General features: G+C 60.6%; 46 protein-coding genes, 2 tRNA genes and 1 pseudogene. 23 read left to right on the top strand and 26 right to left on the bottom strand.

What is annotated here, in order from left to right; translation table 11 throughout:
* Positions 1-47 precede the first annotated feature (47 nt).
* The 3 genes from K7B09_RS10950 to K7B09_RS10940 all read left to right on the top strand — a co-directional run bounded on the left by K7B09_RS10950 (position 48) and on the right by K7B09_RS10940 (position 6,890).
* A complete protein-coding gene (locus tag K7B09_RS10950) occupies positions 48-2,249 on the top strand; it encodes a cyanophycin synthetase (RefSeq protein WP_223629501.1) in 2,202 nt (733 codons plus the stop codon).
* Positions 2,249-4,822, top strand: a complete 2,574-nt coding sequence (cphA, locus tag K7B09_RS10945) for a cyanophycin synthetase (RefSeq protein WP_223629500.1) — start codon at positions 2,249-2,251, stop codon at positions 4,820-4,822. The genes K7B09_RS10950 and cphA overlap by 1 nt, the downstream gene beginning before the upstream one ends.
* A gap of 130 nt (positions 4,823-4,952) precedes the next feature.
* Positions 4,953-6,890, top strand: coding sequence for a CocE/NonD family hydrolase (locus K7B09_RS10940; protein ID WP_223629499.1), 1,938 nt, complete (start codon positions 4,953-4,955; stop codon positions 6,888-6,890).
* Here the strand turns inward: K7B09_RS10940 and K7B09_RS10935 are convergent.
* The 5 genes from K7B09_RS10935 to K7B09_RS10915 form a co-directional block, all read right to left on the bottom strand.
* A complete protein-coding gene (locus K7B09_RS10935; RefSeq protein ID WP_223629498.1) occupies positions 6,856-8,163 on the bottom strand; it encodes an MFS transporter in 1,308 nt (435 codons plus the stop codon). The two genes, K7B09_RS10940 and K7B09_RS10935, sit on opposite strands and share 35 nt — an antisense overlap.
* 44 nt (positions 8,164-8,207) lie before the next feature.
* Positions 8,208-9,419, bottom strand: a complete 1,212-nt coding sequence (locus tag K7B09_RS10930) for a lipase family alpha/beta hydrolase (RefSeq protein ID WP_223629497.1) — start codon at positions 9,417-9,419, stop codon at positions 8,208-8,210.
* 69 nt (positions 9,420-9,488) lie between these two features.
* Positions 9,489-10,592 (bottom strand): DNA polymerase IV, encoded by a 1,104-nt coding sequence (gene dinB, locus K7B09_RS10925; RefSeq protein WP_223629496.1) that lies wholly within the window; start codon positions 10,590-10,592, stop codon positions 9,489-9,491.
* Positions 10,593-10,623: 31 nt separating this feature from the next.
* Complete coding sequence (locus K7B09_RS10920) at positions 10,624-11,907, bottom strand: hypothetical protein (RefSeq protein ID WP_223629495.1); 1,284 nt, start codon at positions 11,905-11,907, stop codon at positions 10,624-10,626.
* Positions 11,908-11,949: 42 nt separating this feature from the next.
* Positions 11,950-13,353 (bottom strand): GntP family permease, encoded by a 1,404-nt coding sequence (locus K7B09_RS10915; RefSeq protein WP_223629494.1) that lies wholly within the window; start codon positions 13,351-13,353, stop codon positions 11,950-11,952.
* Positions 13,354-13,515: 162 nt separating this feature from the next.
* Between K7B09_RS10915 and K7B09_RS10910 the strand changes: the two genes are divergently transcribed.
* Complete coding sequence (locus K7B09_RS10910) at positions 13,516-15,792, top strand: TonB-dependent receptor (protein WP_223629493.1); 2,277 nt, start codon at positions 13,516-13,518, stop codon at positions 15,790-15,792.
* A gap of 97 nt (positions 15,793-15,889) precedes the next feature.
* Complete coding sequence (locus tag K7B09_RS10905) at positions 15,890-19,237, top strand: hybrid sensor histidine kinase/response regulator (protein WP_425507860.1); 3,348 nt, start codon at positions 15,890-15,892, stop codon at positions 19,235-19,237.
* A gap of 410 nt (positions 19,238-19,647) precedes the next feature.
* Here K7B09_RS10905 and K7B09_RS10900 read toward each other — a convergent pair whose 3' ends face one another.
* The gene (locus K7B09_RS10900) at positions 19,648-20,331 is read right to left on the bottom strand and encodes a response regulator transcription factor (RefSeq protein WP_223629492.1); all 684 of its coding nucleotides are present in this window, start codon (positions 20,329-20,331) and stop codon (positions 19,648-19,650) included.
* Positions 20,332-20,334: 3 nt separating this feature from the next.
* Positions 20,335-21,144, bottom strand: coding sequence for a 3-hydroxybutyrate dehydrogenase (locus K7B09_RS10895; protein ID WP_223629491.1), 810 nt, complete (start codon positions 21,142-21,144; stop codon positions 20,335-20,337).
* 106 nt (positions 21,145-21,250) lie between these two features.
* On the opposite strand from K7B09_RS10895, the gene K7B09_RS10890 reads away from it, so the two are divergent.
* From K7B09_RS10890 to K7B09_RS10870, 5 genes are all read left to right on the top strand, one after another.
* Entirely contained in the window at positions 21,251-23,047 is a 1,797-nt protein-coding gene (locus tag K7B09_RS10890) for a D-(-)-3-hydroxybutyrate oligomer hydrolase (RefSeq protein ID WP_223629490.1), read from the top strand.
* Positions 23,048-23,093: 46 nt separating this feature from the next.
* A complete protein-coding gene (locus K7B09_RS10885) occupies positions 23,094-23,711 on the top strand; it encodes a CDP-alcohol phosphatidyltransferase family protein (protein WP_223629489.1) in 618 nt (205 codons plus the stop codon).
* A gap of 63 nt (positions 23,712-23,774) precedes the next feature.
* A complete protein-coding gene (gene phaE / locus K7B09_RS10880; RefSeq protein ID WP_223629488.1) occupies positions 23,775-24,872 on the top strand; it encodes a class III poly(R)-hydroxyalkanoic acid synthase subunit PhaE in 1,098 nt (365 codons plus the stop codon).
* Between the two features lies 1 nt (position 24,873).
* The gene (gene phaC / locus K7B09_RS10875) at positions 24,874-25,953 is read left to right on the top strand and encodes a class III poly(R)-hydroxyalkanoic acid synthase subunit PhaC (RefSeq protein WP_223629487.1); all 1,080 of its coding nucleotides are present in this window, start codon (positions 24,874-24,876) and stop codon (positions 25,951-25,953) included.
* 2 nt (positions 25,954-25,955) lie between these two features.
* Entirely contained in the window at positions 25,956-26,432 is a 477-nt protein-coding gene (locus tag K7B09_RS10870) for a hypothetical protein (protein WP_223629486.1), read from the top strand.
* Positions 26,433-26,438: 6 nt separating this feature from the next.
* On the opposite strand, the gene K7B09_RS10865 is transcribed toward K7B09_RS10870, so the two are convergent.
* Entirely contained in the window at positions 26,439-26,945 is a 507-nt protein-coding gene (locus K7B09_RS10865; RefSeq protein ID WP_223629485.1) for a DUF2721 domain-containing protein, read from the bottom strand.
* Between the two features lie 56 nt (positions 26,946-27,001).
* Between K7B09_RS10865 and orn the strand changes: the two genes are divergently transcribed.
* The gene (orn, locus tag K7B09_RS10860; RefSeq protein WP_223629540.1) at positions 27,002-27,571 is read left to right on the top strand and encodes an oligoribonuclease; all 570 of its coding nucleotides are present in this window, start codon (positions 27,002-27,004) and stop codon (positions 27,569-27,571) included.
* 54 nt (positions 27,572-27,625) lie between these two features.
* A complete protein-coding gene (locus K7B09_RS10855; RefSeq protein ID WP_223629484.1) occupies positions 27,626-30,583 on the top strand; it encodes a ligand-binding sensor domain-containing diguanylate cyclase in 2,958 nt (985 codons plus the stop codon).
* Positions 30,584-30,620: 37 nt separating this feature from the next.
* Here the strand turns inward: K7B09_RS10855 and ppsA are convergent, their stop codons facing one another.
* Positions 30,621-32,990, bottom strand: a complete 2,370-nt coding sequence (ppsA, locus tag K7B09_RS10850; RefSeq protein WP_223629483.1) for a phosphoenolpyruvate synthase — start codon at positions 32,988-32,990, stop codon at positions 30,621-30,623.
* Between the two features lie 80 nt (positions 32,991-33,070).
* Between ppsA and ppsR the strand changes: the two genes are divergently transcribed.
* The 4 genes from ppsR (at position 33,071) to K7B09_RS10830 (ending at position 34,699) form a co-directional block, all read left to right on the top strand.
* The gene (ppsR, locus tag K7B09_RS10845; protein WP_223629482.1) at positions 33,071-33,892 is read left to right on the top strand and encodes a posphoenolpyruvate synthetase regulatory kinase/phosphorylase PpsR; all 822 of its coding nucleotides are present in this window, start codon (positions 33,071-33,073) and stop codon (positions 33,890-33,892) included.
* A gap of 89 nt (positions 33,893-33,981) precedes the next feature.
* A complete protein-coding gene (locus K7B09_RS10840) occupies positions 33,982-34,467 on the top strand; it encodes a DUF1249 domain-containing protein (protein WP_223629481.1) in 486 nt (161 codons plus the stop codon).
* Between the two features lie 56 nt (positions 34,468-34,523).
* Positions 34,524-34,599, top strand: a tRNA-Ala gene (locus K7B09_RS10835).
* Positions 34,600-34,623: 24 nt separating this feature from the next.
* Positions 34,624-34,699: transfer RNA gene (locus K7B09_RS10830), tRNA-Glu, on the top strand.
* Positions 34,700-34,834: 135 nt separating this feature from the next.
* Here K7B09_RS10830 and smpB read toward each other — a convergent pair.
* Positions 34,835-35,329 carry an SsrA-binding protein SmpB gene (smpB, locus tag K7B09_RS10825; RefSeq protein ID WP_223629480.1) on the bottom strand — a complete coding sequence of 165 codons (495 nt, stop codon included), beginning with the start codon at positions 35,327-35,329 and terminating at the stop codon, positions 34,835-34,837.
* 59 nt (positions 35,330-35,388) lie between these two features.
* Here smpB and K7B09_RS10820 point away from each other — a divergent pair, with 59 nt between their 5' ends.
* Both K7B09_RS10820 and K7B09_RS10815 read left to right on the top strand, forming a co-directional pair.
* Positions 35,389-35,820: a type II toxin-antitoxin system RatA family toxin gene (locus tag K7B09_RS10820; RefSeq protein WP_223629479.1), complete on the top strand. Its 432-nt coding sequence runs from the start codon at positions 35,389-35,391 to the stop codon at positions 35,818-35,820.
* Positions 35,820-36,083: an RnfH family protein gene (locus K7B09_RS10815; protein ID WP_223629478.1), complete on the top strand. Its 264-nt coding sequence runs from the start codon at positions 35,820-35,822 to the stop codon at positions 36,081-36,083. Before K7B09_RS10820 ends, K7B09_RS10815 begins: the two co-directional genes overlap by 1 nt.
* Here the strand turns inward: K7B09_RS10815 and K7B09_RS10810 are convergent.
* Entirely contained in the window at positions 36,080-36,475 is a 396-nt protein-coding gene (locus tag K7B09_RS10810; RefSeq protein WP_223629539.1) for an outer membrane protein assembly factor BamE, read from the bottom strand. The two genes, K7B09_RS10815 and K7B09_RS10810, sit on opposite strands and share 4 nt — an antisense overlap.
* 145 nt (positions 36,476-36,620) lie before the next feature.
* Here K7B09_RS10810 and fur point away from each other — a divergent pair, with 145 nt between their 5' ends.
* Positions 36,621-37,019, top strand: coding sequence for a ferric iron uptake transcriptional regulator (gene fur, locus K7B09_RS10805; RefSeq protein ID WP_223629477.1), 399 nt, complete (start codon positions 36,621-36,623; stop codon positions 37,017-37,019).
* Positions 37,020-37,030: 11 nt separating this feature from the next.
* Here the strand turns inward: fur and K7B09_RS10800 are convergent, their stop codons facing one another.
* The 12 genes and pseudogenes from K7B09_RS10800 to K7B09_RS10745 all read right to left on the bottom strand — a co-directional run bounded on the left by K7B09_RS10800 (position 37,031) and on the right by K7B09_RS10745 (position 50,624).
* The gene (locus K7B09_RS10800; protein ID WP_223629476.1) at positions 37,031-38,764 is read right to left on the bottom strand and encodes a hypothetical protein; all 1,734 of its coding nucleotides are present in this window, start codon (positions 38,762-38,764) and stop codon (positions 37,031-37,033) included.
* Entirely contained in the window at positions 38,761-40,905 is a 2,145-nt protein-coding gene (locus tag K7B09_RS10795) for a DUF4175 domain-containing protein (RefSeq protein ID WP_223629475.1), read from the bottom strand. The genes K7B09_RS10800 and K7B09_RS10795 overlap by 4 nt, the downstream gene beginning before the upstream one ends.
* Positions 40,902-41,777, bottom strand: coding sequence for a hypothetical protein (locus K7B09_RS10790; protein ID WP_223629543.1), 876 nt, complete (start codon positions 41,775-41,777; stop codon positions 40,902-40,904). The genes K7B09_RS10795 and K7B09_RS10790 overlap by 4 nt, the downstream gene beginning before the upstream one ends.
* Before the next feature lie 42 nt (positions 41,778-41,819).
* A pseudogene (locus tag K7B09_RS13335) lies at positions 41,820-42,050 on the bottom strand (BatA domain-containing protein); the annotation flags it as partial.
* Positions 42,047-42,943 carry a DUF58 domain-containing protein gene (locus K7B09_RS10780; protein ID WP_374348634.1) on the bottom strand — a complete coding sequence of 299 codons (897 nt, stop codon included), beginning with the start codon at positions 42,941-42,943 and terminating at the stop codon, positions 42,047-42,049. The pseudogene K7B09_RS13335 and the gene K7B09_RS10780, both read right to left, overlap by 4 nt.
* A complete protein-coding gene (locus K7B09_RS10775; RefSeq protein ID WP_374348752.1) occupies positions 42,943-43,920 on the bottom strand; it encodes an AAA family ATPase in 978 nt (325 codons plus the stop codon). Before K7B09_RS10775 ends, K7B09_RS10780 begins: the two co-directional genes overlap by 1 nt.
* A gap of 40 nt (positions 43,921-43,960) precedes the next feature.
* Positions 43,961-44,656 (bottom strand): DUF4159 domain-containing protein, encoded by a 696-nt coding sequence (locus tag K7B09_RS10770; RefSeq protein WP_223629472.1) that lies wholly within the window; start codon positions 44,654-44,656, stop codon positions 43,961-43,963.
* A gap of 9 nt (positions 44,657-44,665) precedes the next feature.
* The gene (locus K7B09_RS10765) at positions 44,666-46,000 is read right to left on the bottom strand and encodes a TldD/PmbA family protein (RefSeq protein WP_223629471.1); all 1,335 of its coding nucleotides are present in this window, start codon (positions 45,998-46,000) and stop codon (positions 44,666-44,668) included.
* Between the two features lie 23 nt (positions 46,001-46,023).
* Positions 46,024-47,658 carry a TldD/PmbA family protein gene (locus K7B09_RS10760; protein ID WP_223629470.1) on the bottom strand — a complete coding sequence of 545 codons (1,635 nt, stop codon included), beginning with the start codon at positions 47,656-47,658 and terminating at the stop codon, positions 46,024-46,026.
* 148 nt (positions 47,659-47,806) lie between these two features.
* Positions 47,807-48,679, bottom strand: a complete 873-nt coding sequence (locus tag K7B09_RS10755; RefSeq protein ID WP_223629469.1) for a copper resistance protein B — start codon at positions 48,677-48,679, stop codon at positions 47,807-47,809.
* A gap of 2 nt (positions 48,680-48,681) precedes the next feature.
* Positions 48,682-50,415, bottom strand: coding sequence for a copper resistance system multicopper oxidase (locus K7B09_RS10750; protein ID WP_223629468.1), 1,734 nt, complete (start codon positions 50,413-50,415; stop codon positions 48,682-48,684).
* Positions 50,416-50,417: 2 nt separating this feature from the next.
* Positions 50,418-50,624 (bottom strand): heavy-metal-associated domain-containing protein, encoded by a 207-nt coding sequence (locus tag K7B09_RS10745; RefSeq protein ID WP_223629467.1) that lies wholly within the window; start codon positions 50,622-50,624, stop codon positions 50,418-50,420.
* Positions 50,625-50,765: 141 nt separating this feature from the next.
* Between K7B09_RS10745 and K7B09_RS10740 the strand changes: the two genes are divergently transcribed.
* The 3 genes from K7B09_RS10740 to K7B09_RS13360 all read left to right on the top strand — a co-directional run bounded on the left by K7B09_RS10740 (position 50,766) and on the right by K7B09_RS13360 (position 53,929).
* Positions 50,766-52,955, top strand: coding sequence for a heavy metal translocating P-type ATPase (locus K7B09_RS10740; protein WP_317851755.1), 2,190 nt, complete (start codon positions 50,766-50,768; stop codon positions 52,953-52,955).
* Positions 52,956-52,979: 24 nt separating this feature from the next.
* Entirely contained in the window at positions 52,980-53,426 is a 447-nt protein-coding gene (gene cueR, locus K7B09_RS10735; protein WP_223629466.1) for a Cu(I)-responsive transcriptional regulator, read from the top strand.
* 95 nt (positions 53,427-53,521) lie between these two features.
* Positions 53,522-53,929 (top strand): DUF4124 domain-containing protein, encoded by a 408-nt coding sequence (locus K7B09_RS13360; protein ID WP_484600475.1) that lies wholly within the window; start codon positions 53,522-53,524, stop codon positions 53,927-53,929.
* Here the strand turns inward: K7B09_RS13360 and K7B09_RS13200 are convergent.
* Together K7B09_RS13200 and K7B09_RS10720 are read right to left on the bottom strand one after the other, a co-directional pair.
* Positions 53,883-54,506, bottom strand: a complete 624-nt coding sequence (locus K7B09_RS13200; RefSeq protein ID WP_263296816.1) for an alpha/beta hydrolase — start codon at positions 54,504-54,506, stop codon at positions 53,883-53,885. The genes K7B09_RS13360 and K7B09_RS13200 overlap by 47 nt on opposite strands.
* Positions 54,503-55,948 (bottom strand): MFS transporter, encoded by a 1,446-nt coding sequence (locus K7B09_RS10720; RefSeq protein WP_223629463.1) that lies wholly within the window; start codon positions 55,946-55,948, stop codon positions 54,503-54,505. The genes K7B09_RS13200 and K7B09_RS10720 overlap by 4 nt, the downstream gene beginning before the upstream one ends.
* 111 nt (positions 55,949-56,059) lie before the next feature.
* Between K7B09_RS10720 and K7B09_RS10715 the strand changes: the two genes are divergently transcribed.
* Positions 56,060-56,971, top strand: coding sequence for a LysR family transcriptional regulator (locus K7B09_RS10715; protein ID WP_223629462.1), 912 nt, complete (start codon positions 56,060-56,062; stop codon positions 56,969-56,971).
* An 82-nt stretch (positions 56,972-57,053) separates the two neighbouring features.
* Here K7B09_RS10715 and K7B09_RS10710 read toward each other — a convergent pair whose 3' ends face one another.
* A complete protein-coding gene (locus K7B09_RS10710) occupies positions 57,054-57,332 on the bottom strand; it encodes a hypothetical protein (RefSeq protein ID WP_223629461.1) in 279 nt (92 codons plus the stop codon).
* Positions 57,333-57,671: the final 339 nt, after the last annotated feature.

The raw sequence follows: 57,671 nt of genomic DNA, 5'->3' as shown, positions 1-57,671 counted from the left end.
TTCGGAGCATCCCGCAGGCGGCTTGTTTGAATTTTCGATGATGACTTATGAAGCACAATGAGATCACGTTTCAGCGGGTCACCTACTTGCGCGGCCCCAGTCTGTGGACGTATCGCCCGGTGCTGGAAGCTTGGGTGGATATTGGTGATCTGGAAGACTATCCATCCAACAAGCTGGATGGTTTTACCGACCGCTTGATTGCTTGGCTGCCCGGCCTGCACGAGCACCGCTGCAGCGTGGGTGCCACCGGTGGCTTTGTGCAGCGCCTGCAAGAGGGCACTTGGCCTGCGCATATCCTCGAGCACGTCACCATCGAATTGCAGAATTTGGTGGGCATGCAAACCGGCTTTGGCAAAGCGCGCGAAGCCGGACCGCGTGGCATCTACAAAGTGGCGATCCGGGCGCGTGAAGAAACCGTGGGCCGCGCTGCACTGGCGCTTGCCCGTGATTTGCTCATGGCGGCCATCAATGACACCCCGTTTGACCTTGACGAGCGCCTGCAACCGCTGCGCGAACTGGCCGACCGCCGCTTGCTGGGGCCCAGCACCGCGGCGATTGTGGACGCCGCCACCGACCGCGGCATTCCGCATCTTGGGCTGACTGAAGGCAATCTGGTGCAATTGGGCTATGGCAACCGCCAGCGCCGCATCTGGACGGCGGAAACCGAGCACACCAGCGCGATTGCCGAAAGCATTTCGCGCGATAAAGACCTCACCAAAACCCTGCTCGCAAGTTGTGGCGTGCCGGTGCCGGAAGGACGCGTGGTGAAGAGTGCGGACGATGCATGGGAGGCCGCCGAAGACATCGGCTTGCCGGTAGTGGTCAAACCCACCGATGCCAATCACGGGCGCGGTGTGTTTGCCGACCTGAAAACCCGCGCCGAAATCGAAGTCGCTTATGCCGGCGCGCTGGAGGAAGGCAGCGAGGTGATCGTGGAGCGCTTCATCCAGGGCGTTGAACACCGCATGTTGGTGATTGGTGGCAAGTTGGTGGCAGCCAACAAAGGCTTCACGGCGGAAGTAGTGGGCGATGGCCAGAACAACATTCGTGAATTGATCGATTTGCAGATCAACAGTGATCCGCGGCGTGGAGAGGAAGAACACTTCCCGCTGGAAACCTTGCTGCTGGAGCGCGAGCCAATTGCCCTGCACGAGTTGCAGCGGCAAGGCTTTACCCCCGAATCGGTTCCACCGGCAGGCCAGACCGTGCTGATCTTGCGTCACGGCAACATGGCGTTTGACGTGACCGACGAAGTGCACCCCGATGTTGCCGCAGCCGGCGTGCTGGCTGCGCGTGTGGTGGGCCTTGATATCGCCGGTATTGATCTTGTCACCGAAGACATCGGCAAGCCGCTGAGTGAAACCCGGGGTGCGATAGTGGAAGTCAATGCCGGGCCCAGTCTGCTGATGCATTTGAAGCCGGCCATCGGCAAGCCACGGCCGGCAGGGCAGGCTATCGTTGAGCATTTGTTCCCTGCAGGTGAAAGTGGGCGGATCCCCGTGATTGGCGTATTGGGCCGGCGTGAGCCGGCCTTGCTGGCCAGTTTGATTGCACGGTTGTTGCACCTCTCCGGCCGCCATGTGGGTTTGGCTTGCAGCGCCGGCTTGCAGCTGGATCAACGGGTGTTGGATACGCGTCCCAATAATCATTTTGATGGCGGCGAGCGGTTGCTGATCAATCGCGCCATTGATGCGGCAGTGATCGAAACCAGCACCCGCGCCATCCTTGCCGAAGGCTTACCGTACGACCGCTGCCAAGTGGCGGTGCTCACCGATGCCGATGCGGATCCCGCACTGGCCGAATTTCATATTGACTCGCCCGAACGCTTGTTCAACGTACTGCGCACGCAAATCGATGTAGTGTTGAAAGGTGGTGCAGCGGTGCTCAATGCGTGTGAGCCAGCGGTTGCCGAGATGGCCAAATTCAGCGATGGCGAAGTGATGTTCTACGCCATGCAAGCAGATGCCGCGCCATTGGCCGAGCATTTGAGCGAAGGCGGGCGCGCCGTGTTTGTGCGCAATGGCGCGATTATTCTGGCCACCGGCAGCAATGAAGAACCGCTGGCAAGGCTGTCGCGGTTTGATTTGACTTCCGCATCGGCCACTCCGGCACACCTCGAAGCAGTGCTGGCCGCAATCGCCGCATGCTGGGCGCTGGATGTGCCGGTGGATCTGATTCCTGCAGGCATCGAACATTTTGAACAGGAATTGGCGGCTGCCGCCCGTTCCATTGATACGAAGGGCGCGTGATGGAGATTTCACGTATCCGGGCCCTGCGCGGGCCCAACCTGTGGACCCGACGCACCGCGATCGAGGCCATCGTCACCCTGTCCGAGGGCGAGCGCCCATTGGCGGGCATGCCCGGTTTCGAAGATCGTCTACGCGAACGCTTTCCCGAGCTCGGGTTTCTGCGTGCCACGCATAAGTCCGACACGCTGACGCTGGCGCATGCGCTGGAAGTGGCCGCGATTTGCCTGCAAGCACAAGCCGGTTGCCCGGTCACGTTCAGCCGCACTGCCAAAACGGTACAGCCGGGCGTATTCCAGATTGTTGTTGAATACAGCGAAGAAGCCGTGGGCCGGTTGGCTTTGCAACTGGCCGAGCAGCTCTGCCTGGCTGCACGTGCCGATACGTCATTCGATCTGCAAGAAGCATTGCGGCGACTACGCGATCTAGACGAGGAGGTGCGGCTGGGGCCAAGCACCGGCGCGATTGTCGAAGCGGCTATCAACCGCAGCATTCCGTGCCGGCGATTGACCGGCGGCAGCTTGGTGCAGATGGGTTGGGGTAGCAAACAGCGCCGCATCCAAGCCGCCGAAGTGGACCGCACCAGCGCGATTGCCGAAGCCATTGCACAAGACAAGGCGCTGACCAAAAAACTGCTGCGCGCCGCCGGCGTGCCGGTACCGGAAGGGCGGCCAGTGCATAGTGCCGACGATGCGTGGACCGCCGCGCAAGAGATCGGCTTGCCGGTAGTGGTCAAGCCGCTGGACGGCAACCAAGGCAAGGGCGTGACGGTCAACCTGCGTGGTGAAGCCGAAATCCGGCGTGCGTTTGAAGTAGCGCAAGGTTTCCGCGATGACATTCTGGTGGAACGCTACCTGCCGGGTGGCGATTACCGCCTGCTGGTAGTGGGCAATAAATTGGTCGCCGCTGCCCGTCGTGAGCCGCCGAATGTGCGTGGCGATGGCATCCACAGCGTGCGTGAGCTGGTACAACAGGTCAATGCCGATCCACGCCGTGGAGAAGGCCATGCGACGTCGCTGACCAAAATCCGTTTCGATGAAATTGCGCTAAGTACGCTGGAAAAACAAGGCCTGCACGCAGAGTCGATTCCGGAAAAAGGCCGGCGCATCGTGCTTCGCAACAACGCGAATCTTTCCACCGGGGGCACCGCCACCGATGTCACAGGTGATGTGCACCCCGAAGTGGCGGCACGCGCAGTGGAAGCCGCGCAAATGGTGGGGCTGGATATTTGCGGTGTCGATGTGGTGTGTGACAGCGTACTGCGGCCGCTGGAAGAGCAGGGCGGCGGTATCGTGGAAGTCAATGCCGCACCGGGCCTGCGCATGCACCTGTCGCCCTCGTTTGGTAAAGCCCGTGATGTGGGCAAAGCGGTCATTGATCATATGTTTGCGCCGGGCGAGAACGGGCGCATCCCGGTGGTGGCCGTCACCGGTACCAATGGCAAGACAACCACGGTGCGTTTAATCACGCACCTGCTGCGCACCAGTGGTTTGAGTGTGGGTATGACCAATACCGATGGCGTGTATGTCAATGCGGTGCAGGTGGATTCGGGTGACTGTTCCGGCCCACGCAGCGCCCGCAATATTCTGCTGAATCCCACCGTGGATGCCGCCGTATTCGAGACCGCACGCGGCGGTTTGCTGCGCGAAGGGTTGGCGTTTGACCATGCTGATGTGGCGGTGGTGACGAATATTGGGGTCGGCGATCATCTGGGCTTGAACTTCATCACCACGGTGGATGACCTGGCGGTACTCAAGCGCGTGATCGTACGTAATGTGGCCAAGAATGGTTATGCGGTACTCAATGCCGCCGACCCGATTGTGGCGGTCATGGCGACACAGTGCCCCGGCAAGGTGATCTTTTTTGCCGCAGACCCGGAACACCCGGTGATCACCAGCCATAAAACCCAAGGCGGGCGCGTGGTGTATGTCCACAACGGGGATGTCGTGGCGATGGAAGGCGCGTTCGAAACCCGCTTGCCACTGGCTGGCGTGCCTCTGACCCGCAACGGCACGATAGGTTTTCAAGTCGAAAACGTGATGGCTTCGGTGGCAGCAGCGTGGGGCTTGGGGCTGAGTTGGAATGCAATCCGGCAGGGCTTGGCCAGCTTCCAGTCCGACACCGGCAACGCGCCGGGGCGCTTCAACGTGATGGATTATCAAGGCGCCACCTTGATTGCCGATTACGGCCATAACCCGGATGCGATGCAGGCGCTGGTGGCCGCGATTGAAAACATGCCGGCGCGTCGGCGCAAGGTGGTGATCAGTGGTGCCGGGGATCGGCGCGATGACGACATTCGCGCACAAACCCGCATTCTGGGCGCGGCCTTCGATGAGGTCATCCTGTATCAGGATGCCTGCCAGCGTGGGCGTGAGGATGGCGAAGTGGTACAACTACTGCGCGAAGGCCTGCAAGATGCACCGCGCACGCAAGTGGTTGAAACCATCCAAGGCGAATTCGCAGCGATTGATCATGCGTTGGCCAGCTTGCAGCCGGGCGAGTTGTGCTTGGTGCTGATCGACCAGGTGGAGGAATCCCTGGCGTATTTGCAACAGCGCGTGGCCGCCGCCCGCTAACCGCACTGCACACACAATCGACCCATCATAGGCGATCTTCGCACCAGTCACTAAGTGCAGATGGACAGGCTGTTGGCGGTGGCGGCGGCGTGCCACACTGCCAAGCTGACGCGATGGCTGGAGTGGTGCAATGAAGCTGCAAGCTGTACTGCGGGTATCTGCTCTGGCCTTGGCGCTGGCCATGGCCGGCAATGGATGGACGCAAACCGCGCCGATGACGCCGGATATCACCGGCAAGACATTCGTCGTACCAGAGCCGCAGCGCGACTTCACCAAGCGCGTGGTGATGGTGCCGATGCGCGATGGGGTCAAGTTGTACACGGTCATCCTGCTTCCCAAAGGTGCACACGATGCGCCCATCATTCTGACCCGCACGCCCTACAACGCCGCCAAACGTGCAGAACGCATCGACAACGCCACGCGCATGGTGGATGCGCTGCCGCAGGGCGATACCGCTTTTGCCGAAGATGGCTATATCCGCGTGTTTCAGGATATCCGCGGCAAGTACGGCTCGGAAGGCGATTACGTGATGACGCGGCCACCGCGTGGCCCGCTCAACAAAACCGGGATCGACAACAGCACCGATGCCTACGACACCATCGACTGGTTGGTCAAAAACATTCCGCAAAGCAATGGCCGGGTGGGCATGCTGGGCTCTTCGTATGAAGGCTTCACGGTGGTGATGGCCTTGTTGCAGCCGCACCCGGCATTGAAAGTGGCCGCGCCGGAAAGCCCGATGATCGATGGCTGGATTGGTGATGATTGGTTCCAGAATGGTGCCTACCGGCAGATCAATTTGGGTTATCTCACCGGCCAGACCGCAGCACGTGGGCCAGGTGTGGGGATGCCTCGCGCCACCAATGACGACTACACCAACTTCCTGCGTGCAGGCTCGGTAGGCGATTACGCCCGCGCTGCCGGACTGGAGCAGTTGCCGGCGTGGCACAAGCTGCTGGAGCACCCCAGCTACGACAGCTATTGGCAGCAGCAAGGCTTGGACAAACTGCTTGCCAGGCTGCCGGCTATCAACGTGCCGGTGATGTGGGAACAAGGGTTATGGGATCAGGAGGACATGTACGGCGGCAACCATGCGTGGGCGGCGCTGGAATCCAAGGACACCGACAACACCCGCAATTTCCTGGTGATTGGCCCGTGGCGGCACAGCCAAGCCAATTACGATGGCAGCAGCTTGGGGGATTTGAAGTTTGACGGCGACACCGCCCAGCAATGGCGGCGCAACGTGCTCAAGCCGTTCTTCGATCAATATTTGAAGACGGGCGCGCCCATCGCGAAGACGCCGCCGGTGTGGATTTACGATGCGGCAAGCAACCGCTGGGATACCTATCAGCACTGGCCGCAAAGTTGCGCACAGGGCTGCGCGCAGGCCTCGGTGCCGCTGTATCTGCATGCCGACCAAACCTTGCGTGGTACGCAGGACAACAGCGGCGCGCAGTACGCCGAATATGTGTCCGACCCCGCCAAGCCGGTGCCGTTTGTGCCACGCCCGGTGGATATGGGCGACCGCGCCACGTGGACCACGTGGCTGGTGCGTGACCAGCGCTTTGTGGATGGCCGCACCGATGTGCTGAGCTACACCAGTGCAGAGCTGACTGCGCCAGTGAAGCTGGCTGGCGTGCCGGTGGCGCATTTGTTCGCCAGTACATCCGGCAGTGACAGTGATTGGGTCGTGAAATTGATTGACGTGTACCCCGATCAATACCCGGATGACCCGAAAATGGCCGGCTATGAATTGCCGATTGCGCTCACCATTTTCCGTGGCCGTTATCGCGAAGGCTTCGATGCGCCCAAGGCGTTGGCATCGGATCAGCCGCTGATGTACAGCTTCGACTTGCCCAATGTGAATCACGTGCTGAAGCCGGGGCACCGGCTGATGGTGCAGATCCAGTCCAGCTTGTTCCCGCTGTACGACCGCAATCCACAGACGTATGTGAACAACATCTTCCTGGCCAAGCCGGACGATTACCGCAAAGCGACTCAACGCATCTGGGCCACGCCGCAACAGGCCAGTTTTATCAGCCTGCCGGTGGCAGCGGGGCACTTGCCGTGACCGTGCGCGGTTGACGCAATTGCACCAGCACCCCCAGCACCAGCCCCAGCGCCGCCATGGCCAGCATGTAATGCAATGGCGCGCTGGGGTTGCCCTTCATTGCCAAACTCAGCAGCACGGGGGTCAGACCACCGGCGATGGCATACGCCACGTTGTAAGCAAACGACAATCCGGAAAACCGCACGCTGGCCGGAAACCCGCCCAGTGCAATGGCGGGGATCATCGCGGTCAGGCCCACTGCACTGCCGGCCAGTGCATACAACAGGTGCGAGTATTCGCCGGCTTGGGCGCTTTGGTAGAAGGCGAAAAATGCCGCGCCAAGCAGCACACTCCACAATGCCAGCACGCGGCCTGCACCGAAGCGGTCGGCCAGCGCACCTGCAATCAAGTTGGCGGCCATTGCAGCCAGCACCGCCAGCGCATTCCCCGTCAGCGCATCGCTGCGAGATACCCCCATGCTTTGCAGGAAGGTGGGCATCATCAAGATGGTTACCACTACGGCAGCGGTGAGTAGCCAAGTCAGCAACATGCCGATGATGACGGCAGTGCCGTGATCGCGCAGCACGGATTTGAGCGGCAACCCTGCAGCCAATTGTTTTTGCGCCTGCAACTGCGCAAACACCGGGGTTTCGTGCAATTGCCGGCGCAGATGCAAAGCCAATAATCCGAATACGCCGCCTAGGACGAAGGGGATGCGCCACCCCCAGGCCAACAGCTGCGCGTCATCCAGGTTGGCGTTGACCAGCAGCGCCACCAGCGAGCCCAGCAAGATGCCAGCCAGTAGCCCGAGCGACAACGCGCCGCACGCAAAATTACGCCGACCCGGTGCCACATGTTCGCTGACAAACACCCACGCCCCCGGTGCTTCGCCGCCAATCGCCGCACCCTGCAAGATGCGCAGCAGCAACAGCAGGATCGGTGCCAGCACGCCAATCTGTGCATACGTCGGCAGCAGCCCCATCAACAAGGTAGGGATGGCCATCAGCAAGATGCTGAGCATGAACATCCGCTTGCGCCCGGACAGATCGCCAAAATGCGCCATCACAATGCCACCCAGCGGCCGCGCCAGATAACCGGCAGCGAAAATGCCGAAGGTCTGCACTTGTTTCAGCCAGCCGGGCATGTCCGCCGGAAAGAACAACGCCCCCATGGTGGTGGCGAAAAATACAAACACCACGAAATCGTAAAACTCCAACGCGCCGCCCAATGAGGCCAGGGCGAGGGTTTTGAGCTGGGGGCGGGTGAGTGCTGTGTGGTCGATGGGCGTGTGCATCACGCAAGCGTAGGGTATTTGCACCACGCTGTGGTGCATGCCAATTACGCCAACCAACGCCGCAACTGTTGGTACACCTCGATGCTGCTGAGCAGCCCGATATGGCCAGTGCCGGCCACCAGATATTGGTGCGCTTTGGGGATGCGCAGATTGCGGCGGGGGTCGCGGTGTTCGCCCAGGGCGCTGGCAATGGGCACCAAGCCGTCACCACGCGGATAGCGGCCGCCGCGGCCCGCTGCAATGGCTTGGGTGGAGGCTGCAACGGCGTAGGCGCGCAGGCCTGCCGGCAACGGCGGGTAGTCTGCATTCGGTGCGCCGATGCTGCCGTGTCGCAGGTCCTGGATGCCGATGCTGCGCAACCGTCCGATGCCCGTGAAGGGGGCTGTCCACGGCGTCAGGCCCAAGGTGTGTTGCAGCAGATGGCCGGCCCGTTCCAGCGGCGCGCCGTGATGCGGGGTACCCAGAAACACGACTTGATCGAGCTGTTGCAACCATGCTTGCGCGTTACGGCTGGCGTGCAGAATCGCGGCGCGTGTCACCAAGCCGCCCATGCTGTGGCCGAGGATGGCAAAGCGCTCCATCGGCACCGGCCAGCGCGCCAGCAATTGTTGCAACAACTGCGCGAATGCTTCGCCGTTGCTGGCGATCGACAGGCCGCTGTTGTAGTGCAGATGGACCGGCGTATAGCCATGCTCGGCGGCCAGTTGCGCACCGTGATCGTGGCCTTGCTGACGCCATTGCAGGTCGTTCATGCACAGCCCGTGCACCTGCACCAGCAGTTTGGGGGTTGCAAAGGGCAGGCTGGCGGGCCATGCCGCGTCATCCAGCGGCAAGACTTGTCCATTGCTGCGCAGGCAAGCGGACAACGCCAGGGAATTGCTGCTGGCCTGCAGGTGGTCACCCAACACGCCATTGAGTGCGGCCAGCAGGGCCTCACGCCGCGCTGATCGGGTGCCGGTTTGCGCAGCCAACGGCAGTTTGGCCAAGGCCGCGTCCAGCCCGCCACCCAGCCACTGCGAGGTGGTACGCACTGACGCGTAAGCAAGGCCCGCAATGCCGCGTGTGCGCGCACGGGTGGGTGCGCCCAGCAGCCGCGACGGCACGCCCAGGACATTGGCATGGACGTGCTCGGCCAGCCCGCTGGTGGCGGTGATGGCCTGCAGCAACAGACGCAACAGCCCGCGCAAATCATCACCCAGGGGTGCGGTTGAGGGCACTAGGGGAGTCGTGGCAGGACTGGCTGCAGGCGTGGTCATTGCGACAGCCTAGCGCTTGCAATCTGGAGTGATTGTTCCATTCTTGCGGCGGTGTTCACACCTGCGTGGTCATGCCGGCGTGGCGGACAAAAACAGGTCCTCTTGCGCCGGGCTGCCGTCGGCCTCGGCAAAGCCGGACAGCCCCACGCCCACTAACCGGTAGCGTGTCTGCACGGGCAGATCCACGCGCGCGCGCAGGGCACAGGCGATATCGGCCAGGGCCTGTTCCGAGGTGGGCGGTTCCGCCCCGGTCAAGCTGCGCGTCAGGCTGCGGAAGTCGGCCGTTTTCAGTTTCAGCACCACGGTGCGGGCGATGCGACCGGGGTGGCGCTGCCATTCCTTGCCATAGCCCTGCCATGTAGCGGCCGCCAAGCGACGAATATGCGGCTCCAGCGCGTCCAGCGGCAGATCCACCGGGAAGGTGTCTTCGCTGGAAATCTGCAAGGTGGCGCGCACGCTTTGCACCTCGCGCTGGTCGATCCCGAAGGCCAACTCATGCAGCCGTCGGCCCCAGCGCCCGAAGCGCAGTTGCAGCGGCTCCGCACCGAAGCTGCGCAGATCATTGCAGGTGTGGATGCCCAGCTCGGCCAGTTTGGCTTCCATCACCTTGCCCACACCCGGCAGCTTGCCCACCGCCAGCGGTGCCAAAAAAGCGTCCACCATTGTGGGTTTGACCACGAATTGCCCATTGGGTTTGTTCCAGTCGCTGGCGATCTTGGCCAGGAATTTATTGGGCGCGATGCCGGCCGACGCGGTGAGCTGGGTTTGTTCGAAAATTGCGCTGCGTATTTCTTGCGCGATGGCAGTAGCACTCCCCAGGTCACGCAGGGGCGTGGTGACGTCCAGATAGGCTTCATCCAGCGACAGTGGTTCGATCAAGTGGGTATAGCGTTCAAAGATGCTGCGCACCTGCCGGGAGACCGCTTTGTAGCGGGAAAAGTCCGGTGGCACGAACACCGCCTGCGGGCAGAGTTTTTCCGCACGCAGCGCCGGCATTGCCGAGCGTACGCCAAACGTGCGTGCCTCGTAGCTGGCCGCACACACCACAGAACGCGATCCTTTCCACGCCACTACGACCGGTTGCCCGCGCAAGGACGGGTTATCACGCTGCTCCACCGACGCGTAAAACGCGTCCATGTCCACGTGGATGATCTTGCGCTGCGGAGTGTTCACCGCGTTAGTTTAGAAGTTGCTGGCGGTCAGGTCAGCGCCAGAATGCAATCACATCGAAACCGGGATCTTGTGAGATGTCCTTCGCGGAGCTTCCGCTGCGCGGAGGGCGCGTTACATGTAATTCATGCCGCCCGTTAGCGAGTGTGCGCACATCGATCATCGCCAGCAGGGCGGGGCGGTCGGTGCGTGGGTCGCTGGAAATTTCATAGCGCAGTTCAGGCAGTGGCTTGCCGTCCAGCGTAACCGTGTGCAGTGCGGACAAGCAGGTCAGCCGTGTTTGTGCGGACTGTGCCCGGGTCTGCGGGCAACGCCGCTGCATCGCGGAAGTATCGCGATTGGGTTGGAACGGCACCACCAACTGTGCGTAGGCATCCTTGATGATCGCGGACTGCACATAGGGCACGGCATCATCCCGCGCAGGGTTGCGCTGGTCATCGTAGTGGGCACTATCGAGGGCCCGCACATCGCGTCCGGCAGGAAACAGTGCGTAATTGCCAAGCAAGGATGGCTCACGCTGCAGTGTCCCACTGAATATTGTCACCCCTAGTGCAAGGAACATCAGCAGCATAGTGGCAGTGAGTACTTTGCGGTCGCTGCTGTGGCTGCTCAGCAACGCCATCACCGGGTTGTTGCTGCGGCGAAAACCAAGCCTCGCATAGACTCCGAACATGCGCTGCAATAGCCGGTACCAACGGCTATTTGGCGTTAATGCACTACCGTACTTATGGTCAATCATTGCCGCTACTGCCGACGGCACCACCCAGAGCCCCATGAGCACGACCAGAATACTGCTTGGATCTAGTCGGCCGCCGCTCAGTGCGGCAATTATCATGGACAACCCAAGTATGCTGATCGCGGCGATTGAGATCACCACCACAAACATCGCTTGAGTGACTCCGACTGCAAACAAGATGGTGGCGCGGTTATCGGCGTTTTCGATGATGTCAGGGAATGATATTTCACGCGCTTGCTCCATCGCGCGTGCAATCGGGCCAATGCGTAGTTTGTCCCAGCGAATGCCATCGGGATACACCGAATGCATGCCCACCAAGGCAATCCAGCGCGCACGCAGCAGCAGATGCAGGACGAAGGTCAAGGCCAGAATCAGCGCCGCACTTCTGGCGTAGATGTACACCAGCTGCAGCACCGTTCGCCAGTCGGAATCAAACCGCGGGCGCAGCGCGAAAAACCGGTCATCCAGCCAGCCTGGCAATTGCAGCATGGCAAACACCGCAATACCGGAAATCAGTAATTCAACTTCCCACGTCGGAGTGGTGCGGCGTGACAGTGTGTGCGGGTTTTCGATGTCATTCATGCCACGCATGGTGCGTGGCAATCCACCTGTCTGACAAGCCCGTCACACCAGCCCGAACATGTAATAGGCCGCAATGACCACAAACACCGCCAGCGTCTTGATGCAGGTAACGGCAAAAATATCTTTGTAGGATTGGCGATGGTTCAGCCCGGTGACCGCGAGCAGGGTGATGACTGCACCGTTGTGCGGCAGGGTATCCATGCCGCCGGAGGCCATTGCGGCCACCCGATGCAGTACCTCCATCGGGATGCCTGCGGCATGCGCATTGGCGATGAAGGTGTCCGCCATCGCCGCCAGCGCAATGCTCATGCCACCCGATGCGCTGCCGGTGATGCCGGCCAGGGCGGTGACGGTCACCGCTTCGTTCACCAACGGATTGGGGATCGAACCCAGCGCGTGCGCCACCACCAAAAAGCCGGGCAGGGCGGCGATGACGGCACCAAAGCCGTATTCGGATGCGGTATTCATGCCGGCCAGCAGTGCACCGGAGATGGCGGATTTGCTGCCTTCGGCAAAACTTGCTTTGACCGGCTTCCATGCAAACAGCAGCACACAGGCGATACCGGCCAGCAGCGCGCCTTCTACCGCCCAGATCGCCGCGACTTTCGAAATTTCCTGCACCACCGGTGCAGGGTTGCCAATCACCGCCGGCACGAAGCTGGTGCTATCGCCGTAATGTTGGGGGATCCACAAGGTCAGCAGCTTATTGACCACACCGACCAGCAGCAGCGGCAAGATGGCGATGAGTGGATGCGCGAGTTTGCCACCGGCAAAGGCCGCCGGCTCGTTGCGCAGGCTGGCGGCATCGCCATAGCCCTCGCCGGCTTGCAGTGCGGCGCGGCGGCGCCATTCCAGATAGCTCATGCCCACGATCAGGATAAACACCCCGCCCAAACTGCCCAGCGTGGGCGCGGCCCAGGTGTTGGTGCCGAAAAACGTGGTGGGGATGATGTTCTGGATCTGCGGCGTGCCCGGCAGCGCATCCATGGTGAAGGTGAACGCGCCCAGCGCAATCGTGCCGGGGATCAGCCGCTTGGGGATATTGGATTGGCGAAATAATTCGGCAGCGAACGGATACACCGCAAACACCACCACGAACAGCGACACCCCGCCGTAGGTCAGCAGCGCGCACACCAGCACGATGGAGAGCATCGCCCGCTGCGCGCCCACCACGCGGATGGTGGCCCGCACGATGGCCTTGGAAAACCCCGACAACTCGATCACTTTTCCGAACACCGCGCCCAGCAAAAACACTGGAAAATACAGTTTCAGAAAGCCGACCATCTTGTCCATGAACAAGCCGGTGAACATAGGTGCCACCAGTTGCGGATCGGTCAGCAGTACCGCGCCCAGCGCCGCTACCGGCGCGAACAGGATCACGCTGTAGCCGCGGTAGGCCACCACCATCAGGAAGCACAGTGCGGCCAATACGATCAAAAACGACATGCGCCACTCCGGGCAACGGACGTTGGGCTGCGAGTGTCGTTGCCAATCGGGCGATGCAACATTGTCCTAACGTCCAATGCCCACCCGCCCGGCAAGTGATTACCGTGCACAGCAATGGCGGCATCCGTCCGCTGGTTCTGCATATCCCGGGAGGAATTGGCGATGAAGCGTAAGCAATTGAGTCTGGCTGTTCACGGTGCACTGGCGATGTCGTTCCTGATTGGAGCTCCTGCTTTGGCGCAGGATGCTGCCAAGGGCAAGGACGGCGAGCAGGCGGCCACTCCCGCGGCACAAAAGGCGACAACCCTTGAAAGCGTGAAGGTCACTGCCCGCAAACGCGAAGAAACCCTGCAGGACGTGCCAGTCGCGGTCACCGCGTTCACTGCCGATTCGTTAGACAAGCTCAATATCCAGGATCTGGGGGATCTGGGTGCGCAGGTGCCGAATATGACCATCTACGCCGCGCGTGGATCAAATACCACCATCACTGCCTACATCCGGGGCGTTGGCCAGTCTGATCCTCTGTGGGGCGTTGATCCTGGTGTGGGCCTGTACTTGGACGATGTCTATCTGGCCCGCCCGCAGGGTGCCTTACTGGATGTACTGGATGTTGAGCGCGTGGAAGTGCTGCGCGGCCCGCAGGGCACCCTGTACGGCAAGAACACCATCGGTGGCGCAATCAAGTACGTAACACGCGCACTGTCGCCAGAGTTCAACGGCTTCGGTGCGGTCACCCTTGGCAACTATGGTCAGCGCGATTTCAAGCTGGGGTTGGGCGGCGGCTTGGGTAGCGATACTTTGCGCGCTCGCATTACTGCTGCGAGCCTGAGCCGTGACGGCTTTGGTGAAAACATTCGCACTGGCGATCAGGTGAGCGACAAAGACATCAAGGTCGTGCGTGCTCAACTGGGTGCATATGTCACCGACAGTTTCGACATCCAGTTTGCAATGGACTGGATGAAGGACGATTCAGGCGTGCGCGGTGCCAAGCTGCTAGCACCAAACACCAATGCAACGGCCAATTTCCTGTTCCCGGGGCTGTCTACTTGGTTGCCGCTGGACAGCCGTTACGACGTACGTAACGGGATGCCCAACACGAATTACACCAAGGTGGATGGTGCATCGATGACCGTGAACTATCGGGCAGACGACAACTGGACACTCAAATACGTGTTGGCAAAACGCGAGTCTGATACCGAGACCAACATCGATTTCGATACGCTGCCATTCCCGATCGCGGACGTCAAAGCCTTCTACAACGACCAGCAGGTGAGTCAAGAACTTCAAGTCAACTACGACGGCGGTGGTCGCTCGCGCGGGGTGGTTGGCCTGTATTCTTTCAGCGGCGAGGCCGGTGGCCAGGTGCTGAACAATTTCTATGGCCTGCTATTTGGTGACACCCAAGGCAAGGTGATGACGGACAGCATCGCCGTGTATGCCGACTGGACCTTTGATGTCACTGACAAATTCTCAATCGATGTTGGTGCGCGCTACACCGACGAAGACAAGCACGCTGTCGTTCTTAATCGTAGCTATAGCGACGGAACTTTCAGCAAGCAAACAGCAGTCTCGGCGAATTTCAACAAGACCATCAACTTCAAGAACATGTCGCCAAAGGTCTCGCTGGACTACCAGATCACCCCCGACATCATGGTCTACGGTAATGCCTCGCGTGGCTTCAAGTCGGGGGGGTACAACATCCGCGCCCAAGCTACTGCGGTGCCACGGTCGGCTGAACCGTTCAAGGACGAGCAGGTCGACAGTTACGAGATTGGCAGCAAGATGGGGCTGCTGGACCAACGTCTGTTCTTGAACTTGGCCGCGTTCCACAACAAATACAAGGATATCCAGCTGTCGATCTTCACTGCTTACGACAGCAATAACGACGGCAAGGATGATGCGTTCTTCGGCGATTTCACCAATGCCGGTGCCGCGACCATCAATGGCCTGGAAGTCGAATACCAATGGCTGCCGACCCAGCACTGGGCGATTACCGGAAATCTGGCCTGGATGGATGCCAAGTTTGATGAGTACATGTTCAAAGGGGTGAATATTGCCAAGCAACAAGCAATGACCAACGCCCCGGATTTCTCGGGTGCGATCAACCTTGAATGGCGTACCGATCTAGCCAATGGTGGGCATCTGTCCGCGCGTGCTGGCTATAGCTATCAGTCCAAGGTAGTGGCCACCACCGAAATCGTGAAGGACCCAGTGACCGGGGCGCTTGCCAGCCCGATTACCCAGGATGGCTATGGTCTGGTCAATGCAAACGTGACTTGGCGGATCAATGATGCATGGTCTCTGTCACTGGCCGGCACCAACCTGACCAACAAGGAATACCGCACAACCGGGTACAACCTGGTGTCGGCACTTGGTGTGATGACGGGTTTCTACGGTGCGCCTCGCCAGTTCAGCCTGACTGCGCGCTACAACTTCTGACCCAACCCCTGGGGCGGTGACGGCGCGGCGGCGGGCTTCGGCTCGCCGTCGCGTTATGCTCGCCAGCAATGTGGCCCGATGATCGAACCCCACCCCCATGGCTGAAGGCGCGGCGATGCTGAGTATCGCCGCTGTCGTTGCTGCTGCATTGCTGTGGCTGGGTCTGCTGTTTGGCACCGGTCTGTACGCCGAGCGCCATCCAGATGCGTTTGCGAAGCACTGGCGGCATGTGTACGGCTTGTCGTTGGCGGTGCATTGCACCTCGTGGACGTTCTACGGCACCGTCACCCAAGCGGCCCGTTATGGCTGGCCACTGCCGCCCACTTTCATTGGCGCCATCCTGTGCTACGCGCTGGCGGTTGTCTTTTTGATACGGCTGGTACGGCTGGCGCGGCAAACCAATGCGACGTCGCTGGCCGATCTCATTGCCACGCGCTTAGGCAAAGACGCATGGCTTGCCGCGATCGTCACCTTGGTGACAGTGCTGGGGTTGATCCCTTACATCGCGCTGCAACTGCAGGCGATCACCATGAGCTTCACCACGCTGACGGCGGGCACCGGTGCGGCCGATGATGGCGCACCGCCGCTGTGGCGGGATGGTGCGTTGTACGTGGCGCTGGCAATGGCTTTGTTCGCCATGATGTTTGGCACCCGCCGGGTGAGTGCGGCCGAGCACAACCGCGGGTTGGTGCTGGCACTGGCATTCGAATCGTTGTTCAAACTATTGGTCATGCTGGCGCTGGGCGGGTTTGTGTGGCTGGGCCTGCACACATTGCCCAGTGCGCCACGTTTGCCGCCATCATCGTCCGCAGGTGGCTTCATGCCTTTGGTGATTTTGGGGGCACTGGCGATGTTCCTGATGCCGCACCAATTCCATGTGGGTGTAGTGGAATGCCGCGACGAACGGGACGTGCGCACCGCGCGTTGGCAGTTTCCGCTGTATCTGCTGTTGATCGCGCTGCCCACTTTGCCGCTGGCGCGTGCCGGCGCGGCCCTGCTGGGGGAGCACGTTCCCACCGATATGTACGCTTTGGCGCTACCGATGGTGCAGGGGCACGCCGGCATGGCCTTGCTGGTGTTTCTGGGGGGCTTGAGTGCGGCGACCGGCATGGTGATTGTCAGCACGCTCACGCTGAGCCTGATGATCGGCAACCATTGGTTTGCACCCGGCCTGCTGCGTGGTGCGTGGGCACGCGGCAAGGCCAGTGACCACAGTGGCGACCTGTTGCTGCTGCGACGATTCGGCATTGTTGCCATCATGTTATCGGGTTGGGCGTATAGCCGGTTGGTCAGCGGCAATGCGGTATTGGCCGATGTGGGCGCGGTGTCGTTTTCGGCCTTGGCTACCTTGATGCCAGCGCTGGCGTTTGCACTGTGGCGGCCGCAGACGCCGGGGCCAGCGGCCAGTCTTGGTGTGCTGGCCGGGTTTGCCGCGTGGTGCTGGGTGATGTTGGTGCCGCTGTTGACGGCCAGTGCGGGTGCCCATCCGGATTGGCTGCATGCCGGGCCGTTCGGGCAGGCATGGCTGGCACCCGAGGCGATGTTCGGCTTGACCGGGTGGAGCCGGCTGGCACGCGCGGTGGGCGTCAGTTTGTTTGTCGGCACGGGCATCACCTTGGTAGCCGCCAACCTGCACGGCGCGACCCGTCAACAAAATGCACGCGGCAGTGATGTGCGTACCCTGCGCAATGCCGGGCGTCGCTTTCTGCCTGCTGCACGGGTTGAGGAACTCTTGCAAGGTGCACCGGCCAGCGGCCCGGTACCGGCAGTGCAGGAATCACGTCTGGAGCATGAGTTGGCAGCGGTGCTGGGCAGTGCCTCGGCGCGCTTGTTGCTGGATGCGGCACGCCGCGATGCCTCCGGTGCAGACCTCGACACCGTGGCCAATATCGTCAGTGAAGCCAGCGAAGATTTGCGCTTCAACCAGCGCGTGCTGGAGGCCGCGCTGGAAAACATGAGCCAAGGCATCAGCGTCGTGGATGCACAGTTGCATTTGGTGGCGTGGAACCGCCGCTACGCAGAACTGTTCGGCTTTCCATCCGGCATGTTGCGGGTAGGCATGCCAATCGCCGAGGCATCCAACTGGGCGTTGCGGGAAGTGGCGGGCCTCGAGCGCGCCAACGATGCCTTGCAGCGCCGCCTTGAGCATATGCGCGCCGGCACTTCGCACCTGTCCGAGCGCGTGTTCCCCGATGGCAGCATCATTGAAATTCGCGGCAACCCGATGCCCGGCGGCGGGTTTGTGGCCACCTTCACCGATGTCACCGCATTCCGACAGACGGAAAGCGAACTCAAGCGCAGCAATGAAACGCTGGAGCAGCGCGTCATCGAGCGAACCGCGTTGCTGGAAACCGCAAAACGCGAAGCCGAGCACGCCAACGATGCCAAAAGTCGCTTCTTGGCCGCGATTGGGCATGATCTGTTGCAGCCGTTGCACGCGGCCCATTTGTTTGCAGACACGTTGCAACAACGCAGCGTGGGTGAGCAACGCGAACTGGCTGCGCATATCGGTAGTGCATTAGACACCACCACCGACTTGCTTGGCACATTGCTGGATATGTCGCGTCTGGAAGCCGGTGGTTTGGTTCCGGAGTTGCGGATATTTCCATTGAGCGAAGTGTTGGATCCATTGGTGGCCCAATTTCGGGTATTGGCTGCAGAACGCGGCCTGCAACTGCACTATGTCGCCACGCGTGCGTGGGTGCACAGCGACCCGCAACTGTTGCACCGCGTATTGCAAAACTTCCTTGCCAATGCGCTGCGTTACACCAGCAGTGGTCGCGTGTTGCTAGGGGTTAGGCGGCGCGGGCTTGGGCTGCGGATTGAAGTTCACGATAGTGGCCCCGGCATTGCGCCCGATCAGCGCGAAATGATTTTCGAGGAGTTTCGGCGTGGCGATCAAGCACCCGGGCTGGGGCTTGGCTTGGGGTTGGCGATTGCAAAACGCATCGCGGGATTACTGGGTGCGGAGTTGTCGCTTGTCAGTATTGTCCAGCGCGGCAGTTGTTTTGCCCTTAGCGTGCCGCGAGCGGCAGCGGCACAACCTGGAACCACACCCATGCGCGGGGTTTCCGGCTTGCGCGTGCTGATTGTGGACAATGAAGCTACGGCATTGGATGCATTGGCCGGCGTATTGCAAAGCTGGGGGTGCGAAGTGATTGCTGCAAGCAACGGCGCAGCGGCAATGCGTGCGCTGGCACAGCAGCCATGCGCGTTGTGGATTTTCGACTACCACCTGGATGACGGTGATGATGGGGTGTCGTTGCATCACCGATTACGTGAATTGCACGCGTCCATTCCATGCCTGATTCTCAGCGCAGATCGTACCGGCGCAGTGCGTACCGCCGCGCAAGAAGCAGGCTTGCCTTTGCTGATGAAACCGCTCAGACCATTGGCGCTGAAGTCAATCCTTGATCGCATGTTGGCTGCACGCAATTCACCCTGAGCGGTTGTCCACACAGACTGTGGATGAGCATCCGCACAAGGGTGTGGATAAACATCCAAGCGCATTGCGTGGCGCGGCCTGCAGACTATTGGTGAAATTTTGTTCAAGATGGTTTTGCTTGTGGAATTGCATCGTTTCGCTTGTCCACATCAGCTGTGGATCACTGCCCTATAAACGTGTGGATAACACGCTGCGCGACTTGTGTGGCAGGGTTGTCAAGTGGTGTGGTGAAAATATGGCCACAACATTTCAAAAATATTTTTCCTGCATCACGGCGGCATATCGTGGTTTTCCACAGCGCTTGTGGATGACGCTTCAACAATCATGTGGATAACTGCCGGAGCGCTTTGTGCAGCGAGCCTGTCAAGATGTGTGGCCAAAAAATCACCAGCACTTTCGTACGCAGTGCATCAGCGCGAAAGCGCAACGTCGCCTTCGATCAACCGCGCCGGGTCACTCAATTCCAGCTCACGCAACACCACGCTGGCTTGGGTACGGTTACGCACGCCTAGGCGTTCGAAGATGGCGGTCAGGTGCGCTTTCACGGTGCGTTCCTGCACATCCAGACGATCCGCGATTTGCTTGTTGAGCAAGCCCTGCGCCACCAATGCCAGTACACGGAATTGTTGTGGCGACAGACTGGCCAAGCGCGCTGCAAGGTCGGCATCGTGCTGCGAAGAGGCTGCGCGTGCCACGCTGGCGCGTAGGGCGGGGGGCAGCCACGTATCGCAGGCCAGTACGCTGCGAATGGCATCGCGCAAGTCTTCCAGCCCCGCACTCTTGGGCAGATAGCCGGCGGCGCCATGATCCAATGCGCGCCGCACCACGCGCGGATCGTCGTTGGCTGACACCACCACCACCGCCACGCCGGGATATTGCGCACGAATGGCGGCCAGGCCAGCCAGCCCGTGATTGCCCGGCATATGCAGATCCAGCAGCACCAGATCCACCTGTGGCTGTGCGTCCAGCAGTGCAAGTGCCGCATCCAAATGACCGGCTTCGAACAGCTCCACTTCGCCCAGTGCATCGCGTGCCGCTTGTTTGAGCGCGGCGCGAAACAGCGGGTGGTCGTCGGCAATCAGCAGGCAAGGCATGGCTTATTGCGCCGTCCAGCCCCCATCCACCGGCATTGCCGTGCCGGTGATGTTGTGCGCTTCGCGGCGGCACAGGAACACCGCCAAGCTGGCGATTTCCTCGGGCAAGCTCATGCGCAGGCTGGGCTGTTTTTCCGCCAGCAGTGCACGCACGCCATCGTCGCGGCTGCCACCGTGCATGCGGGCCTCAATCTGCGGTTCGATCAATGGCGTTTCCACCCAGCCCGGGCAAATGCAGTTGACGGTGAGGCCACCCGAATCGCGGCTGCCCTGTGCGGCATACTCCAGCGCTGCGACCTTGCTCATCCCGACGATGCCGAATTTGCTGGCGACATACGGCGCCTTGTCTTTCGAGGCCACCAGACCATGCACCGACGCAATATTGATAACCCGGCCAAACCCGCGCTGCGCCATCGCCGGCATCGCAAGACGCATGGTGTGGAAGGCCGAAGACAGGTTGATCGCGATGATGTCGTTCCACTTCGCCACCGGCATTTCGTGCAAGGGCACTGCATGCTGAATGCCGGCATTGTTGACCAGAAGATCAACGCCGCCACGGCTCCAGTTGGCCAGCTCGGCCATCATGGCTTCGATGGCATTGGCATCGCGCAAGTCTGCACCGAAGTGACGGGCACCCCCGCTGCCGGCAGCATTCACGCCGACAATGGCGTGTTCAATTTGTTCGGCGCTGCCCAAGCCATTGATCGCCACCTGTGCACCGGCGGCAGCCAGGGCTTTGGCAATCGCCAAGCCAATTCCCGAGGTGCTGCCGGTCACCAGTGCAGTGCGCCCGTTCAAGAATGTATCGTTCATCGAAATTCCCATGCAAACCCATTTCCATACGCTAACAGGAAGACGCTGCGCCGGGTTGGTACCAAAGTACGATGCGCGTCATTGCCGCTACAGCTAGAGTCAGGGCATGAATATCTTCCGTAATTGCGCCTTCGCCAGTGCGCTTGCCCTGTTGGCAGGCTGCGCCAGTCTGCCTGCTTCCCACAAGGGTGCCTCCATGTTCAGCCAGCCACTCATCTCCACACACCGTGATGCCGATGATTTGCTGACCGGAGGCTTGGGCTTGGCGGGTTTGCAGTCGATCATTCCGCCCGCCTTTGGCGATGCCGAACACCCCACCGCCGCCGAACTGCGCCGGCGTGCGCTGTGGAGCAACTGGCGCGGCATTGCCGATCTGGCTCCCGGCGGTGGCTACGCCACGCTGTATGGCAGCGTGGCCACGGTCCCGGGGCGCGAATTCAGTGCCTTGGCCACGCTGGCCGGTGCCAGGCAGCCGCATCGGGTGCTGCTGCAATTGCCGGATGGGTTCGACCCACGCAAACGCTGTGTGGTGGTGGCGGCATCGTCCGGCTCGCGCGGCATTTACGGGGCGATCGCGGTGGCCGGCGCGTGGGGCCTGCCGCGTGGCTGCGCGGTGGCCTATACCGACAAGGGCAATGGCACCGATTATTTTGATCTGGATGCCGGGCAGGGAGTCGCGTTGGATGGCCGCGTGGCGGCAGCCAATGGCAATACCGCATTGGCATTCAAGCCTGCGTCCGCTAGTGGCTCCGGTGTGGCGTACAAACATGCGCATTCGCAAGACAACCCGGAAGCCGATTGGGGCCGGCATGTGAAGCAAGCTGCGCAATTTGCGCTGGCCACCTTGAATGCGCAATTGCCGCAGCAAGCGCCATTTACCTTCGAGAACACCCGCGTGATTGCGGTGGGCATCTCCAACGGCGGTGGCGCGGTACTGCGTGCCGCCGAGGATAGCGAACCGTGGCTGGATGCGGTGGTTGCCGGCGAGCCCAATATTTACGCACAAGGGCCAGACGCACGCAGTCTGTATGACTACAGCACTGAAGCTGCGCTATTGATGCCTTGCGTGTTGCCGCAATTGGGCATTCCGGCAATGCCTGGACTGGACGCCAAATGCGCGGCATTGAAAATGCGAGGTGTGTTGGCTGGCGATACGTTGGATGCGCAGCAGAAAGATGCACTGGCGAAATTGCATGCCGCCGGCTGGACCGATGCGTCGCTGCGCGCGGGCAGTATTTCGGTTGCCTTCGATTTGTGGCGCGCCGTGGCCGTGGGCTACGCCTCGGCCTATGGGCGTTATGCTTTCGATGCGCATCCTTGCGGCTATCGCTATTCCGCGCAAAACGTCGACACCAGCCCGCGTGCGGCCACGGCGGCCGAGCGTGCGGCGTGGTGGGCCGATGCCGCCGGCATTCCACCAGGCGCGGGCGTGGGCATTGTCGATCCACAGCCCATGACCGACATGGGCCTGACCGGCATGCAATGCCTGCGCAATCTGTGGACCGGCGACAGTGCCGATGCGCAGCGTGTGCGCAAAGGCATTGCCGACACCCGTGCGACACTGCCCCGCGCAGGCCTGCCAGTAGTGGTGATTCATGGCCGCAGTGATGGTCTGGTGCCGCAAGCGTTTTCAAGCGCACCTTATGTGGCGATGGCCAAGGCCGCAGGCCGCAATGACGTGCGCTATTGGCAAGTGGACAATGCGCAGCACTTCGATGCCTTCCTCGCCCTGCCGCCGATGGCCGCCGCCTATCTGCCATTGCTGCCGTATGTGTACAGCGCCCTGGATCGGGTGGATGCTTACCTAGATGGCAAGGCCGCGTTGCCGATCGATGCGGTGATCCACACCGTGCCGCGCATGGGCAAGCCGCTGGCCGAAGGTAATTTGGCGATGCCGCACTGATTGAAAGTATTTGCCTGCACGGCATCGAATTTGGCAAGCTGGTGCGATGAAGCCACGCCATTTTTCGATGCTGCGCGAGTTCCATCTCGCCGATTGGTTCACCCTTGGCAATGCCTTCTGCGGCACGGGTGCGATCTTTGCGGCCATGCGCTACCTGCAAGACGGCGTTGTGCGCGACTTGCTGCTGGGCATGGCGCTGATTCCGTTGGCATTCGTGTTTGATGCATTGGACGGGCGCATCGCACGCTGGCGCAAAGTGGCCAGCACTTTGGGGCGCGAATTGGATTCATTGGCCGATGTCATCAGCTTCGGCGTGGCACCTGCCGCACTGGGCTACGCCTGCGGTCTGCAGGGTGGCTGGGATTGGTTGATCCTCAGCTATTTCGTAGGCTGCGGGGTCAGCCGGCTGGCACGCTACAACGTCACCGCCGAGCAATTGTCGGGCGCCGAGGGCAAGGTGAAATATTTCGAAGGCACGCCCATTCCCACCAGCGTGCTCCTGGTGGCGGTACTGGCGTGGTCGGCTTGGGCCGGCGCATTGGGTCACGCCATCCTGCTTGGTGTGGTGCAGCTGGGACCGTGGCAATTGCATCCGCTGGTATTGCTGTATGCCTTGTCTGGGTCACTGATGATCAGCAAAACCCTGCATATTCCGAAACTTTGACATCCCCGTGTGATAGCGGTGCAACCTTGGCGTTGCTAGCATTCACGCAACCGTGGAGGACACATGACAAACGCACCCAATGATTTTGTGGCACTGGCGCGCCAATACTGGGGCTTGTGGAGCGATGCGTTGCAAGACGCCGTGCCGCAGACCGAGCAAGTGCCAGGCACGCAAGCGTTTCGCGAAGCACTCAACGCATGGACGCAGGCCGCCGGCGGCGGGCAGGGCGGTTTCGATTCGGTGCTGGGGCATGTCCGCCAGCAAAGTGGGGACTGGCTGGCGCAGCTGCAGCAACTGGCGGCGCAGTTTGCCGGGCGTGAGCACAGTGCACGCGATATCGTGCAGGCTTGGCGGCAAATGCTGGGTGACAACCCGTTCCAGGATTTGCTGCACGGCATGCGCGGGCCAGGCTTGGAAGGCATCGCGCAATGGAGTGCGATGGCGCAGCCGTGGTTGCAGGGCCTGCGTGGTGAAGCGGCCAGTTTGCTGGGCTTGCCCGCATTCGGTTTCACCCGTGAACATCAGGAACACGCGCAAGCCTTGGGCAAAGCACATCTGCGCTGGCAAATGGCATTGGAGGCATACAACAAACTGCTGACCCGGATTTCGCAGGATGCCTATGCCTGCTTTGAAAGCAAGCTTGCCGAACGTGAAGAGCCCGGTCGCCAAATTGGCAGCGTGCGTGCCCTGTTTGATCTATGGGTAGATGCCGCCGAAGACGCATGGGCCAAGGCTGCGCTGTCGCAGGACTATCGGCGCGTCTTCGCGGAATTGACCAATGCGCAAATGCAACTGCGTGGCGCGGTGCAGGCACAGGCTGAGCAAGCGGCCACCGCGCTGGGCTTGCCGGGCCGCACCGAGCTGGACAGCGCCCATCGCAAAATTGCCGAACTGGAACGCCAACTGCGGCGGATGCAGCGCGATGCTGCGCCGCCTACTTCAACACCAGCGCAAGCCAATGCAACACCTGCACCGGCGAAACCGGCAGCAACCAAGAGCGCTGCGGTCAAGAAGAAGCCAGTGGCAAATAAAGCTGCTCCCGAACCTGCCGCAAACAAATCCGTCGCTGCGCGTGCGCCAGTCAAAGCCGCTGCAGCAAGCAAAGCAAGCAAGCGCAAAACACCTGTGAAGCCCACCAAGCCCGTTGCAAGGAAGCGCTGACATGACGCAGTTCTTTGGCCCACTCAATATCACCGCGCAATCATTGGCGGACGACGCCGGCAAGCTGCAAGCCAAGCTGGTGGCCGGTATCAGCACGCTGCGTGCGATGGATGACGTCAGCTTCGGGGTCACCCCGCGCGAGGAAGTCTGGCGCGATGGCAAAGTGGTGCTGTACCGCTTCAAAGGCGAACAGCCCCCCACTGCGCGGGTGCCGATCCTGATCGCCTATGCCTTGGTCAATCGCCCGTATATGGTCGATTTGCAGTCCGACCGATCCTTGATCAAAGGCCTGTTGGCGCGTGGTGAAGATGTGTACATCATCGACTGGGGCTACCCGGATCGCTCCGATCGCTTCCTCACCTTGGAGGATTACATCGAGCGCTTTATCGGCGGTGCGATGGATTATTTGCGCGGTGCTTATGCGCTGGACGCGGTCAACCTGCTGGGCATTTGCCAAGGCGGCGCGTTCTCGCTGTGCTACGCATCGCTGCACCCGGACAAGGTCAAGAACCTGATCACGATGGTGACGCCGGTGGACTTCCACACCCCCGACAACATGCTGTCGAACTGGAACCGCGAGATCGATGTGGATCTGCTGGTGGACACGCTGGGCAATGTGCCGGCCGACATGATGAACGTCACCTATTTGATGCTCAAACCGTGGCGGCTGTTCGCACAGAAATACGTGGGCATGGTGGACATCCTGGACGACAAGCAGGCGATGGAAGATTTCCTGCGCATGGAAAAGTGGATCTTCGATTCACCCGACCAAGCCGGTGAAGCCTTTCGCGAATTCAGCAAGCAGTTCTTCCAGGAAAACCGCTTCGTCAAAGGCGGTGCAAAAGTGGGCAACCGCGAAGTGCATCTGGGCCTGGTGGAAATGCCGGTGCTCAACATCTATGCCGAACAGGATCATTTGGTGCCGCCGGATGCTTCTCGCGCAATGAAAGCGCTGATCGGCAGCGATGACTACACCGAGCTGTCATTCAAGGGGGGGCACATCGGCATCTACGTCTCCAGCCGTGCACAGAAGGAAGTACCGCAAACCATCCACGACTGGCTGGCCAAGCGCGCACGCTGACGATGCGCAACTGGCCGGGTTGGCTGCGTAACGTGGCGATTACCATTGGCGTGGTCTGGGCTGCGCCGGTGAGTGTGTTGGGTTTGGTCATGGGTAGTGCGGCACTTGCAGCGGGTGCCACAGCGCGTTGGCAGCCGCAGCGGCATTGTCTGGTGTTCCAAGAATTTCCGTGGGGCCCCGGTGGGGCGATAACCCTCGGCAATGTGATTTTGGATACCGGCACAACGCTGGATCGCACATGTAATACCTATGCACACGATGCGGGGTTGTGCCGTGAAGCCCCGATTGTGCTGGGCGATCACGAACACGCCCACGTCCTGCAATACATGGCTTTGGGCGCATTGTTTTTGCCGCTGTATGTGCTGTGCGGCGGGGTATCGGCGCGCAATCGCTTTGAACGTGCCGCCGACCGCTACGCGCAGACCGGGCGCGGCTGGTGGCCGTTTTGGGCAGAGGCAATTGATGGCCCCTTTGCCTAGTCAGGCCTAGGGCCTTGGTTTTCCGCGCTGCGCCAGGCTGTGATCCAGTTCCAGATCAAAACTCTTCACGGCCATACTGACTTCGCGCCACATCGCAAAACTTGCAGCTAATAGAAACAGTACGCCAAGAACAGCCATGGCCGTGGGCAGTGCACCCAAGCGCGAATCCAGCAGCGCATCTGCCGCCAAGGCCAGACTGGTACCAACAAAACTGGCCAGCGCCCCATACAGCAGGCGGCACGCACGCAGCACCAGATGCGCCCGTTGGCGGTGGCGTTGGATTTGATCCTCGCGCTCTTTGGCATCCGGAACATCTTGTGCCCATGCCACGATCAATACACGCAGACGATCCACCACGCGCGCCAGTCTTGTATTGGCTGAAGCCAGCAGCGCTGCAGTGGCCGTCAGAAAAAAGGCCGGTGCCAGCATTGCGGACAAAATGGCGTGCGGCCCCAAAGCCGTACTGAGCGTCGGGGCGAGTATCGGGGTGAGTGTGGTGGCGACCTGGATCATGCGGCGTCCTGACTTTGATTCAGTATGATGCCAACATCTCACTCATGTGCATGCCGATGGCTACCGATTTGCCGCAAGACCGCCTGATTTGGATCGACCTGGAAATGACCGGGCTGGACCCGCAAACCGATGGCATCCTGGAAATTGCCACCGTGGTGACCGATGGCCAACTCAACATCCTGGCGGAAGGCCCGGAACTGGCCATCGCGCATCCTTTGGCCACCCTGGAAGCCATGGACGAGTGGAACCGCACCCATCACACCGGCTCAGGACTGTGGCGGCGAGTAGTGCAAGAGGGTGTACCACTGGCCGAGGCCGAGACACGCACGATTGCCTTCCTACAGCAGTGGCTACCAGCAAGGACCTCGCCAATGTGCGGCAATTCAATTTGCCAGGATCGCCGCTTCATGGCGCGCCTGATGCCGCAGCTGGAAGCTTATTTTCATTATCGCAATCTGGATGTCAGCACCGTCAAGGAACTGGCCCGGCGCTGGTCGCCCAAGTTGTTGGCAGGGTTCAGCAAGGTGTCGGCACATACCGCTTTGAGCGATGTGCGCGACTCCATCGACGAATTGCGGCATTATCGGCAATACATGGGGGCGCTGGCTGGTTTGGCAGCGGAGTAACGCAAGTACAGGGGGCACATGAAGCGGATGCCGTTGGCGTCTGTGCAAACTTGGATGCGGCGAGTCTCACTCGGCCTGCTGGTGTTGCTATGCCTGTCATCCAGCGTCGTATTGGCACAGGAAAAGCCTATCTCGGCGTTCTATCGCGAGATTTGGACCACCCGCGAAGGCTTGCCGCACAACCAGGTCAACAGCATTGCGCAAACCCCGGATGGTTATCTGTGGCTGGGCACGTGGGAAGGCTTGGTGCGCTACAACGGGCTGGAGTTCCAGCTGTTTGATCGCAGTAATACCCCAGCCCTGCAAGACAACGCGATTCGCTCATTGTCGGTAGCCGCCGACGGTGCGGTGCTCATGGGTACTTCACGCGGTGGAGTGACGGTAAAACGCGGCGATCAGTGGACTACTTACAGCGAAAAAGATGGCCTGGCGCAAGATGAAATTCTTGACGCCATCCAGGACCGTTCGCGGCGCTTGTGGGTGGCCACTGAAAACGAAGGCTTGAGCGTGCTCGATCATGGCAAAGTCAAGCAATACAACATCCATAATGGCCTGCCCAGCAATGTAGTCTTTGACCTGCGCGAAACCCACGACGGCGACATTTGGATTGCTACTGCCGGCGGACTGGCGGTGTGCAGCCACGACGGTAAGCTGCGGGTGATGCCCAGTACCTCGGGATTGCCCGATGCACCGGTGTTCAATCTATTTGAAACCCGCGCCGGGCAATTACTGGTCGGCACCGAACGCGGGGTGTATCGCCGCGTAGGCAATACCGACCAGTTTGAAATGCTCTCGCCATTGCTGCCGCAAGACGGGGCGCCCAGCCTCGCGGAAGACCGCAGTGGCAACTTGTGGATCGGCACCGTCAACAATGGCTTATTGCGCCTATCTGCGCGGGGTGTGGATCGCTTCACCAGTTTGCGTGGGCTGCCCAACAATCGCGTTCCATCGTTACTGGTAGATCGCGAGGGCAGTATCTGGGCTGGCACCAATGCCGGCTTGCTCCGCTTGAGCGATGCGCCGTTTAGTACCTGGAACAGGGATCAGGGGCTCAGTGACGACTATGTGCGCACGGTGTACGAAGATCACCAGGGGGGAATCTGGATCGGCACTGGTCGTGGCTTGAACCTGTGGCGCAACAATCAGGTAGTCGCCAGCTACACCGCCGAAAATGGGCTACCAAGCGATTCTATTTTGAGCCTGTTGGAAGCCCGAAATGGCGATTTGCTGGTCGGTACCTATACCGATGGTGTGCTGCGGATGCGTGATGGCAAAGTGTTGGCACGTTACGATGCCGCACACGGACTACCGGCCAGCAACCAAGTGCGATCGCTTGCCGAAACCAGCGATGGCAGTTTATGGATTGGCACCAACCGTGGGCTGGTTCGGCTCAAAAATGGCAAGTTCAAACGCTTCGGGATAAGCGAAGGCTTGCCGCGGGAATTCATCATCTCGATGCACCAGGCGCGTGATGGCAGCCTGTGGGTAGGGACCTCCAACGGCGCGGCACACATCATCGGGGAACAGGTGCAAGCCTTGGACATGCGCCCAACCAATGGTGCGCAGGATGTCTTCGGTTTCAATGAAGATGCCGATGGTACGTTGTGGATGGCTACCGATCGCGGCCTGCTGCGCTATCGCAATGGCCATCTGGCGGGGCTTGGCATACATAATGGCCTGCCCGTGGATACCTTGTTTGCCATTGTCGATGACCAATTGGGTTCCTATTGGCTTACATCCAATCGCGGCGTATTGCGGATTGCCAAAGCCGAGGCCAATGCCGTTCTGGATGGCCGTCATCAGCGCCTTGAGTACGATCATTTTGGTGAAGCAGATGGGCTGGTCAGTGCACAGTGCAACGGCGGCTCCGGGCCTGCCGCCATTCGTGACCAGCATGGCAATATCTGGGTAGCCACCGCGCGCGGCGCTGCCTTCGCGTCCCCTGCATCCTTGCACGCATTTCGGCGTCCGTTGCCCAGCGTCGTGCTGGAGCAGGTTTTGGCTGATGGCAGGCCGCAGTCGATTGGCCGAGTGCTCAGCTTGCCAGCCGGCACCACCAAGCTGGAATTCCGTTATGCCGCGATCAGCTTTTTGATGCCGCGCTTTTTGCGCTATCGCCAGCAACTGCAGGGCATGGACCATAATTGGGTAGATCGCGGCAACCAGCGCAGCGTGCAATACACCAATTTGAAAGCAGGCCGTTATCGCTTCCAAGTCAACGTGGCTGCACCGGGACTAGGGCAAAATTGGAGCCCGCAGATCACCACGATCCAAATCGAAATTCAGCCGCAGCTATGGGAACGGCCATGGGTGTTGGTATTGGCAGCCTTGGCCAGTTTGTTACTGCTGTGGGCCTTGGTGCGCTGGCGCCTTTTCAACCTGCATCAGCGAGCAACCCAGTTAGAACAACTCGTGGGCCAGCGCACGTCTGATCTGCAAGAACATGCCGACCGTTTGCGTATCTCGGATCAAGAAAAATCCGCGTTGCTGGAGCGCCTGCGCGAGCAATCCGAAGCGTTTGAACGCATGGCATTGGAAGATGCATTGACCGGGATTGGCAACCGCCGAAGCTTGGATTCGCAACTGGATGCTGCGTTTGAGCGTGCGGTACGTGGCGATCGTGCGCTGTGTTTCGCACTGTTCGACATCGATGAATTCAAGCTCATCAACGACCACTATTCGCATGCCGCTGGCGATCAGGCACTGGTGGCCGTGGCCCACGCGCTGCGCGATGCGCTTGGCGGGGCCGGGGTGTTGGCGCGTTGGGGCGGGGAAGAATTTGCGGTGCTGTTCGAGCGCGTGCCGCTTGCCAGAGCACAGGAAATTTGCAACGCCATGCGGCTGGCCGTGGAGGCCCTGGATTGCAGTGCGTATGCGCCGGGCTGGCAGCTGACAATCAGTGGTGGGGTCGCCGCGCGTGAAGATGCCGCGCGCCCGGAAGACTTGGTGGCGCGCGCCGATGCACTGCTGTATCAAGCCAAGCAGGGCGGGCGCAATCGGGTGTGCAGCTGACCCTGCGGCAGTGTTCCGCAGGGTCAGCTCAATCCAATCAGTGCTTGGACTTCGCCAACGCCAGCCAAGTATCGACCACGGTGTCCGGGTTCAGCGAGACCGACTCGATGCCCTGTTCCATCAACCACTGCGCCAGGTCCGGGTGGTCGGACGGGCCTTGGCCGCAGATGCCGATGTACTTGCCCTTGGCACGTGCGGACTGGATGGCCATCGACAGCATCTTCTTGACGGCTGGATTGCGCTCATCGAACAGCCCGGCCACGATCGCGGAGTCGCGATCAAGCCCCAGCGTGAGCTGGGTCATGTCGTTGGAACCAATCGAGAAGCCATCGAAAATATCGAGGAACTCATCGGCCAGCAGCGCGTTGGAGGGCACCTCGCACATCATGATGACTTTCAGGTCGTTCTCACCCTGCACCAGACCGTTTTCACGCAGGACTTCGATGACGGCTTTGCCTTCATCCAGCGTGCGCACAAACGGAATCATCACCCAGACGTTGGCAAGGCCCATCGCCTCGCGCACGCGCTTGACCGCCACGCATTCCAGCGCGAATGCGTCCTTGAAGCCGGGATCGATGTAGCGCGAGGCACCGCGGAACCCGATCATCGGGTTCTCTTCATGCGGCTCGTACTTGCCGCCACCCAACAGGTTAGCGTATTCGTTGGATTTGAAATCCGACAGCCGTACGATCACCGGCTTCGGATACACCGAGGCGGCGATGGTGGCGATGCCTTCTTTCAGGCGTTCGATGTAGAACTCGACAGGCGAGGCATAGCCGGCGATACGCTCGTTGATCCTGGCTTTGATCGCCGCGTCCTGCTTGTCGAATTCCAGCAGCGCCTTCGGATGGATGCCGATATGGCTGGCGATGATCATTTCCAGGCGGGCCAGACCAATGCCGGCGTTCGGCAACTGCCCGAAGTCGAAGGCGCGCTCCGGGTTGGCCACGTTCATCATGATCTTCAGCGGTGCCGGCGGCATATTGCCAAGATCAGTGGTGGTACGTTCGAAGGGCAGGGCACTGGCATAGATGAAACCGGTATCGCCTTCCGCGCAGCTCACCGTCACCAGATCGCCATCGTTGATGCGATCCAGTGCGTCCCCCGTGCCCACCACCGCCGGCACGCCCAACTCGCGGGCGATGATCGCGGCGTGGCAAGTGCGGCCACCACGATTGGTCACGATGGCGGCGCTGCGCTTCATCACCGGCTCCCAATCCGGGTCGGTCATGTCGGCGATCAACACATCGCCGGGCTGTACGCGGCTCATGTCATCGAGTGAGCGCACCACACGTGCAGTACCGCTGCCGATCTTGTGGCCAATGGCGCGGCCTTCGGACAGCACGTCACCGCGCTGCAGCAGGGCGTAGCGTTCAATCTGGGTGGCGCTGGCGCGCGACCTCACGGTTTCCGGGCGCGCTTGCAGGATGTAGAGCTTGCCGGTGTGACCGTCTTTGCCCCACTCGATATCCATCGGCCGGCCGTAGTGCGCCTCGATTACCAGCGCCTGCCTGGACAGTGCCTCCACATCGGCATCGGTGATCGAAAACTGCCCGCGCAACTCTGCCGGCGTGGCTTCGGTGCGCACGCGTTCGCCGGGCACATCGGAATACACCATGCGCAATTGTTTGCTGCCCAATGCGCGGCGCAGGATTGCAGGCTTGCCTTCGCGCAAGGTCGGCTTGAACACGTAGAACTCATCCGGGTTGACCGCGCCTTGCACCACCATTTCGCCCAAGCCGAAGCTGGCGGTGACAAACACCACATCGCGGAAGCCCGATTCGGTGTCCAGCGTGAACAACACGCCTGAGCTGCCCACATCCGAGCGCACCATCAGCTGGATACCCGCCGACAGGAACACGTCTTCGTGGGCAAAACCATGGTGCACGCGGTAGGCAATCGCACGGTCGTTGTACAGCGAGGCAAACACTTCCTTGACCTTGCGCACCACGTCATCGGCACCGGTGACGTTGAGGAAGGTTTCTTGCTGGCCGGCAAAGCTGGCATCGGGCAAATCTTCCGCCGTGGCCGAAGAGCGCACCGCCACTGCGATGTCTTGTGCGCCGCTATCGGCGCACAACTTGGCGTAGGCGCTGCGAATATCAGCATCCAGCTCCGGCTGCAATGGCGCATCGATCACCCAACCACGGATTTCCGCGCCGGCAGCGGTCAGTTGCGGCACGTTTTCCACGTCAACCGTTGCCAGTTTGTCGTAGATGCGGGCGTGCAGATTGTTGTGCGCGATAAATGCCTTGAACGCATCGGCGGTGGTGGCAAAACCGCCGGGGACCGATACGCCGAGGCTGGACAACTGCCCGATCATTTCGCCCAACGAGGAATTCTTGCCGCCCACTTGGGCGAGGTCGGTCAGGCGCAGGTCGTTCAACCAAAGGACATTACTAGACAAGGCGGGCTCCGTGGGGGCAGGGCGGCGCAGTGGCGCGGGAAGTCCGTTATTTTAACCTGCCCGCCACTCAAGGATTGCCGATGGATGCTGTTCGCCCCGTGTTTTATGTGTCCGATGGCACCGGCATTACCGCCGAAACCATCGGCCACAGCCTGTTGACCCAGTTTGCGGGCCTGCGGTTTGCCACCGATCGGCTGCCATTCGTGGATTCGCCGGACAAGGCACGCGAAGCCGCCATCCGCGTGCGCGCCGCGGGTGAGGCCGCCGGTGTGCGCCCCATCGTGGTCAACTCCTGCGTGGACGCGGAGCTGAACACGCTTTTGGCCGATAGCGGCGCACTGATGCTGGACATATTTGCGCCATTCATCGCGCCACTGGAACAAGAGCTGGGCCGTAGCCGCGAAGCCCATATCGGCCACGCCCACGGCATCGTGGATTTTGATACCTACCATCGCCGCATCAATGCGATGAATTACGCGCTGACTCACGACGATGGCATGAAACTCGACTTCAGCGATGCCGACGTGATCCTGGTTGCCGTCTCCCGCGCCGGCAAGACGCCCACCTGCGTGTACCTGGCCCTGCAGCATGGGGTGAAAGCCGCCAACTATCCGCTGACGCCGGAAGATCTGGAGGCCGAACGCCTCCCGGCCAAGCTGCGTCAGTACCGCAGCAAGCTGTTCGGGCTCACCATCGACCCGCATCGGTTGCACCAGATTCGCCAGGAACGGCGGCCGGATTCGCGCTATGCCCAGCTGGACACCTGCCGGCGCGAGGTTGCGCAGGCCGAGACGATGCTGCGCCGCGAAGGCATCGAGCTGCTCAGCACCACGCACGCTTCGATCGAAGAAATTTCCAGCCGCGTGATGAAGTATTTGGGCATCAACCGCGAGATGTTCTGAACCACGGCCAGCCACCTCTTCCAAGCTAGGCCTGCGCCGGGTATTCGTCAATCCTGCCGCAGTGTGATTTGCGCGTGTAGGATCAAACCATGAGCCTTGCCTTTGCCCGCCACAACACACTACCCACACTCAGCCGTTTTGGTTGGTTGATGGGGCTGTATTCCGAAAACCACACGCGCCTGCAACGCCTGTTTGAAGCCGGTGAACTGGCCTGCGGCAATTATGTTTCATCGATTGGCGATGGCCTGGATGTGCACATCGATGTCATCGAGCAGCACGCCTACACCACCGAGCTGCGCATGAGCTACGGGCTGGTGGATCCACACACCGGCATGGTCGATCCTTCCGCCAATCTGCGCCTGTACCACGATGCCAAACAAGTTGAAGCCACCCATTGCTACGCAGGAAGGCGCTGGCAAGACGTCATTGGCATGTATCCACCGCCACAGCGCATCCTCAATCACCGCCTGCGGATGAATACGTTCCTGGGTAAATGGCTGCAATATTTGGCCGAACAGGGGCATGGCGTGACCACCTTGCGTGGATTGGATGATGCGCTGCAGAAAAAATATTGAAAAACGCTTGACGCCTCTGGGTTTACCCCGCAGAATGCGCGTCTTTCCAGCCCCGTGGGGCCATAGCTCAGCTGGGAGAGCGCCTGCATGGCATGCAGGAGGTCAGCGGTTCGATCCCGCTTGGCTCCACCACTTTTACAACTTGTTTCCGGTTTTGTCCCCATCGTCTAGAGGCCTAGGACATTACCCTTTCACGGTAGCGACCGGGGTTCGAATCCCCGTGGGGACGCCACTTCAGAATCGGAACATGCAAGCAACGCGTAAACGGTCACCGCAAGGTGGCCGTTTTGCTATGGGCAGAGCGATGGAGTGATTCAGCCAGTCGTCGTGATCACACGCTCAACTGGCCCGCCCAGCGGGGCACAGGTTACGCGTCCTTGTTATGCCGCCGCAGCAGGCGCTGCTTCTCGCGGTTCCAGTCGCGCTCCTTGCTGGCTTCGCGCTTGTCGTGGCTTTGCTTGCCACGTGCCAGTGCCAACTCGGCCTTGACCTTATTGCCCTTCCAATACAGCGCAGTGGGTACCAGTGTGTAGCCATCCCGCTGAACCCGGCCGATCAACATGTCGATTTCGCGCCGGTGCAGCAGCAGTTTGCGGGTACGGCGGTCATTGGCTACCACATGAGTGGAGGCTTGGATGAGTGGTGTGATTTGCGCGCCAATCAGAAACAATTCACCTTGCAGCACCACCGCATACGCATCCACGATATTGGCGCGACCAGCGCGAATGGATTTCAACTCCCAGCCCTGCAGGGCGAGGCCAGCTTCGAATTTTTCTTCTAGGCTGTATTCATGACGGGCACGCTTGTTCAGGGCGATGGTGCCGCCGCCGTTTGGCTTATCCTTGGCATTCTTCTTGTTCATTCCGTTATTCTCGCTGATTCGTCCACGCTGCGGGGCAGTCGGCTTGTCTGGATCTTTCGATGCCTGTTATTCAACGTAGTGCCCTTGTTGAACATTCCGCCGCGCACATGTTCGCGTTGGTCAATGATGTTGACGCGTATCCGAGCCGGTTCGAGTGGTGCCATCAAGCCCAGGTAATGGAATCCAGCGAGCTGCGCGTGTTGGCACGACTGGAGCTGGGCATCGCTGGCTTCCATACATGGTTTACCACCGAGAACCAGCTTAGCCCGCCGCACCATATCGACATGGCGCTGCGCGATGGCCCGTTTCGGCAGCTGCTGGGGCGTTGGGAATTTCATGCGCTGGATGAGTGTGCGTGCAAAGTCATGTTGCGCCTGGATTTTGAACCGCAAAGTCGGCTGTTGGGGCCAGCTTTGGCCATTGGAATGCAAAGCTTGGCCGATCGCATGGTGGATGACTTCGTGCGCGAAGCGGACAAAGGTTCACGCTGATGCAAGTGCAGTTGTTGCGGGCTTGGCCCAAGCGTGCCGACAGCATGCTGGTTGAGGTAAACGAAAATGCGTGCGTAGCCGATGCTCTGGCGGCAGCCAACTGGCAGCTGGATACAGAGTTTGTTGCGATTGCCGTGTTTGGGGTGGCCGCGCAAGCCGACACCCGCCTGCATCCGGGTGATCGCATCGAACTGCTGCGGGCACTCCTCATCGACCCCAAGCAGGCGCGCCGATTGCGCGCTGAACGCGCAAAGCGGCGTTAGCGGCGTTTTTTCTTGTCTTTATCCTTGGCCAGATTCGGGCCGAAGTAGCGCACCGAATTTTTAGCCAACTCGGAATCTTGCTCAGGGAAGTAGTCGCCTTCCCAGCGGGTCAGATTGCCGTTTTCAAACCACAGGGTCATGGTTTTGACCTGCGGCGCGCCGTGCCGGCCGATGCGCTGGCTGGCCACGTAATCCCAACGATTGTGGTGGAACGGGTCTTGTACCGACGGGCTGCCCAACAGTGTCATCACTTGATGCTGATCCAGCCCAGCCTGCAGTTGGTCAACTGCCGATTTTTCCAGCAAATTACCCTGGAAGATCGGCTGGCGATACAGCATGCCGCAGCCGCTGACCAGCAAGGTTGCAAGAAGGAGGGGGATCAGCTTGCGCATCGGCAGGGTGTGGGCAGTGGCGGAAGTGCCGATGATACACTCCCGCATCGCCACCACGCTGCCTTTGCCTGGATCTGCGGCAAGCCGTTGCCGCAAGTCCATTCACCCGGCGTTGCATGTCGCATGACATCTGAGGAAGGAAACCATGTCGCAGGATCTTCGCAAAGCGGGCTTGAAGGTGACCCACCCACGACTGCGCATTCTTGAGTTGTTGGAGCATGCCAAGCCCCGGCATATGACCGCCGAGGATATCTACAAGCAGCTGTTGGCCGAAAGCGAAGACATTGGCTTGGCCACCATCTACCGCGTGCTGACCCAGTTCGAGTCGGCCGGTTTGGTGCTCAAGCACAATTTTGAAGGCGGCACCGCTGTGTATGAGCTGGACCGTGGCGAGCACCACGACCACATGGTGGATCTGGAAACCGGCAAGGTAGTGGAGTTTCATAGCGACGAAATCGAGGTTTTGCAGCAGAAAATTGCCGCTGAACATGGCTTCGAAATTGTCGATCACGCCTTGGTGTTGTACGTGCGCAAAAAGCGCTGACCCAACGCCGGTCAGCGCGTTGCACTAGGCCGCTCATGCAAGCGACGCTCACAGATCCAGGCCGCTGCGGCCAGTACCAACCAAGCCGCCAGCCATGGCCAGGCGCGGCCACGTTGTGGCATTGCTTGCCCCCTCCGCGTCGGCGCATGCGTTGATTGCAGCGCCAACTGCCGGGTGGCTTGTTGACGCAAACTCAAGCGCCATGCAAGTGCAGTGCGTTGCTGCAGGGCGAAGTAGTGCAGTGGCTGCGCGATCTGCTGCAAGCGCTGCCAGCCGGCACGCTGCGGCCACTCGGCAATGCAGCGACCGGGGGCCGCCGTTGGGCCAGGGTGTTGTGGCGCAAGCGTCGCCGCAGCGGTTATTGCGGGCAGCGCGCAGACAATGACCCGTTCGCCCACCCATGCAGGCGCCGACGGCGGTAACAGTGGAGCGCTCTCTTGACTGCGTGCGAGCGTTGCAGTGATTTCACTCCATAACTGGGCATGCCGCTCACCCATACCTTGCAACACCAGTGGATACGTTTCAGAAATGGGGAGCAGCCCAACCCGACCACGCCCCAAGGCGCGCCATAGCCCCAGTGGTTGGCCGTCTGTGTCGCTTAGCAAACGCGCGCTGGTAGTGGTCGAATCTGTCACTCGGTAGCTGGGAAGTGCTGGTAGACCGGCAGCCAGCGAAACGGTTTGCGTGGCATCGCCAGTGGCCAGCGCAAACCCCCACTCGCGCAGGCGTGCGCGTAGCGCAGGTGCAGGTGCCGCATCCAGTTGCAACAACACGCCAAGCCCCTTGTGCATGGCTAACGTCAGCGCTCGCACTTCACTCGCAGGCAACGCTTGCAGGCTGCGGGTATCCAACAGCACCAGATCAAACGCGCGCAGGCTGTCATCAGTCAACGCGATCGGCGCATCGCCCAAGGCGCTGCCGCCACCGACCGCGATTCGCGTGTGCATGGCGATTCCAGCATCTTTCGCCCAGCGCCGCAGGTATTTAAGTTCCGGATTGGGCGCGCCAGCCAACACCAGCAGGCGCAAGGGCGTTGCGGTGACAACCTCCATCGGCAGCGGCACGCTGTCTTGCAGCGTGCCGGCCACATCCAGTACGCGCAGGGTGTAAGCCGTCAGGCCGGCCTCGCGAACGGCCATTTGCATCTCAAACCATCCATCGTGCGCCAGCGGGCTGCGTTGCACGCGCTGGTTGCCGGGATCCAGCAGTTCCACCGTGCCAGCATCAACACCTTGCACCCGGCCGCGCACACGCAGCGCATTGCCCACCGCCACGCGAGAAGGCACATGCAATGCCACCAGGCCTGCCGGTAGTGGCGCCGGGATGAAGTCAATCTGATAGCCATGGGCGGCATCGCGATCACGGGCTTCCAGCCCGTGGCCGAGGATATGCAGCAAGGTGATCTGCGGATGCCGACGCAGTGCTGTGGCAAGGTCTGGCGCGCGTTCAGCAGACGCCGCGGGTTCGGCTTCCGGCAATGCAATGCGTTGACCTGACAGATTAGCGGCAGCAGCGCTGCGCCAACCTGCGGTCAATACGACCAGACTACTACCAGTCTGGGCCATGTGCAGTGGCGGAAATAGCCCGAAATACAAGGCTGTGGCCAGTGCCGGCTGCAATGCCAACAAGGTGACAAGCGCAAGTCGAGAGCGTTGCGCACGCTGCCGCCACACGCGCGCAAGCGCAAATACACAGGCCAATGCCAGCACACCGGCCGTTAGTACGGGCAGGGTCGGCAGGTTCATTGGACTGCCTCTGCCTGTAATGCATCCAGGTAGCGCTGACCTTGCGGCGTCGCCGGTTCGCGGCGCATGGGTTGCGCGGGGGGTAGCGGCAAGAGTGGCCACAACTGGCGTTGCAGTTCGCTGCGGCAACCGCTGCAAGCAGGATCACGACGCACTGCATCCAATGCCACTTGCAGTGACAAAAGATCGTCTTGCTGTGGTGGATGGCTGTGCAGCCACGTATCAAAAGCTTGCAGGGGTAACGCAGGCGAAGAAGAAGGTGAAGGTGAAGGTGAAGGTGACGGTGCGGCCAGGGCTTGCCAGAGTGCACTGATTGCAGAGGCCTCGGTGGTGGCTGTTTGCAGTGCATCGGCCCGTGACGCAATGCCATCACGCTTGCCGCCCATGCGCCGGCTTTCATCTATCGGCGGCAACTGTGGGCCCACCCGCGCAAGAAAAATGCGGTCCGCCTGCTGGACTTGCTTGATATAGCCCAATGCCTTGTAAGCAAACGGTAATGCGCGATCGGGCTGGCCTTGCCGTAACTGCAATTCCGATTGCCACATTTGATCCAATGCTTGCTTGAGAATGGCGCGTGTTTCCGGGTCCAACAAGGTCGCGGCTTCGGCGATGTCATGGGTGTGCCCGAAATTTTCCAGGAGGTGATCAATCTGCCCGAACACAGGCGCAGGTGGGTTCGGTGTTTCATGGCCGTGATCGTCATCGACAGGTACGTGTTGGTCTTGTGCGGCATCGGCAGTGGGCGACAGCTTCGGTCCGCCTTCGGCTTCCTCACCTAGGAACTGGCCATAGCGCAGGCGCAAAATGCGTTGATCTACGCCAATCGCATCGGATTGCTTCAAGAACAGCTCCGATGCCAGCATGCGTCTTTTTTTCTGTAGTGCTTCAGCATCCAAAATGATTTGCCGTTGACTGCGAAAATAAGCCGGTAGCACGCGTCGCACCACGCCTTCGATGCCGGCGCTTTCCATTTCAGGTTTGCGACTCATGCGCAAAATCACACTGGGGCTGCGCGTCAGTTGGGGTTGCGGGCGGCGGTTGTCGGACACCTCCAGTTGCACGATCAAGTCATCGCCTTCCGCCATGCCCAACGCAGCCAGATCCAGTCGGTGCGCAAAGCGGCGGTGCTGTGCGCCGCCTTGGCCTGTCAATACGAGGCGCTGCTCATGAAATGCAATCGACTCACCGCTGCCTTGCGCCAACGTGATGCGCAAGCTGGCTTGTGCCAGAACCCCATAATCATCGCGCGCATCGAAACTCACATCCCAGTCGGGTTGCCCAACCGTGGCCAGACTAGGGCTGTGCGCGGGCTGTAGCACGTTGACTTGCGGCGCCAGGTCCGCGACCACATCAATACGATGCAGCTTGCCGGCATCCGGGAATTTGCCGTCAACTTGCAAGCGATACAGGGTGGGGGCTGGCAAGGTCAGACGCGCTACCCATGCTGCGCCATTGGGTTGCAGTGGGATTTCCCGTCCATCCAGCAACACCAGCGCAACTTTCGTGGGGGCATGGGAGAAGTGCAACGACCATTGCACGATTGACCCAACCGGAACTTTCAACGTGAGAGTTTGCACACTGCGGATCGGCAAGCCCGTGTACCCGGGTGGCGTGATCTGCAGGTTGATATCCTGTAAAAGTGGTCCCTCAGTGGAATGTTGCACGGCTGGTTGAGCAGTGGCTTTATCGTTTGGCAAATCTGCAGGCCACTTCGCAACGGTAATAATGAAAACCAATGCAATTGCTGCAGACCCCAGCAGTGATGCCATCGGCCACGGCTTGCGCAAATCCACGGGGTAGTCTTGTAGTCGTTGCACAAGACGTTGTTGCTGCAAGCGTTGCAGTGGGTTGAGCGCATCGTTGGACAACAGCAAATCGGCGCTGTCCTCCATGTCGCTGCGATGTGAATTCAAATTGCGTATCAGCCAATGGATGTCGTGCTTGTGCCACAGCCACCATCCGATGACCGCACTTGCCAGTAGCGCAAAACCACCAAGGAATAGTGCAAGGCGCGGGCCCAACAGATGCCACGCCATCGTGCAGGCAGCAGTGCACCACGGGACCAGATATCCCAGCCAGATGCCGATGTTCTGCAGCCTTGCCGCACGCCACGCGTTGGCGGGAAGCAAACTGCGACTCATGCTTGCTCCCCACGCCTACCGGTAGCCAGCCAACGCTCACTCAAGAACACTAGCGCCAGCACCAACGCCAGCCACGGCTGCAGTGAATAAGGGGCTTGTGGATAGGCGTTTGCACCAGTCTGGGGCCGATAAGTTCTTGCATCTGCAGGGATGGGTGCAACACCGGGTGCTTGCAGTGCATCGTGCAGGTGTTGTGGAAATTCGGCGTTCAACAGCTCCGCCATTTGTGCTGGTTGCAGCGGCCGGGTGAAACGCAACAAACGGCCTTTGCCATATGCGATGGCTTGCAGAAGATCAATGCCGGCAGCATTTTGCCAAAGCGAAACAGGATGACGAGACTGCGGCAGCGCATGGCTGGAGTCGAGTATCACCGTGCCGCCATGTGCGACCCACTCCAACAAGGTCGTGGGCAGTGGGTCGGACACAAACCAGACCAGCACAATTTGCTGATTGTTCGGGAATGCTGCTGAGCTCGCCGTGAATTCTGCAGGTGTTTGCCATGCGCGGCTTGCAGCATGCAGATAACCGGCCTGCGTGCGATGTGCTGAATCAGATCTGATTTGCAAGCGAGGCGCGGCCAGTGCGGTGACCATTGGCGTTGATGGCGGTGCGCCGGCAACGATGCGCCAATCCACACTTCGCGAAAGTATGGGGAGCCGCGCATCAGCACCATCGAACTGCGTGGTGGCCAGTACGACTAAAGGTGCCTCGGATGGCAGCTCGGCATCCAGTTGTCGCAGCAAACTGGCAATGGGTTGCGCATCCGCTGGTGGGTCGCTGTCCAGGCTAGGGAAGCCAACCGCCAGCCAATGCTTGCGTGCATTTGCGGGCAACGCTTGCATGGCCACCGTTGTGGCGGCAACCCCAGGCATGACCGCTACATAAGTACGTCGATCTGGCGCGCCATGCAGCACTGGTTTTGCCAGCCATAACGCCAACAGTGCGAGCAATAACAAGCGCACAAGCAGTAGCGGAATATCATCTAAACGAAATCGGCTGCGTGGTTTTGGCTTGCTGCCAAGCCAGCGTAATGCGGCAAAATCCAAAGGCTGCTGTTGTTGCCGTCGTGCCAGATGGATCAGTAGTGGAAGCAGCAGGGCAAGCAGCGAAAAAAGCGCGCTTGGCAGTAGCAAACCCGGGTTCATGGCCGCGCGTGCTTGCCAAACAACTGTCGCAATGGGATATCCAGCGGGGCATCCAGCACATGGCGCACATGCACGATACCGGCCGCATCCAATCGCGCATCCAGCATCTGCAATGCCCGGTTGAACTGCTGCAGAAACTCTGCCCGCATTGCTTTGCCATCACCGGAGACGGTCTGGCCTGTTTCAGGATCATGAAACAAATGACCTCCGGTAAATGGAAAGTCACGCTCTTCGGCGGTTAACAGTTGAATGAATATGACCTCGCGGCGCGCAGCGGCAAGACGTTCTGCCAACGCAATGCAGCCATCATCGAAACCATCACTGAGCACGATAACCAGATCATCGGCAACAATGCGCTCCCAGACTGGGTTCAAACGCTCACCCTGCGGGAAGCGCGCCTGTGCTGTCAGCGAATGCAGTGACAACCAGAGACGGTCGCGCTGGCGCGGGCCGCTGCTGGCAGGGAGTAATTGCACGCCATCTTCACGCAATGCAATCAACCCGAAGTGGTCACCTTGCCGCAAAGCCAGTTCAACAACGCAGGCGGCCAGACTTTTGGCGGCCTGCAGACGTGAAAACCCGGGCTTTGCTTGATCGGCTTGCGCCATCGAAGCACTGGCGTCGAGCAGTAACCACACGGTCAATGGGCTTTCACGTTCGGCCTCGCGTACAAAAAAACGATCCGAGCGTGCGTACAGCTTCCAGTCGATCTGGCGCAACTCATCGCCAGGCTCATAGCTGCGATATTGCGAAAACTCGAGCCCGGCGCCACGGTTGTGGCTGGCATGCAATCCAATCCCTTGCGCTGCACGGGTGCGCTGTGCCTGTAATCGCAGTTCGTTCAGACGACTGCGTACATCCGGTGGAATCAAAGCCTCTGGCATGCGTTGCATCAGGTGGCGGGGTAGGGCACTGCACGCAGTAAAACTGCGATCACATCATCCGCCTGTTTCTGTTCGGCTTCCGCCGCAAACGAGAGCAACAAGCGATGGCGCATGACCGGGGAGGCCAGTGCAATCACATCCTCCCGGGTTGCGGCAAAACGACCATGCAGTAGCGCCCGTGCTTTGGCTGCCAGAACTAGGGATTGCCCAGCACGCGGGCCAGCACCCCAGCGCACATACTTGCGCACATCGTCGGTTGCCAACGCATCGCCGGGGCGGCTCGCGCGTACCAGCCGGTTGATCCATGTGAGCAAGTCGCTGCCTACATGCACATCCCGCACATGGGCTTGCAGTGCAAGAACCGCCGCGCCCTCCATCACGTTGGGCACCTGGCCACCATGGTTGCCGGTAGTTTGGCTGAGGATGTCGCGCTCTTCCTGTTCACTTGGGTAGCCCACGCGCACATGCAACAAGAAGCGATCCAGCTGCGCTTCCGGTAGTGGGTAGGTACCTGCCTGCTCCAGTGGATTTTGTGTAGCCAAAACAAAAAATGGGGCTGGCAAGGCATAGGTGGTACCGGCGTAGCTGACAGTGCCCTCTGACATGGCTTCCAGTAGCGCAGCCTGCGTTTTTGGGGGCGTGCGGTTGAGCTCATCTGCTAACAGCAGGTGCGTGAAAATCGGCCCTTTCTGGAATCGAAATGCACGCTTGCCCGTCCCGTGATCTTCTTCCAGCAACTCGGTACCCAGAATGTCACTTGGCATGAGATCCGGGGTGAATTGCACACGCCTGAAGTCCAGGGACAGTGCTTGCCCCAGTGAACGCACCAATAAGGTTTTACCTAACCCCGGCACGCCTTCCAGCAAGCAATGGCCACCGGCCAGCAAGCCAATCAGAAGTTGCTCCACTACGTCATGCTGGCCCACGATGACATGCGCAATGGCGTCGCGCAGCTGACTTAGCTGCGCAAGATGTTGCTGCATCATGGCTTCATTGCGGGTGTTCGCATTCATCCGGATTCCGTGCTCAAGAGGTCAACGCATACATCACGATATTGACCGCAAACTTCGTGTTGTCTTCCGCCAAGAAGCGCTTGTTGCGCCAGTCGTAATCCCATTCGCAACCATAGTCTTTATTGCTATACAGCACGCCCATCCGGCCATTCACTTCAATACTGCGCAAGTAGTCATGTACCAAGTCATCGCCCCAGCCGTTGAGCTCGAAACCGGTGGCTGGCGGGCCGTCCGGGAATTTGAAGAAACTTGAAAATAGCGGGTGCGTGTTGGGCAGTTTTTTGAGTGCCGACTTGCCGAAGATACTGGCCATCTGCGCTTCAAACGATTTGGCAAACAAGCCATCGATGTCGTGGTTGCAATCATCCACCAGTACAAAGCCGCCATTGCGCACATAACGTTCAAAGTTGCGGCGTTCAGCAGGGTTGAATTCCACCAGCTTGTGGCCGGCCAGATAGCAAAACGGAGCTGCCAGCAGCTTCGGGTCTGCCAATGCGACGACATGCTCCCTGGGGTCAACCCGCAAATTGGTGTAGTCAATCAGCGCAGTGATCAGATTGGATGGCATGCGTGCATCCACATCCCAATCACCGGAATCATATCTGAGCCGGGTGAAGTGGAAATCGAACCGGCTGGCAGCACGCACCGACGGCAACAACAGTGCCGCCGATGCGCCCAGCGCCAAACGCAAGAACTCGGCGCGGGTCACGCCACGTCCTTACACCGCATCCGACAGTGATGTGAAGGTGAAATCACGCAACCGCATCGGTGGGATCATCATCACCATGCTGGATTCATCACCCGCCACTCGTACCGGCTTGCCCAGCTCATCAATGTTGTTGAGCATGATGACTGGGGATTCGTTGAAGCGGAAATTCTTGACCGGGTATTTGATCTCGCCATTTTCGATGTAGAAGGTGCCATCGCGAGTCAGCCCGGTCAGCAGCACGGTCTGCGGATCCACCATGCGGATATACCAGGTGCGTGTCAGCAAAATGCCCTTGCTGGTGCCTTTGACCAAATCGGCAATTGACTTGTCGCCACCACGCATCAACAGATTGCCTGGACGCGCATTGGGCTGTTTGCCTTGCTTTTGTGCCCAAAAGCGCGAATACGACAAATTGGCAATTTTTCCATTCTGGATGATCGGCAGTTTGGTGCGTGGCATGCCCTCGCCATCCCACGGCATCACCGGTGCCTCGGGGTGCCAGGGGTCGGCAACGAGATTGACCTGTGGATCAAATACCAACTCCCCCAATTTGTTGCCACCACCTTTCTTCGACAGGAAGCTGCGACCTTCATCCGCACTGCGTGCATCAAAGAAATTCATCATGAAGCTGATCAGGCCTGCGGCGGCGGCGGGCTCCAGGATCACGGTGTATTTGCCAGGCTCCAGCGCTTTGGCCTCCCGTGAGGCGAGTGCCTTGCGCTTGGCGATCTCGATGTCATGGCTGGCCTTGAATGTGGCGGCATCTTCCAGGGCATGACCTACCCAGCCTGAGCCACGTCCATCCTCGGTGCGCACCGTGCAGGTGTAGTTGAAGCCGGTTGCTTGCTGATAACCGAAATTGCCTTTGCTGTTGGCGAATGCCACAAAGCTTTGGCCGTCTTCCAGAAAGCCAGCTGCAATCAGCTTTTCCGCTTTGCAGGGGTTGATGGAGTCTGCCGCAACCTGCGCACGAAACTCCGGGGTAATCGCCGCCGTATTCGCGTTGAAGGTGTTGCTGGGCGTATAGGTTTGCTTGTCGATGATGGGCATGAACTCGGGGTTTTCCGGTGCCAACCGTGCCAGGTCTTCGGCACGACGTACCACGCGCTGCAACGCGGCATCATCGAACTCGTTGATGCTGGCCATGCCACTGCGCTTACCAAATGCAACAGCCACGGACAGACTGGTGTCGGTGACTACACCGCTGGTAGAAATGTTGTTCAGGGCAAAACGGATGTTGCCTTCGATGGAACCTTGCAAGGTGGCGGTGCATTCATCGGCCTTGGATAGCGCGATGACCTTGTCCAAAATGGTCTTGGCTTGCGCTTCGGTGAGGATACTCATGGGTCTTGCTCTCCTTGCGCCGATCAGCCGAGGCTGCGAGCAGTGTTGATGACGTTGATGCCGTTGAAACGTGCGGTGGCCGAGCCATGCGAGACAGCCGACACTTGCCCCGGTTGCCCCTTGCCGTCGAAGAACGAGCCGCCCAGCCGGTAATCGCTTTGATCGCAGACGGCAGCGCAGGCATTCCAGAATTCCGGTGTACGGATCTGATAAGCCACATCCTCAATTTGCCCGGTGATCTTGCCGTTCTTGATTTCATAGAACAGCTGACCGCCAAATTGCGCGTTATAGCGCTGTTGGTCAATCGAGAACGAGCCATCACCAATGATGTAGATGCCATTCTCCACACCCTTGATCATCTCGGCCGGGCTGAGCTTGTCGCTACCTGCTTTCAGCGACACATTGGCCATCCGTTGGAACTGCACGCTGCTCCAGGAGTCGGCATAGCAACAGCCATCGGATTCGGTTTTGCCCAGGATGTGCGCTTGATCGCGAATGGTTTGGTAATCCACCAACTTGCCGGCTTTGATCAGATCCCATTGCTTGCACTTCACGCCCTCATCGTCCCAACCCACTGCACCCAACGAGCCAGGCTGGGTCTTGTCGGCAACGATGTTGACCTTGTCGCTGCCGTATTGGAAATGCGCCTCGCGCTTGTCCATGGTGGCAAAACTGGTACCGGCATAATTGGCCTCGTAGCCCAGCACACGGTCCAGTTCCAAGGGGTGGCCCACGGACTCATGGATGGTCAGCCAAGTGTGCGAAGGATCCAGCACCAAATCATATTTGCCTGGCTTGACCGATTTGGCCATCAGTTTTTCTTTGACCTGTTTTGCCGCCGCAATGGCATCGGCCTTCATGTCATAGGCATTGCGATAGACCACCGCACCACCTGGCAACTCAAACCGCTCGGCCGGATCCGGTTCCAGGTATTCATAGCCCATGCCGCGTGGCGAGGACAGGCCGGCACGTGAGCGGAACTTGCCGCTGGCTTTGTCGATGACGGTAACGCCCATCGGTGCCCAGATGCGGTGCACATCCTGGTCGATGTAAGAGCCATCGGTGCTGGCAAAATATTTTTGTTCGTTGATTGCAAACAGGGTGGAGTTGACGAAGCTGGCACCTGCCGCCATCGCCGCCGCATTCACGCCCAACAACAGATCTGCTTTTTCTTTGATCGGTACAGCCATCGCGTTTTTGCGAATGGGGGTTTTCCATGCCACTTCACCATAGCTGGGCGCTTTCGCCAGTTGCACCGGCACGGTTTGGAACTTGGCATTGGCCTTGGCAATCGCGGCGGCCTGTTGCGCGGCGCGCACAACACCAGCTTGGGACAGCTCATTGGTAGCGGCAAAACCCCACGCGCCATTGGCGATGACGCGAATGCCCACCCCGGTGGACTCGCCATTCATCACACCTTGCACCTTGTTCTCACGGGTCATCACCGCTTGTCGCAGATAGCGGCCAATACGCACATCGCAGTAGCTGGCGCCTGCAGCCTTGGCGGCGCTCAGTGCGTCATCAGCCAAGCGCTTTTTCAATGCCGGATCGATGGTTTCCAGTAATTGCTCGGCAGCAATGGCGTTGCCAAAGAATGAAGGCAACAATAAGCCGCCGGCGGTAAGCCCAGATAGGGCAAGAAATTCACGACGATGCAAGGCAGTTCTCCACCAGTTGAGCCCCGCAGGGCAGGAGGTCGATCTGGGGTGACACGTCCGGCAATCCCCGCCTGATTCTTACCGGTAAAAACGCAAACCTACATATGCCTTTTGTCATGTGGCTGGTGAATTGCGGGACGATGCGAGTTCAAAACCAGAACCGCAAGCCCGCCACCCAGCCGCTTTCGTTCGCAGTGCCGCCGGCCGCTTCGGCTAGAGATGCGGTGCGCCCATGTTTTTGCGCCCATGCATAGCCAATGTACGGTGCAAACTCGCGCCGGATTTCATAGCGCAGACGCAGCCCGGCCGAGGTTTCCGACAGCCCTGCGCCGATTCCCCGCGTGCGATCATCCCGGCCATGGAAACTGGCTTCGATGCGGGGTTGCAACATCAGTTTGTTGGTCAGCAGCATTTCGTACTCGGCTTCCGCGTGCAGCAGACTGCGACCGCCACTACCCAGATAAGCGGTGGCCTGCACCTCGAATTTGTAGGGCGCAAGTCCCTGCACACCCACGGCCAACCAATCGCGGGCCGGCCCGTGACCGCTGTCATGGCGCACGCCGGCCACTACATCCCACCACGCATTCACGGGCTTGCCCCACAACGCTTCCAGACGGGCGCTGGTTTTGCCGTGGGTGCGCTCGCCTTCGCTGCGCAGCCAAAGCCGGCCACGGTCATGCCCAATCCACGCGTTGCCTGACCAAGCCAAGGCATCGGCTTGTGTCCATTCGAAACGGTTGGCCTGCAGCATCCACAGCAACGGATCGGCGTGGTCGTGATGGCTGCGCAGCAGCGGGAACGCGGCAGCGCGATCGGCATCGGTAAGGGCAGGGGGGCGATAGCCAGATGCGGAAAGTGATGCCGGCTGCGCGCTGGATTGGGTCTCTGTCTCCGCGGGTTGGCGAAGCGCGGCGTGCGCGTCTTGTGCTTGCGCCTGCGCCGGCATGGTGTGATGCGTGTGCTCCTGCGCGAAGGCCGTGCCGATGCACAGCAGCAGAGGCAGCGCGATGACGTTGCGCATACTCATTCCTCCACCCGCATTTCACGCATCATGCCACCTTCCATATGCAGCAGCATGTGGCAGTGGAATGCCCAACGGCCCAGCGCATCGGCAGTCACACGAATGCTGCGTTTGCTGCCCGGCGGGATGCTCACCGTGTGTTTGCGCACCAGAAATTGCCCGTGCGCATCTTCCAAATCGCTCCACAGACCATGCAGGTGGATCGGATGTTCCATCATGGTGTCGTTGATCAGTACAAGGCGCATGCGCTCGCCGTATTTGAGCCGGATGGGGGCGGCATCACCGAAGCGGATGCCATCAAACCCCCACGTGAAGCGTTCCATATTGCCGGTCAGATGCAGCTCGATTGTGCGAGACGGTTCGCGGCCATCGGCAGGCGCATGCAGGCTGCGTAGATCGGCATAGCGCAGCACGCTGCGGCCGTTGTTGCGCAGGCCAATGCCGGGGTCATCCAACTTCGGCACGGGTGCCATCGTTTGCATATCCACATCCGGGTTGCGGGTTTCGCTGGCCGGGTGGGTTTGCATTGCACTGCCATGTGTCATGCCCGCCATGCCTTCCATCGCGGGCATTCCCATTGCGGCGCCGCAGGTCATTTCGCCCGCCTTGTCCATCGCGTGCCCGTCGTGACCCATATCGTCCATCGTCAGCAACGGGCGTTTATCCGGCATCGGAATTGCCGCTTGCATCCCGATGTGCGGGGCCAAGGTGATGCGGGTATAGCCGCTGCGATCCATCGCTTGCGCGAACACGGTGTACGCCACGGCATCCATGGGCTGCACGATCACGTCATAGGTTTCCGCTGGCGCGATGCGAAATTCGTCGATTTCTACCGGCTGGATCGGCTGCCCATCGGCAGCCACCACGGTCAGCTTCAAACCGGGAATGCGGACATCAAAGAAGGTCATCGCCGCGCCGTTGATGAAGCGCAGGCGCACACGTTCACCGGGGGCAAATATTCCCGTCCAGTTCTGCGCGGCAGTGTGGCCATTGGCGAGGTAGGTGTAGGTATGGCCATTGACGTCGGCGAGGTCGCTGGGGCTCATCCGCATCGCGCCCCAGGCTTTGCGGTCGGCCAACGTGGCGCGTAGGCCTCGTGCGCGGGCATCGCGCACAAAGTCGCCCAGTGTGCGCTTGTAGGTGTTGTCGTAGTCGCTGCGTTTTTTCATCCGCGCGAACAATCGTGCCGGGTCCAGATCGGTCCAATCCGAGAGCAGCACCACGTAATCATGAGCGCAGGCCCATGGATCCGGCGCAATCGGGTCGATGATGATGGGCCCCAGCAGCCCCGCTTGTTCTTGCAGGCTGGAATGGCTGTGGTACCAGTAGGTGCCGCTTTGCTTGAGCTTGAATTGATACAGATAATCGCCGCCGGGGGCGATACCGTCAAAACTCATGCCCGGCACGCCGTCCATATTGGCCGGTAGCAGCAGGCCGTGCCAATGGATCGAGCTGGTTTCCGCCAGTGCATTGCGCACGCGAATGCGCACGGTATCGCCTTCGCACCAACGCAGGATCGGGCCGGGCAGGCTGCCATTCACGGTGAACGCGTCGACCGTTTTGCCGGTGATGTTCACCGGCGTGCGCGCGATGCACAGGTCAACATCGGTGCCGGCCAGCACCGTCGGTTGGCCCGGTGATGCCAGCGCCCACAACGGTTGCAGCGCCACTGCCGCGCCACCCAGCGCCATGCCGTGCAGCAGGCGGCGGCGCGTGGGGTCATGCTGGGCGGGCATAGTCAGGCGGTGCCATCAATCAGGCTGGCGGGATAGTCCTCCGCGTTCAGTGCCGTGATGGCAGCTTCTGCGCTGAAATTCCCGCTGGCGAGGACATGCTGCTTCGCCAGATCCACGTGCACAACAGCTGCGGCATCCAGCGCCTGCAACGCACGGGTGACGGCAGCTACGCAATGCTGGCAACTCATGTTTTCAACGTGCAGCAACATGGCAAGACTCCTTGGAATGTGAAGATGGTGCGCAGTGTTCACCTTGCCATGCCGGGAAGGTCAAGCGTGGGATGATGGTTGACCTTCCCATCTTGGGAAGGATCAGAATGGCCCAGGAATTCAGTCTTGCCGGAGCCCCCGATGCCTGCCGAATCAGCCATCCATCTAAATATCAGTGGCATGACCTGCGCGTCGTGTGTGGGCCGGGTGGAAAAGGCGCTACGCAAGGTTGATGGCGTACAGGAAGCCACGGTGAATCTGGCCACGGAAACTGCCGCAGTGCAGGGTAGTGCAACCGTGCAGGCATTGATTGCCGCGGTGGAGCGCGCCGGCTACCACGCCAGCGAGGAAGACGCGACACCCGTCGCCGCGCCGCCGACAGGCATGCCCCGGGAAACCCGCCACCTGCTGCTGGCAGCACTGCTTTCGCTGCCGTTGCTTGCACCGATGCTCTTGATGCCCGTCGGCGTGCATTGGGCGCTTCCCGGTTGGGCGCAGTGGCTGCTGGCCACGCCCGTGCAGTTTTGGCTTGGCGCACGGTTTTATCGCGCCGGTGTTGCCGCATTGCGTGCACGCAGCGGCAATATGGACCAACTGGTGGCACTGGGCACCAGCGCCGCGTATGGCTTGAGCCTGTTCAACTGGCTGGCACCCAGCCAAGCGCAGCACGCTGCACCGCTGTATTTCGAATCTTCGTCGGTGGTCATCACCCTGATCTTGTTGGGCAAGTGGCTGGAAGCACGCGCCAAGCGACAAGCCACCGATGCCATTCGTGCCCTGCAAGCATTGCGCCCGCTGACCGCACGCGTCTTGCGCAGTGGTATTGAAACCAGCGTGCCGATCGCCGAGGTTAGCGTGGATGACGAAGTCATCGTGCTGCCCGGCGAACGTATTCCCGTGGATGGACAAATCCTGGACGGACGCAGCCACAGCGACGAATCGCTGCTCAGCGGCGAATCCCTGCCGGTACCCAAAGCCCCCGGTGATCGTGTGACGGGTGGCGCGGTGAACGGCGAAGGCCGCCTGCGCATCCGCACCGTTGCGATTGGTGCGGAATCCGCGCTGGCGCGCATCGTGCGCTTGGTGGAAGACGCGCAAGCCCAAAAAGCACCAATCCAGCGCATCGTGGACAAGGTCAGCGCGGTGTTTGTGCCAGTGGTGATCGCCATCGCCGGGGTGACGTTATTAGCGTGGGGGCTGGCTGCAGGGAACTGGCCGCAAGCACTGCTGAATGCCGTCGCCGTGCTGGTGATTGCTTGCCCGTGCGCACTCGGGCTGGCCACACCCGCTGCAGTGATGGCCGGTACCGGCGTGGCGGCGCGCGCCGGCATCCTGATCAAGGATGTGGAAGCGTTGGAAACCACCCGCCAGCTGCGCACCGTGGCGTTCGACAAGACCGGCACGCTGACCATCGGCAAACCCACGCTGGTGCGATTGCACGCACTGGATGGCGACGGTACAACACTGCTGGCGCTGGCTGCCGGATTGCAGCAGGGCAGCGAACATCCACTGGCAAAGGCGGTACTGGACGCAGCACACGAGCGCGGTATCGCCGCAGCCGACATCACCGCGATCACCGCGGTGGCCGGGCGCGGCGTGCAGGGCGGGCGGGGAGACGCGCGCTGGGTGCTAGGCCATGCGCGCTGGCTGGGGGAGCTGGGCGTTGACCTGACGTCCGCGCAAATACTGGCGAACGAGGCCTCGAATGCAGGCCAGACGCAGTCTTGGCTGGCGGGACACACCGAGCAGGGCTGGCACTTGCAGGGGCTGTTGGCATTTGGCGATACGCCACGTCCGCAATCCGCGCAAGCGGTGGCCACGTTGCGGGCGATGGGCATCCGCTCGCTGATGCTATCGGGTGACAACCGTGCCGCCGCTCGCGCCGTCGCCGCAGAAATCGGGCTTGCGCAAGACGACGTCCGCGCTGAACTGCTGCCGGACGACAAGCTGCGCGTGATCCGTGAACTGGCAGAGCAGGGCCCGGTGGGCATGGTCGGCGATGGCCTCAACGACGCGCCCGCGCTGGCCGCCGCCACCGTTGGCTTTGCGATGGGCAACGGCACCGACGTGGCGATGCACGCCGCTGGCATCACCCTGATGCGTCCCGACCCACGGCTGGTTGCCGCTGCCATCGATATTTCACGGCGCACGGTGCGGAAAATCCACCAGAATCTATTTTGGGCCTTCATCTACAACCTCATCGGCATCCCATTGGCGGCACTGGGCATGCTCGACCCGATGCTGGCTGGCGCGGCGATGGCGTTATCCAGTGTCAGCGTCGTCAGCAACGCCTTGCTGCTGCGGCGCTGGGCACCGCAAGCGCAGGATTGATGTGCACCCGAAGGAGACGCACCGATGACCAATAAACCCACCCGACCAGAGCTTGCCGATGCCTTGCAGCAGGGCTTGCACAATATTGGCCAAGCCGCAGCGTTGACCGGTGTGTCGGCCAAGATGATCCGCCATTATGAGAGCATCGGCCTGACCCGACCCAGCGGCCGCACCTTCGCCAACTATCGTCTTTACAACGATGCCGACGTGCACCGTCTGCGCTTCATCAAACGTGGCCGTTCACTGGGGTTTTCGATCAAGCAAATCGAAAGTCTGCTGGCACTGTGGGACAACCCGCAGCGCGCCAGTGCCGAAGTCAAACAACTGGCGCGCAGCCACGCTGCCGAATTGGCCGAAAAAATCAGCGAGCTGCAAGCCATGCAGCGCACCCTGGAGCGGTTGGCCAAACAGTGCCATGGCGACCATCGGCCCAGCTGCCCAATCCTCGATGATTTGGCGTCATCGCACTAACCCGTTGTTTTCCTACGTGAGCACAGGGCAAGCACCGACTGCCATGCTCGATCTGAAATCGCAGGCTGACAGGCAGTCCATTGGATGTGCCCGCCATGCCCAAGATGCCGCTGTGGTTGTTGCTGTTCCTGCTTTGCCTCGTACTTGCAAAACCCGCGGCAGCCAATGAGTTGTACCGATGCTTGGGTGCACACCGAGCGGTGAGCTACCAATCGCAAGCCTGCGCGACGGGGCAACGGTTGGACCGAGTGGTGGCGTATCAACGCGACGCTGCTTCAGCGCGTGCCCAGCGGCCACTTCTGACAACACGAACGCCTAGATACGTCGTACATAACCCGCGATATTTGGCCCCGCGCACCAATCGCCACACTACGGCCCGCAATCAATGCCATGCCAGCAAAGCCAAGCGTGAAGCCGCTCTGCAACGCCTCGGCATGTCCAGAACCTTTGCTCAGCTCAGCCAACTGGATGTACCTGTCCGAGCGGCCTGTCACGGGTTTTAGACAGCTGTCTGCTACGGAGAATGTGGTCATTCTGTCTGCGGCAGTGATCGGCCACCAGAGCCATGTCTGGAACACCACCGATTGCTCCCAGTGCCGTGAATGCACCGGCAGAAAAGCCGAAGGCGCCAATTCTTGTGGAATCGACATGCTTAGCACCGAGCCAGGTGGTTTGGACGTAATCCAGTGTTGCCTTGAGCTGCTGGGCAGGTTGATGCCTTTCGACGCGAAGGCTTGCAAGCTGGCGCGATGGCGTCAAAGATGTTGTTTCAAATAGGCTTCGGTGTTCAGTACATCGAAGATCAGGGATTCCTCCGCCATCCGGCGCAGGATGTACCCATGGCCTGATCCGTAGATCACCAGCACTCGGTCGGACGGCCATGCTGAAATCGATCTTCTTCGGACCCTGGATGGGGCCAAGCGCGTTGTAGTTGATCGCCACGACCGGGATGTGCAGCCGACACGCCAGCTGGAAGACAATCTGTTCGTATTCTTCTCTGCTGGCCTCGCGCTCGCCGCTGCAGGTCTTCTGCAGCACGAGGTCGATTTCTTCCTGGTCGGCCGTGTTGCGTTCGATCATGATCTTGGTGGGGCCATAGGCCTCAAGCGCTTGAGGGAATGCACGCCCGTACGCGTCATGGGCGCTATGACCACGGCCAGCGCAATGGCGGAAAGCAATGCCGCAAGCAGGAACACCGCATGCGCACCTGTCACCACCGCAGCGGTGCTGGCAGAAGCGATATTTGACGTGCCGGCGGCATGCATGAACACGGCGCCCATCAGTGATGCCCCAGTGACAAGACCCAGATTGCGCGAGAGATTGAGCAGTCCCGACACGATGCCGCGCTGACCGGGGTCAGTGCCGGTGACGACGGCGGTGTTGTTGGCAGCCTGGAAGGTGGCGAATCCGGCAGTCAGCGTGACCAGGGCAATGATGTAGCCCGTTGCACCGCTATCGGTCATCACGCGTGAGAGCAAGCAGGCGCCCGTCGCCATCAGTAGCAGGCCAACCAGAGTCATGCGCATGGCGCCAAAGCGGTCGACCGCCTTGCCTGCAGGCACCCCCGCCAGTGCCGCGACCAGTGGCCCCATCGACATCACCAGGCCGATCTTGGTCGCTTCGAGATGCAAGGCGCCGGACAGATAGAAGGGGCCCACCACGAGGGTCGTCATCGCCACCGTCGTCGCCAAACCACTGGCCACGAACCCCGTGGCAACTAGGCGCTCACGGAACAGTGCGAGCCGCACGAGCGGCGAACGCGTCTTCGATTCAACGACAAGGAAGACCAGTCCGAGGGCAACTGCGGCACCGGCCAGCACTAGGTTAATCGCACCGAACTGGCCACGTCCAAGCGTCATCGCCAGCGAATAGCTCGCAAGCCCGGAGGCCAGCAAGAGGGAGCCCAGCAGATCGAAGCCAGGCGCCGTGCCCGAGATCCGGTCGCGGGGCAGGAAGCGCCAAGCCAGCGAAGCAGCCAGCAGGCCCAGAGGCAGGTTGATGAGGAAGATCGCCTGCCAGCCAAAGTTCCCGATGAGCAGGCCTCCCAGAGACGGGCCAAGCGCGGTGCCGACGGCCGACATCGTGCCAAGCAGCCCCATCGCCCGGCCCGCGCGTTCCTTCGGCACGGCTTCGCCGACCAGCGCCATTGTCAGTGCCATCATCATGGCTGCCCCCGCTCCTTGGCCTGCCCGTGCGGCGATCAGCAGCCAGAGTGAGGGAGCTGCGGCGCAGGCCAGCGAGGCCGCGGTGAACGTCGTGATCCCGAACAACATGAGCCGACGCCGACCGAACAGGTCGCCCAGCCGGCCTGCTGACACGACCAGCGTGGTGACCGCCAACAGATAAGCCAGTACCACCCATTGCACGGACTGGAAGGGTGCATCGAAGGCGCGCACAAAGGTCGGCAGCCCGACATTGGCGATGCTGATGCCAAGCGACGAAAGCAACATGGTCAAGGCCAGGCAGGCGAGGGCACCCGACAGGGGCAAAGCGGAAGACTGCGAGGAGTGGGAGGTGTTCATGGGTCGGGAGCTTGAGCCACGCCTAGGAAAGGCGGTAGAAGCATGAATTGAAAATAATTCGTGCATGAAACGCCATGTATGACCAGGTTAGATCGTGCTATTTCTTGTGCCATGGACAGCCTCGACCTGAACCTCCTTGTTACTCTCGACGTCCTGCTCGATGAGGGCAGCGTGGTGGGCGCCGCAAAGCGCCTGCAGCTGAGCGCATCGGCAATGAGCCGGGCGCTTGCGCGACTGCGGGAAGTAACGGGCGACCCTTTGCTGGTGCGCGCAGGACGTGGCTTGGTGCCAACGCCACGTGCGCTGCAACTGCGGTGGAATGTCCGTCAGGTAGTCATCGCCGCGGAGGCAGTCCTGCGCCCCGCGCTGAAGCTCGACTTGCTATCGCTGGCACGGACATTCTCGATTCGCAGCACCGAAGGCTTCGCGGAAACCTTTGGGGCTGAGTTGATTGCGCGTGTGTCAGCAGAAGCACCGTTGGTGAAGCTCTCGTTCCTGACCAAGCAAGACAAGGACAGCACGCCCTTGCGCGATGGCACGGTCGATCTTGAGACGGGCGTGATCGGCCGGATGATGGGTCCGGAAATCCGCGCGGTGGGATTGTTCCGTGACCGCTTCGTCGGTGTCGTACGTCGGGGCCATGGCCTCTCGAAGGGGGGCATCACGCCTGAGCGTTATGCGGCTGCCCGCCATGTCGTGGTCGAACGCCGCGGCCTGCGCGCCGCGATGGTTGATGAGGCGCTGGAACGGGTGGGGCTGGTGCGTAACGCGGTGGCGACGGTCGGAGGCTTCGGCCCCGCGATCGCGCTTGCTCGCGGTTCGGACATAGTCGCAACGGTCCCGGAAAGGCACACCGCCGGGCTGTGCGATGGCATGCATCTCTTCAGGCTGCCGGTGCCGGTCGAGGACTTCACCATCTCGCTGTTCTGGCATCCAAGGCTGGACGCAGATCCCGCGCACCGTTGGCTGCGCGCGCTCGTGCTGGATGCGTGCAAGGGTGCGAAGCGCCGAACATCTTCCTGAACGAAGAAACGAAGAACCATGCGCAAGATGAAGCTGCAGTTTGTCCTGGGCGCAGATTTATCTGCTATTGCGAAGTTCGGTCCTAAGCTTGCCCGTCGAATCGTTCGCGGGCTGCGAGTCGCACCACTTGGGCGGATTGCGGACATGACCGGCGCATGCTTGCGCGGGTTTGTTCTTCCCATAGCAGGCCCAGCAGCCGTTCCGGCGTGATGTGCCCAGCCTTGCTTGGTGCGATCTGGTAGCGCCCGGAGAACCGCCAGCCGTCCCAGTTTTCCCACGTCAGCCGGAACTTGTCCTCGGCGATCCGCAGGGCGTGGTCGCGGGTCGTTTCCTGCTGGCAGTGCCAGCAGATCACGGTCATGCCGTCATGGCCTCCAAGAGGGGACCAGCGACCTTGCCGGAGAACTTCCAACGTAGCCATAGGAGAACGTCCTGCATCACGGTCAGGAAACCTCTATCGACTGACATAATATGCATTATGCGAAATTACTGGATGTGAAATTACACTGCAAAGCTGGAGCATCGGCTACACCTACAACGCGCTGGCCCAGGTGATCAGCGAAGCCGCCCCGGCCAGCGTGGCGGTGAATTACACCGTCAATGCCTTGGGCCAAACCACCGCCATCAGCGCACGCCCCGATGCTGGCACGACATACACCCTGGCCAGTAATGCCAGCTATTACGCCAACGGTGCCCTCAG

Origin of the sequence: Thermomonas beijingensis (assembly GCF_020034655.1) — a bacterium.
In the GTDB taxonomy this organism is placed as follows: Bacteria; Pseudomonadota; Gammaproteobacteria; order Xanthomonadales; family Xanthomonadaceae; genus Thermomonas; species Thermomonas beijingensis.
The sequence above is the reverse complement of the archived record's forward strand: the minus strand, read 5'-3'. Positions and strand labels throughout refer to the sequence as shown.

What these genes read in the sequence shown, in the direction of transcription:
- K7B09_RS10950 (WP_223629501.1), top strand. Translation starts at nt 48, where the DNA reads ATGAAGCACAATGAGATCACGTTTCAGCGGGTCACCTACTTGCGCGGC.
- cphA (WP_223629500.1), top strand. Translation starts at nt 2,249, where the DNA reads ATGGAGATTTCACGTATCCGGGCCCTGCGCGGGCCCAACCTGTGGACC.
- K7B09_RS10940 (WP_223629499.1), top strand. Translation starts at nt 4,953, where the DNA reads ATGAAGCTGCAAGCTGTACTGCGGGTATCTGCTCTGGCCTTGGCGCTG.
- K7B09_RS10935 (WP_223629498.1), bottom strand. Translation starts at nt 8,163, where the DNA reads ATGCACACGCCCATCGACCACACAGCACTCACCCGCCCCCAGCTCAAA.
- K7B09_RS10930 (WP_223629497.1), bottom strand. Translation starts at nt 9,419, where the DNA reads ATGACCACGCCTGCAGCCAGTCCTGCCACGACTCCCCTAGTGCCCTCA.
- K7B09_RS10920 (WP_223629495.1), bottom strand. Translation starts at nt 11,907, where the DNA reads ATGAATGACATCGAAAACCCGCACACACTGTCACGCCGCACCACTCCG.
- K7B09_RS10915 (WP_223629494.1), bottom strand. Translation starts at nt 13,353, where the DNA reads ATGTCGTTTTTGATCGTATTGGCCGCACTGTGCTTCCTGATGGTGGTG.
- K7B09_RS10910 (WP_223629493.1), top strand. Translation starts at nt 13,516, where the DNA reads ATGAAGCGTAAGCAATTGAGTCTGGCTGTTCACGGTGCACTGGCGATG.
- K7B09_RS10905 (WP_425507860.1), top strand. Translation starts at nt 15,890, where the DNA reads ATGGCTGAAGGCGCGGCGATGCTGAGTATCGCCGCTGTCGTTGCTGCT.
- K7B09_RS10900 (WP_223629492.1), bottom strand. Translation starts at nt 20,331, where the DNA reads ATGCCTTGCCTGCTGATTGCCGACGACCACCCGCTGTTTCGCGCCGCG.
- K7B09_RS10895 (WP_223629491.1), bottom strand. Translation starts at nt 21,144, where the DNA reads ATGAACGATACATTCTTGAACGGGCGCACTGCACTGGTGACCGGCAGC.
- K7B09_RS10890 (WP_223629490.1), top strand. Translation starts at nt 21,251, where the DNA reads ATGAATATCTTCCGTAATTGCGCCTTCGCCAGTGCGCTTGCCCTGTTG.
- K7B09_RS10885 (WP_223629489.1), top strand. Translation starts at nt 23,094, where the DNA reads ATGAAGCCACGCCATTTTTCGATGCTGCGCGAGTTCCATCTCGCCGAT.
- phaE (WP_223629488.1), top strand. Translation starts at nt 23,775, where the DNA reads ATGACAAACGCACCCAATGATTTTGTGGCACTGGCGCGCCAATACTGG.
- phaC (WP_223629487.1), top strand. Translation starts at nt 24,874, where the DNA reads ATGACGCAGTTCTTTGGCCCACTCAATATCACCGCGCAATCATTGGCG.
- K7B09_RS10870 (WP_223629486.1), top strand. Translation starts at nt 25,956, where the DNA reads ATGCGCAACTGGCCGGGTTGGCTGCGTAACGTGGCGATTACCATTGGC.
- K7B09_RS10865 (WP_223629485.1), bottom strand. Translation starts at nt 26,945, where the DNA reads ATGATCCAGGTCGCCACCACACTCACCCCGATACTCGCCCCGACGCTC.
- orn (WP_223629540.1), top strand. Translation starts at nt 27,002, where the DNA reads ATGGCTACCGATTTGCCGCAAGACCGCCTGATTTGGATCGACCTGGAA.
- K7B09_RS10855 (WP_223629484.1), top strand. Translation starts at nt 27,626, where the DNA reads ATGCGGCGAGTCTCACTCGGCCTGCTGGTGTTGCTATGCCTGTCATCC.
- ppsR (WP_223629482.1), top strand. Translation starts at nt 33,071, where the DNA reads ATGGATGCTGTTCGCCCCGTGTTTTATGTGTCCGATGGCACCGGCATT.
- K7B09_RS10840 (WP_223629481.1), top strand. Translation starts at nt 33,982, where the DNA reads ATGAGCCTTGCCTTTGCCCGCCACAACACACTACCCACACTCAGCCGT.
- smpB (WP_223629480.1), bottom strand. Translation starts at nt 35,329, where the DNA reads ATGAACAAGAAGAATGCCAAGGATAAGCCAAACGGCGGCGGCACCATC.
- K7B09_RS10820 (WP_223629479.1), top strand. Translation starts at nt 35,389, where the DNA reads ATGCCTGTTATTCAACGTAGTGCCCTTGTTGAACATTCCGCCGCGCAC.
- K7B09_RS10815 (WP_223629478.1), top strand. Translation starts at nt 35,820, where the DNA reads ATGCAAGTGCAGTTGTTGCGGGCTTGGCCCAAGCGTGCCGACAGCATG.
- K7B09_RS10810 (WP_223629539.1), bottom strand. Translation starts at nt 36,475, where the DNA reads ATGCGCAAGCTGATCCCCCTCCTTCTTGCAACCTTGCTGGTCAGCGGC.
- fur (WP_223629477.1), top strand. Translation starts at nt 36,621, where the DNA reads ATGTCGCAGGATCTTCGCAAAGCGGGCTTGAAGGTGACCCACCCACGA.
- K7B09_RS10800 (WP_223629476.1), bottom strand. Translation starts at nt 38,764, where the DNA reads ATGAACCTGCCGACCCTGCCCGTACTAACGGCCGGTGTGCTGGCATTG.
- K7B09_RS10795 (WP_223629475.1), bottom strand. Translation starts at nt 40,905, where the DNA reads ATGAGTCGCAGTTTGCTTCCCGCCAACGCGTGGCGTGCGGCAAGGCTG.
- K7B09_RS10790 (WP_223629543.1), bottom strand. Translation starts at nt 41,777, where the DNA reads ATGCCTGGGGTTGCCGCCACAACGGTGGCCATGCAAGCGTTGCCCGCA.
- K7B09_RS10780 (WP_374348634.1), bottom strand. Translation starts at nt 42,943, where the DNA reads ATGCAACGCATGCCAGAGGCTTTGATTCCACCGGATGTACGCAGTCGT.
- K7B09_RS10775 (WP_374348752.1), bottom strand. Translation starts at nt 43,920, where the DNA reads ATGATGCAGCAACATCTTGCGCAGCTAAGTCAGCTGCGCGACGCCATT.
- K7B09_RS10765 (WP_223629471.1), bottom strand. Translation starts at nt 46,000, where the DNA reads ATGAGTATCCTCACCGAAGCGCAAGCCAAGACCATTTTGGACAAGGTC.
- K7B09_RS10755 (WP_223629469.1), bottom strand. Translation starts at nt 48,679, where the DNA reads ATGCGCAACGTCATCGCGCTGCCTCTGCTGCTGTGCATCGGCACGGCC.
- K7B09_RS10750 (WP_223629468.1), bottom strand. Translation starts at nt 50,415, where the DNA reads ATGCCCGCCCAGCATGACCCCACGCGCCGCCGCCTGCTGCACGGCATG.
- K7B09_RS10745 (WP_223629467.1), bottom strand. Translation starts at nt 50,624, where the DNA reads ATGTTGCTGCACGTTGAAAACATGAGTTGCCAGCATTGCGTAGCTGCC.
- K7B09_RS10740 (WP_317851755.1), top strand. Translation starts at nt 50,766, where the DNA reads ATGCCTGCCGAATCAGCCATCCATCTAAATATCAGTGGCATGACCTGC.
- cueR (WP_223629466.1), top strand. Translation starts at nt 52,980, where the DNA reads ATGACCAATAAACCCACCCGACCAGAGCTTGCCGATGCCTTGCAGCAG.
- K7B09_RS13360 (WP_484600475.1), top strand. Translation starts at nt 53,522, where the DNA reads ATGCCCAAGATGCCGCTGTGGTTGTTGCTGTTCCTGCTTTGCCTCGTA.
- K7B09_RS13200 (WP_263296816.1), bottom strand. Translation starts at nt 54,506, where the DNA reads ATGATCGAACGCAACACGGCCGACCAGGAAGAAATCGACCTCGTGCTG.
- K7B09_RS10720 (WP_223629463.1), bottom strand. Translation starts at nt 55,948, where the DNA reads ATGAACACCTCCCACTCCTCGCAGTCTTCCGCTTTGCCCCTGTCGGGT.
- K7B09_RS10715 (WP_223629462.1), top strand. Translation starts at nt 56,060, where the DNA reads ATGGACAGCCTCGACCTGAACCTCCTTGTTACTCTCGACGTCCTGCTC.
- K7B09_RS10710 (WP_223629461.1), bottom strand. Translation starts at nt 57,332, where the DNA reads ATGACCGTGATCTGCTGGCACTGCCAGCAGGAAACGACCCGCGACCAC.